Annotated in this window: 23 protein-coding genes, 1 tRNA gene and 1 pseudogene (2 of these 25 running past the window's edge); 8 read left to right on the top strand and 17 right to left on the bottom strand. The window is 68.6% G+C overall.

The annotated features are described in order from the left end of the window. From ATK36_RS18480 to ATK36_RS18490, 3 genes are all read left to right on the top strand, one after another. Window positions 1-35,620, top strand: partial view of a scabin-related ADP-ribosyltransferase gene (locus ATK36_RS18480; RefSeq protein ID WP_141544481.1) — the 3' portion only. It extends 49,226 nt beyond the left edge of the window; the window shows 35,620 of its 84,846 coding nt (coding positions 49,227-84,846); the start codon falls outside the window, past its left edge; it ends in the stop codon at window positions 35,618-35,620. Window positions 35,621-35,646: 26 nt separating this feature from the next. After that, a complete protein-coding gene (locus ATK36_RS18485; protein WP_342752035.1) occupies window positions 35,647-36,486 on the top strand; it encodes a type VII secretion system-associated protein in 840 nt (279 codons plus the stop codon). Between the two features lie 312 nt (window positions 36,487-36,798). After that, entirely contained in the window at window positions 36,799-37,320 is a 522-nt protein-coding gene (locus ATK36_RS18490; RefSeq protein ID WP_098512692.1) for a type VII secretion system-associated protein, read from the top strand. Window positions 37,321-37,606: 286 nt separating this feature from the next. Here ATK36_RS18490 and ATK36_RS18495 read toward each other — a convergent pair whose 3' ends face one another. The 6 genes and pseudogenes from ATK36_RS18495 to ATK36_RS18520 form a co-directional block, all read right to left on the bottom strand. After that, window positions 37,607-37,900 carry a hypothetical protein gene (locus tag ATK36_RS18495; RefSeq protein ID WP_098512693.1) on the bottom strand — a complete coding sequence of 98 codons (294 nt, stop codon included), beginning with the start codon at window positions 37,898-37,900 and terminating at the stop codon, window positions 37,607-37,609. Between the two features lie 2 nt (window positions 37,901-37,902). Beyond that, window positions 37,903-38,367 (bottom strand): prevent-host-death protein, encoded by a 465-nt coding sequence (locus ATK36_RS18500; protein WP_098514988.1) that lies wholly within the window; start codon window positions 38,365-38,367, stop codon window positions 37,903-37,905. A gap of 147 nt (window positions 38,368-38,514) precedes the next feature. Then, the gene (dusB, locus tag ATK36_RS18505) at window positions 38,515-39,663 is read right to left on the bottom strand and encodes a tRNA dihydrouridine synthase DusB (RefSeq protein ID WP_098512694.1); all 1,149 of its coding nucleotides are present in this window, start codon (window positions 39,661-39,663) and stop codon (window positions 38,515-38,517) included. A gap of 46 nt (window positions 39,664-39,709) precedes the next feature. Beyond that, window positions 39,710-41,212, bottom strand: a complete 1,503-nt coding sequence (locus tag ATK36_RS18510; RefSeq protein ID WP_098512695.1) for a Fic family protein — start codon at window positions 41,210-41,212, stop codon at window positions 39,710-39,712. A gap of 101 nt (window positions 41,213-41,313) precedes the next feature. Continuing rightward, window positions 41,314-41,649, bottom strand: a pseudogene (locus ATK36_RS18515) (tRNA-dihydrouridine synthase); the annotation flags it as partial. Window positions 41,650-42,204: 555 nt separating this feature from the next. After that, window positions 42,205-42,693, bottom strand: coding sequence for an Lrp/AsnC family transcriptional regulator (locus tag ATK36_RS18520; protein ID WP_098512696.1), 489 nt, complete (start codon window positions 42,691-42,693; stop codon window positions 42,205-42,207). A 199-nt stretch (window positions 42,694-42,892) separates the two neighbouring features. On the opposite strand from ATK36_RS18520, the gene ATK36_RS18525 reads away from it, so the two are divergent. After that, window positions 42,893-44,419, top strand: a complete 1,527-nt coding sequence (locus ATK36_RS18525; RefSeq protein ID WP_098512697.1) for an APC family permease — start codon at window positions 42,893-42,895, stop codon at window positions 44,417-44,419. Here the strand turns inward: ATK36_RS18525 and lysA are convergent. Beyond that, window positions 44,416-45,753 carry a diaminopimelate decarboxylase gene (gene lysA / locus ATK36_RS18530; RefSeq protein WP_098512698.1) on the bottom strand — a complete coding sequence of 446 codons (1,338 nt, stop codon included), beginning with the start codon at window positions 45,751-45,753 and terminating at the stop codon, window positions 44,416-44,418. The genes ATK36_RS18525 and lysA overlap by 4 nt on opposite strands. Window positions 45,754-46,137: 384 nt before the next feature. Between lysA and ATK36_RS18535 the strand changes: the two genes are divergently transcribed. Continuing rightward, a complete protein-coding gene (locus tag ATK36_RS18535) occupies window positions 46,138-48,201 on the top strand; it encodes a phosphocholine-specific phospholipase C (RefSeq protein WP_098512699.1) in 2,064 nt (687 codons plus the stop codon). Window positions 48,202-48,287: 86 nt separating this feature from the next. On the opposite strand, the gene ATK36_RS18540 is transcribed toward ATK36_RS18535, so the two are convergent. After that, window positions 48,288-49,520: a M20 metallopeptidase family protein gene (locus ATK36_RS18540; protein WP_098512700.1), complete on the bottom strand. Its 1,233-nt coding sequence runs from the start codon at window positions 49,518-49,520 to the stop codon at window positions 48,288-48,290. A gap of 76 nt (window positions 49,521-49,596) precedes the next feature. On the opposite strand from ATK36_RS18540, the gene ATK36_RS18545 reads away from it, so the two are divergent. The 3 genes from ATK36_RS18545 to ATK36_RS18555 all read left to right on the top strand — a co-directional run bounded on the left by ATK36_RS18545 (window position 49,597) and on the right by ATK36_RS18555 (window position 50,674). Continuing rightward, the gene (locus ATK36_RS18545) at window positions 49,597-50,079 is read left to right on the top strand and encodes a tRNA adenosine deaminase-associated protein (RefSeq protein WP_170069798.1); all 483 of its coding nucleotides are present in this window, start codon (window positions 49,597-49,599) and stop codon (window positions 50,077-50,079) included. A 23-nt stretch (window positions 50,080-50,102) separates the two neighbouring features. Continuing rightward, on the top strand, window positions 50,103-50,543 hold the full coding sequence (locus ATK36_RS18550; RefSeq protein WP_098512702.1) for a nucleoside deaminase: 441 nt from the start codon (window positions 50,103-50,105) through the stop codon (window positions 50,541-50,543). 44 nt (window positions 50,544-50,587) lie between these two features. Beyond that, window positions 50,588-50,674 (top strand) — tRNA-Ser (locus ATK36_RS18555). Window positions 50,675-50,773: 99 nt separating this feature from the next. Here the strand turns inward: ATK36_RS18555 and ATK36_RS18560 are convergent. The 9 genes from ATK36_RS18560 to ATK36_RS18605 form a co-directional block, all read right to left on the bottom strand. Beyond that, complete coding sequence (locus ATK36_RS18560) at window positions 50,774-52,135, bottom strand: tyrosine-type recombinase/integrase (protein WP_098512703.1); 1,362 nt, start codon at window positions 52,133-52,135, stop codon at window positions 50,774-50,776. 18 nt (window positions 52,136-52,153) lie between these two features. Next, window positions 52,154-52,354 carry a helix-turn-helix domain-containing protein gene (locus tag ATK36_RS18565; protein WP_098512704.1) on the bottom strand — a complete coding sequence of 67 codons (201 nt, stop codon included), beginning with the start codon at window positions 52,352-52,354 and terminating at the stop codon, window positions 52,154-52,156. 16 nt (window positions 52,355-52,370) lie between these two features. Beyond that, the gene (locus ATK36_RS18570; protein ID WP_098512705.1) at window positions 52,371-52,646 is read right to left on the bottom strand and encodes a MerR family transcriptional regulator; all 276 of its coding nucleotides are present in this window, start codon (window positions 52,644-52,646) and stop codon (window positions 52,371-52,373) included. Between the two features lie 1,539 nt (window positions 52,647-54,185). Continuing rightward, a complete protein-coding gene (locus ATK36_RS18580) occupies window positions 54,186-54,536 on the bottom strand; it encodes a hypothetical protein (protein ID WP_098512707.1) in 351 nt (116 codons plus the stop codon). Window positions 54,537-54,843: 307 nt separating this feature from the next. After that, entirely contained in the window at window positions 54,844-55,995 is a 1,152-nt protein-coding gene (locus ATK36_RS18585; RefSeq protein ID WP_211291899.1) for an AAA family ATPase, read from the bottom strand. 212 nt (window positions 55,996-56,207) lie between these two features. After that, a complete protein-coding gene (locus ATK36_RS18590; protein WP_098512708.1) occupies window positions 56,208-56,537 on the bottom strand; it encodes a hypothetical protein in 330 nt (109 codons plus the stop codon). Between the two features lie 85 nt (window positions 56,538-56,622). Then, entirely contained in the window at window positions 56,623-57,018 is a 396-nt protein-coding gene (locus ATK36_RS18595; protein ID WP_098512709.1) for a hypothetical protein, read from the bottom strand. Further along, window positions 57,015-57,455 (bottom strand): hypothetical protein, encoded by a 441-nt coding sequence (locus ATK36_RS18600; RefSeq protein WP_098512710.1) that lies wholly within the window; start codon window positions 57,453-57,455, stop codon window positions 57,015-57,017. The genes ATK36_RS18595 and ATK36_RS18600 overlap by 4 nt, the downstream gene beginning before the upstream one ends. Next, window positions 57,452-57,671, bottom strand: partial view of a hypothetical protein gene (locus tag ATK36_RS18605; RefSeq protein ID WP_098512711.1) — the 3' portion only. 215 nt of this gene lie beyond the right edge of the window; the window shows 220 of its 435 coding nt (coding positions 216-435); its start codon lies off the right edge, out of view; its stop codon occupies window positions 57,452-57,454. The genes ATK36_RS18600 and ATK36_RS18605 overlap by 4 nt, the downstream gene beginning before the upstream one ends.

Genomic DNA, 57,671 nt, shown 5'->3' on the forward strand with positions numbered 1-57,671 from the left:
CGACCTGCCCCGTGCCGAACTCGGCGAACAGGCGCTGAGGGATGCCGAGGCCAGTCTCGACCCGGCGGACGCGAGCATCGCCGCGCTCGACAGGGCGTTCGCGAAGTTGCTGCCCGATTCCGTGGCACCTCAGCAGGGTTCGAACGACGCTGCGGCGGCTGCGCTCGGTGCGGCGTTCGCGCAGTTGCGGCCCAGTTCGCCTCAGCAGGGCTCGAACAGCCCTGCGACGGTCACGCGGGGCGACCGGACCGGCTCCGGCTTGAAGCCTCCGGCGAAACGACCGCGGATCACCTCGCCCGGGACGGAACTCCCGCCGTCGGCACACACTTCCGGCGGGGTGGCCTTCACCAGGGACTCGCAGGTGCTCTCCGCATGGACCGCCGCCCACCTGGAGCTGGCGGCTCCGGCGGAAACCGGCGACGGCAAGTCGTTCACCGTGTTCACCCATGGCTGGGAGGACGGATTCGACGTCGACGGCGAGATCCTGAGCGGGCTGCAGCTGGCCGAGCGGCTGCGCACGCATCCCGCCTACCAGCAGAAGCTGGCCGATCCGGAGCTGACCGTCGTGCTGGCAGGCAACGGCTTCAGCCGGGCCGGTGCCCGGGAATTCGCCGAGGCGCTGCGTGGTTCCGGGCCCTACGTCGAGGTGCTCAGCACGGACCCGTACGGCTGGGGCAGCCCGCAGGACGCCAGGTTCAGCCGGGTTTCCCAGCTCCGGCCCGAAGATGTGCGCGTCGTCGAGCTGACCGACGCGACCGCCAAGACCTACGGGGTGGGTTATCCCGGCTCGGAAAAGACCGAGATCGGGTGGGAACAACGCTCGGCCGAATCCACTGTGCACTCCCGGCGGCAGGTCATGCGGCAGCTCGACGGCGAATCGTCCGACGACGATTCGGCCGTCAGCTTCGAACCCGACGACGGCGTCGAGACCATTGCCGACTGGGCCGGCTCGATCGAGGACGGCCGCACCGAAAACCTGCTCCTGCTGCTGGAAGCCACCGGTGGCCACCATGTCGTGATGCTGGAGGAGACCGGCCGCCGGCTCGGCGTGGACGACGATGAGCTGGCCAAGCTGGCCTATGCGCATAGTGCGGTCTCCGGGGCACTGCAGGGCCGGGTGCGGCCGCCGCTGGTCGTGGCCACCGACGAACTGTCCACTAGCGACAGTGGAACGGACCCGAACACCGGCCTGCTGACCGCGCTGCGGAAGCTGTCCGGCCCGTGGCACAGCTACTCCTACACCGGTGCGGTCGAAGTGGGCGGCCAGGGCGAACTGATCATCCCGCAGGGCGACGAGTTCACCGAAACCGGCCTGACGCTCGACGAGATCCGGCACGAGTCCTCCGGTTCGGCATTCGGTTTCCTTTCCGGCGCCGAGCATTCCTCCGCGCGGTTCCGGGAGTTCGCCGCCGCGGTCGCGGCCGGCCGGGGGGTCGAGGGCCCCTGGAATCAGCGCTCGGAAGGCGAGCCGATCTTCGTCTCGCTCGACGGCGCGGCCCGGCACGTGAACGTGGACCGGATCGATGGCCAGCTCACCGAAGAAGAAGGCCGGCAGCTCGGGGAACTTCTGCTCTCCAACCCCGAATTCGTGGCACAGCTGGAAGCCGGCCCGAACCGGCCGATCGTGCTGGTGTCCTCGTCGGGGGCCGAGCGGAACAACTTCGGCGGTTTCGGCTTCGATGTCGCGGGTGCGTTGCGAAACGCCGGCTTCTTCAACGACGTTTTCGCGCCTACCAAGGGGGTTTCGGCCGGTCCGGACGGCATCACCCTGGACCCCGGGTCCGCGTTCGAACTGGTGTCCGGCTGGCGATCCGGCGACGTGGTGGTCTCTTCGCTGCTCAGCTCCGATGCTTCGGTCCCGGTGCACGTGCTGCGCGCACCCGGGGACCAGAAGACCTACGAGGAGCTGGAATCCTGGGTCGAGCAGATCGATGCCGATTCGCTCGCGGTGTACTACGACGCGGAAGGGGTTCGCCACGATTCGCCGTGGGGCGCCAACCCTCCGGTCATCGTGGTCGCTCAGTACACGACGGGCGGATACCGGGTGGTGCGCAGCGACGGGAAGCCCGCGCTGGTCCCCACCGTCGAGGATCTGGCCCGGGTCCTGCGGGACGACCTCGGCTTGCGAGAGGTCATGGGCAACCTCGAACGGCCCCTTCTGGTGCTCGGCATCGGCGACCCGGCCACCACGATGGACAAATTCGCCAAGGCCATGGTGCCCGGCGGGTACTCGCGGACGATGTACTTCGCGCAGGACGGCCGGTACTCCTTCACCGAGCCGGACCTGCTGGCCCTCGGCGGGGGCCTGGGCAAGATCGCCCCGATCACCCCTGGCCCCGGCGACCTGGTCAGCTACGGGCACGTGCGGCTCGACGGCAAAGTGCACGGACAGTTCTTCCCGACCCGGTCCCGCGACGTGCGCATCGACTCGTTGAACGGAATGCGCTATGCCGGTGCGGCTCAGGACACGTATCACCGCGAAGTGCCGAAGGCACAAGGCAAACCCGGAACCCGAACCGTGGGCGCGCGGTCACCGTGGGCCGGGATGGACCCCTGGCCGGTGGACGGCCACGGGAACAGGAAGCACCTCGACTTCGCGATGGCCACCGGGCGGCCGCACGTCCGTGGTGATGTGCTGACCCTCGACGGGGAGCAGTCCGCCCGCGCGATCCACGGCAGTGCGGTGTTCACCGAGGCCGGCGGCAGCGATCGGATCCTGCTCGGCCAATGCCGCACCAACCGGTCGGTGCCGGGGGAGTTCTCGGTCGCCTACCACCTGAAGCGGACCTGGGAGCGGGAGTTCGGCCCGGTCACGGTGTGGGGGGCCGACAAGGACACCAAGCTGGGCGTCACCGGCCGGCGGATCGTGACCGACAGCGGCCGGTTCACCGAGGTCGACGATCTCAACCCCGCCGAGCCGGTGGAGGTACCGGACGCCCAGCCGAGCACCTCCGGTACGACGGTCACCAAGAGCGGGCGGTCAGCGACGACCCGGCCGGTGCCGCCCGCGCCCGAGCTGACGGACGACCTGCGCCGTGGCATCGGCATGAACATGGCCCAGCAGCAGGGCGAGCTGAGCAACGCCAGGGCACTGGACGCGGCGCTGGACGCCTTGCTGCCCGCCGGTGCGCGGCACGGGGTGGACGAGTTCGCCGCCGCGCTGCGGTCCAACGTGAACAAGTTCCGCGGCATGGGACATGTCGAGGACGTCAAGATCGACGGCAGGCACTACGAGCTGCACGGCTGGGCGCATTACGACTGGAACGCCGCGGAATTCGGGCCGGAGCCCGAAGCCGGCACGTCTACCGATCTCGCCGGGCCCGCGGGCAGCGCAGCGCTGGCGACGAAGGCCGGGGCGAGCCAGGGCAACTCGGCGATGGCGCTGATCATCGTCCCGGTCAGTCCCGGGTTCATGGCGCTGGGCTTCGTGCAGTTCTCCACCGACGCGAGCAACGCGGTGAACACGAGTGCGAGCAGCGAGGCCGGCCGCGAGCACGCGTTGAGCGTGCTGGTCCCGATGCGGGAGGTCCGGGTCCCGGTCCGGATCGAACTCAGCCTGCGGGACAAGCGGCAGCGTCCGGTGGGCGAGCCGGTGGTCGTGGGCGGGCGTCGCCGTCCGGCCGTGAATCTTCTTGTGCCGAGCGGTCTCGGCGTCCGCCCGGCCGGCGCCGAAGTGGCCACGGGACGGTCCTACATCGAGTCGGTGGAGGTCATCGGGCAGCGCGCGGGCAGCTACAAGGACCGGACACTGCCGCCGACCGCAGACGGTGAGCACCGGCTGTTCGACAAGGTCGCCGGCGCGTTGCCGAACTCTCTGGTGAAGCCGGGCCGGGTGGGCCGCCGGACGCTGCGGGAATTCCTGGACGACGGGACGTTCGCGAAGCACTACCACCGGATGGCGGTCACCCCCGAGGAAGCCGCGAAGGGCCGCGGCTGGGTCCGGTCGGACATCCTGTTCACCGGCAAGCACCCGTTCGTCTCCTGGATCAACATGCCGAGCGCGGTGGAGATGCGGCTGGTCGAACGCAGCGAGCCGGAGGTGCTCGACACCGTCGACACCGCGACGTTCGGAACCGTCGATTCGTTGTCCGCCAGCGCCTCCGACGTAGGTGCCGCGGGCAGGGCGGCCAACACCAAGATCATGGGTGGCCCCAGCTTCGACACCGGCGCGATGGGCGTCACCGTCGGCCCGATGGTGGGCGGCGGCGCCGAGCGTGGGCGGGAGCAGGGTCTTTCGCACAGCGGGAGCGAGGTACACCAGAGCAGCCGGGAGGCACCGGCCCAGCGCCTCCTGCGCCGCTTCGATCTGCAGGTACGGGTTCCGGGCAAGTCGCCGATGACCTTCGCCGACGCCGTGCGGGCCACCGAATGGCGCGAGGTGCGCCCGGCCGCCGAGGACCGGAGTTCCTCCGAGACCCGGGAAACGACCACCTCGGGCACGACCACCGGTACGACGATCACCGACACGACGGTGCCGGACACCACCGCGCCCGAGACCACCGCGCCCGAGACCGGTGCACCCGAGACCACTGCGCCGGAGACCACTGCGCCGGATCCGGCTGAGTCCACGCACGACACCACCAAGCCGGTCACGTCCACGCCGTCGGCCACCACCGAGTCGATCACTGCCGAGCCCGAGACCACCGAGACCACCGAGTCCGCCACGACCGAGCCCACCACCGCCGAGCCGGTCATCGCCGAATCCGAGACCACCGAGTCCGAGACCACCGAGCCCGAGACCACCACGTCGGCCCCGGAGCCCGCGCCCGCCCGGCGGCTCTACGGCCCGGAGGCGCTGGAATCCGGCCGGGCGCTGGCCGGTGCCACGCTCGAAGTGTCCAAAGTGGCCGATCAGGTCCTCGACCTGATCGAGAACTCGGTGCGCACCGTGCCGGGGCACAAGTGGTGGTACCTCAGCAGTGACCGGTTCCTCGACCAGTTCGACGACAAGGCCGCGGGCCGCAAGATCCGCCGCAAGCTGCAGGAGGGGCTGGAGCGCCGGCAGGCGTTGCGGGGCCTGCTCACCGACCGGGAGCTGTCGCTGCTCGCCGACCGCGCGCTGTCCGAGGACGGGCTGCGGATTCCGCTGGTGCCCAAGCACGGCTGGGGACACGACTACCACGCGTCCTTCACCCTGAAGGCCAAGCTCTCCGACTTGCAGGACACCGGTGAGATCACCCGGCTTTCCGCGCCGGCGGTCGTCTCGGCCTCGGATGCCGCCGGCACGGCGCACACCACGAAACGGGCGAAGACCACGGGCATCGGTGTCGCGTCGCGGATCACCACGGCGCTGTCCGAGCGGGCCGTGGTGTTCGTCAACTCGATCTACGCCTCGTTCACCTGGACCAAGTCCGGCCTCGCCGAGTCCACCGTGAAGCGCGCGGACGAGCGCGAGATCGGGACCGCTCTGGACGCCACGGGCAAGCTGGTTCCCGAGCCGCGCCACCGGTTCACCGCGAACGTCGACTGGACGCTCAGCGGCACAACCTACAAGCGGCACAACGCGATGGTGCGCGGGCTCAGTTTCGGCCGGCGCGGATTGCACACGCCCGAAGCGAAGCCGATCCCCATCGTGGACCCGGAAACCGGAGTCGCTTCGCCCGAGGTGGCCATTCGGGTGGCCGCGGACATCCAGGTCCCCTCCGCCTACGTGACCCCCGACCGGCCCGAGCCGCTGACCGTCACGCGCACCGAGGGACGCGAGCTGCCCGGTCTCACGTTGCGCCCGGCCCCGGAGACACCGGTCTCCGGCGACGCGCTGCGCCGCGGCCTGTCCTCGGACTTCGACGGCATCCGGGTGGTCAGCTTCGCCGGGCTCGAACACGTCCGCGCCGCGGTGAAGAACGGCCTCACCCGGGCGTCCGGTGACCCGGTCTTCTCCTTCCCGGAGAGCGATTCCAGCGTCCACATCGACAACGTCCTCTCGCCGGACGCGGTCCGGGCCAATCGCCGGTTGTTCAGCCGTACCACCGGTTTCCGGGGTCTGAGCTGGGCGCGGCGGCGGCTGACGCAGTACGGCGCGGCCGAGGTCTCGTTCGTGCCGCGCAACGTCGAGGTGCTGTCCGGCAAGCAGTGGCAGCAGCCGACCCTCACGTCGGGCACCGAGTCGAAGACCGGCACCGGCGACGCGCTGAACTGGTCGGTCACCATGGCCGCAGACATGACGAGCTTCGGCTACTACCACAACGCGGCGCCTGAAGGCAGCGACAAGTCGGTGCGCCCCGGTGCGCTCACCGTGTTCGAGATCAACCCGATGGTGCTGGAGGGCAGCAAGTCCACCGACGTCTCGACCGGTGTGGCCACCAGCACGACGATCGGCAAGCAGCCCGAGCAGTGGCATCTGGTACGGTTCGACGTGCGGGTCACCGAAGCGGCCGAGGTGCGCTCGCGGCGGTGGCGTAATGCGTGGGGCTTCATCCGGCCGGGCGAGCCCGGGGCCGCGAACGAGCAGTTCGACCTGCCGAAGGCGGTCGTCGCCTGGGCCACCACCAAGCAGATCGACGCCATCCGGGCCACCACCAAGCAGATCGACGCCATCCGGGCCAAGCAAGCCGAAGAAGACGCCCGCGTGCGCGACCTGCCCGAGCTGCTGGTGCGCGAGCCGGACGCCCGGGAGATCCCCGCGCCCGGGGCTATGCGCCCCAGCGAGTCGCTGTCGGTCGGGATCGGCGCTGTGGACGGCAAGGTCGACCTCAAATCCGTGCTGCCGCAGTTGCGTCGCGAACTCGCCCGGTCCCTGGGTAAAGCGCGCGCCCGCCAGCTGATCCCGTCTTCACCGCTGAGCACCGGGCACGACAACTACGCGGCGATCACGTCGTGGCTCGCCGAGGCGCAGACCTCGCTGGAGCATTCGCCGCACGGCGTGCCGCGTCCGCTGCGCCTGGAGGGCCGGCTCAAGGGCGAGACCTACGACGTCGTGATCACCAACGAGCTGCTGGCCGCTCCGGAGTTCACCGGCCTGACCCACAGCCGGCTTAAGCAGACCGTGACGACCACCTCGCTGGGCACCAAGGTGCGGTCCTGGACCCGGACCGCGTTGCGGATGGAGCCGATCGCCCTGCCTTCGGTCGAGGTCGGCGGGGCGCCGCCGAACGAGCACGTGTCCGAGAGCCGGCCCTACGGACTAATTGGCGGCGGGCTCATCGGCGACGTGGTGATCGGGCGCAAGCAGCGGACGGAGAAGGAGTCCCGCAGCACCGTCCACCAGCGCGCGGCCGAGGTCTCCGGTGCGCTGGCCGGCTACCGGGCGAACGTCGGGTTCACCGTCGCGATCGAACGGAACGGCAGGCGGATCGCGGAAGCCGAAGCCCAGCGCACCGTCGATTTCCTGCACCTGCCCGAGGATTCGGCCCCCGAGGGGCTGGCAGACCTGCCCGCCTCGGTGACGGAGCCGCAGCTGCGGACCGAGGACCAGGCGAGCCCCGAAGCGCTCCGGACCTGGCATGGCGCTCCGCAGAGCGACAACACGTGGGTCAGCCACGTGAAGTTCGATGTGGACAGTGCGGTGGACGCGGCGGCGCTGGCCTACCGGGAGAGCACCCGCTCCGATGAGGTGCCCTCGGAGGTCTGGCGCGCCCTGCGGACCGCGATCACCAGCCCGCGGTTCAAGGCGAGGTTCCCGATCTACGCCGCCGCCGGCGTGCCGCTGGACATCCCGGTCGGCTCCGGGATCACCCTCGAACTGCACGTCCGCACGCCCGGCCTGCCCACCCTCACCGGGGTTTCCGCCCGCACCAGGATTTCCGGCAAGTACACCGAGGGGCCGGTGGAGAAGACCCTGGCCGAGGCCTCGGTGGCCGAGCTCGGCTTGGTGGCCGCCCCGCTGCTCGGCCTCGGTGGCAAGCAGCCGCACGGCCACGAGGCGCTGGGCCACCGCGAGCAGTTCGGCGGGGGCGGGGGCCACATCCTGCCGATGAACCCGTTGGGTGGCGTCGGCTCCGAATCCGAACGCGAGGCCGAACACCACGAGGGCACCGGGACCGAGCGGTCCACCGCCTCCGCGGACCTCATCGGGTTCTGGCTCAACGACGCCGACCTGAGGTTCGTCGCCCGGCCGACCGGCCTGATCACCCGCAAGCGAACCGCCGTGGTCGATCTGCCGATCCGCAACGCACTGGTCCTGGCGAACGACTCCCGCCAGGACGCGATCCCCGTGCCGCTGGCCGAGGCCGCGCGGACCTTCGCCGACGCGGACGTCGCGTGGTCGGCCGTGGTGCCGCGGCTGGCGGGCGCGCGGGACGCGGCCGTACGCGGCGACGAGGGTGCCGCGGAAGCGCTGACGGCCGTCGAGACAGAGTACGAGGCCGCGACCGACGCGTGGTGGAACGCCTTCCACGGTTACCAGGCCCGCTTGGCGGAGACCACCGGCCACTTCGACCTGCGTGCGCCCGCCGAGGCGCACACCCTGCCGCCGCTGCGGCTGGAGTCCGAAGTGGACTGGACCGCGCCGGTGCTGGCGGAATACGGTGCGCCACCACCAGATCCCGATCCCGATCCCGATCCACCCGTCGTTTTCCCGCCACCGGTCCGGGTCGCCCCGGGACGGCCGCTCTTCCTGACCGATCCGCGCCCGCCGCGGACCGTGCTCGCCGAAGGCTTCCCGGCCGAAGGCATGCCCGCCGAAAGCATCGAACTGGACCTGTACGCCTACGTCGAATCGACCGACCCGGAAGCGACCTCCGGGTTCGTCAGCGCGTCGCTGGACCCCGAAACGGCCCTCGCGAAGCGGGATGGCCGGTATGTGTACGTGGTCGACGCACCGGGCGGGGTGGACGTCTCGGCGACCCTCGCCCACTACGAAGGCACGGACCACGGCCTCGTGGACCCGGCCGATGTGGTGCTCCCCGGCGAGGTGGCCCCGCGCCACGTCACCGGGTGGTTCCAGATCGGCACGGGTCCCGATGGCGAGCCGGTGCTGGGCGCTGACGGCTCCGGCCGGCCGGGTGTCGGCAAAGTCGGTGTGGAGGGCCCTGCGCAGCTGCGGAGGGCTGTGAAGGGACCCTTCACGGACTCTGAGTCCGTGAAGGGGCCCTTCACGGACCCCCGACCAACTTTGCCGGGGCCCTGGACCGGCAGCCGTCCGGCCGAATCCTCGGACCTCGAACTCACCGGTCCTGCAGATCTCGATCTGACGGTGCCGGAAGAGGCGAGCGTTCTGCCGCTTGCCGATCGGGTCCTGGTCGAGCGCTTCATGCGGAGCTTGACGGAGTCCGATGAGGACACTTCGTCCGAGGTGACCGTGCGGGCGCGGGGCGACGTGACCCGCGACGGGCCGCGGAACGCCGTTTCCTTGGTACAGGCGCAGATCGGCCGGGCCGCCAGCCGTTCCGGCTCAGTGCCACCGCGGATCCGTCCGGAGATCGAGCACGTCGAGGGGCGCCGCGACGTCCAGGTCGAGATCTGGGGCTCGCCCGCGCCGGCGGCGCCCGCGGTCTCGCCCACGCTGGCCAGGCGGCTGGAGCGGGGCGACGCGGTGGTCGGCAAGCTCCCGGAGCAGGTATACGAGGAGCAGCTCGAACCGGCCCGCCGGATCGTGGCCGAGGTGGCGGATCGGCACGGCTGGAGCGGGGCGGCCCGGAGCCGGCAAGAGGACGTCGCGAAGGTCGTCCTGGCCGAGCTGCGGCGCACCGACGAGGAGTCGGCCACGCAGGTCGCCACCGAAATCGGTGCGGAACTCGAGGGCCGTGGCCCGCTCGTGATGGCCGATCCGCCCGCCTTCCAGGTGTCGCGGCAGCACGGCCTGCTGCACTTCCCCGCGGAACCCGGGGCCTCCGCCATCGCCGCCGACCTCGATCCGGACCGGCCGCTCACCAGCTATGTGGTTCGCGGTCGATCGGACGAGCAGGCCGAACCCGTGCCGCACTATTCGGCGGACGCGACCGTCCTGGTGATCGACGCTGTGCGGCCCGACGTGGTGGAGGCCGTAATCGACTCCGCGCTGATGCGCCGGCTGGCAGGCCGCGATCCGCAGGCGCCGGTGGTGCTGGTCGGGTTGGAATCGAACGAGAACAGCGCGAAAGCGGTCGCCCGTTTCCTGCACAACGCCGGCTACCTCCGCACGGTCGTCTACGCCGATGGCCCATCCGGAGTGCTTCCCGCCGAGGGTAAGTACTGGCTCGGGGAAGACACCTCGTTCAAGGCCCTGCCGCCTCCCGCTGCCGAGCGGCAGCCGTGGTCGATGCACGCCACGGAGTTCACCACCGCGCAGCAGCGGACCATGCGCTTTGTGTCGCTGCCTTCCAGCGTGGGTGACCTTGCCGGGCTTGGTCCCGCGTCCGCGCTGCAGCAGGCCGACCTGGGCTCCTACGGCGTCTTCGACGAGGTAGAGCACGTCACCACCCCGGGCACCGAGCGAGCGCGATACGGCGAGTCGATCACCGATGTGCTGCCGCTGCCCGCGACCGGCCAGGATCGGCTGTACCTGGTCGTGCACGGCGGCGAGAACGGGCTGAAGGTCTCGCTCGAAGACCCGAGCCCCGGCACGTTCACCCGGGACTCGTTCGACACGTCGGCGTGGATCGCGACCGCCAAGGCGTACGCACGTGGCGCGTTCGAGGGGCTGAGCCCCGACCTCGACGTGGTGCTGCTCGCGTGCAACGGAGCGGCTCCCGATGGCAGCCGCAACGTCGGAACCGCGCTCGCCGGCGAGGACCACGCGGCGCGCGTGCGGCTGGCGGCGATGGTCCTCGGCGTGCGGCCCAACGTGCTCGGCTGGCGGAGCCCGGTGCGGCTGGTCCCACCGGGGCAGGCGGACGGCGTTCCGCTCGTCAACAGCTACTATCGGGAATTCAGTGGTGTGGAACGGGATCCCGCCGTCGTCGTGCACCGCTATCCGGGCCGGCCGGGTACGGAGCCCAGCTACGCCGTGCCGGTCGATGCCGACCGGGAGCAGTTCGCGGAGCGGGTCGCCGACGCGACCCAACTGCGGGTGCTGGCCGCGCTCGACAGCGGCCTTTCGTGGGCCGAGGCGCTTGACCGTGGCGTTCTGCCGCGGGTTTCCGTGCCGGCCTTGGAGGTCACCGCGGTCACCGAGGCGTTGCTGGCTCCGGTGAGCCGCGCACTCGGTGAGTTCCCCGGCGCACCGTCTGCGTGGACTGTCGTCCTTCGTATGGTCTCGCCGTTGCCGGTGGCCGCGACGGAGCTGGTGGTCAGGTTCCCGCGCACGCCGATTAATGGGAGCGGCCCCGCGCCGCGTCCGCTCGATGACGTACCGCCGCCAGGACCCAGCGACGACCGGTCCGATTCTGGCCGCAGTAGTGTCAGCTCGAACTCGACCATGGTGGATGACAGCGCCGCCGGCTCCACCGTGGTGGACGATTTCGCGCAGCTCGACGAGGCTGAGGGCGCGTTCTACGATACGAGCAGCGATTCATCCTCCATCGTGGATCTCTGGTCCGAGCAGATTTTCCTTGATAGCGCGCAGGTCTATACGGAGCTGGGCCGGTCGCGGACGGTCGATCCGGCTGATCCTTCGGCCGTGGAGGAGATCCGGTCGCTGGCGGCCGCGTTGAGGGCGTCGGTCCAGTTGCAGCTGGATGCCGCGCTCGACGTGCCCGAGGTAAGGATCACCGGCCCGCGGCCGGATGCGGACCTGGTGGCCGCCGCGCTGCGGACCGAGTTCGGTAATGACCCGGTGCTGCCGGTCATCGCGGTGACCCCGGGCGGGCCGGGTTCGGTTGTGCTCGACGTGTCTGTGCCGGTGATTCCGCGCAGTATGTCGGAGTTCGGTCCCACCACGAGTGCGTCGGGGGCGGTCGGTTTCGACTCCGGTACGGTTTCGGAACGGGACAGCTGGGCGCGGATTGTTGCCGCGGTGCCCCCGTCCAAGAAGACGAAACAGCCGTTCTACGTTTTCGCGCACGGTGATCGGGACGGGTTCTTGGTTGGTGGGGTGCGAGTCGATGCGGCGACGTTGGTCAGGCATGTGCGTAATTCACCGGCGTACCTTCGGTATGCGGCTGATGATCCCGAGGTGCCGGTCACCCTGGTCGCCTCGGATCCCGGGTATCCGGATGAGTCGGCCCGGGCTGACAAGGAGTTCGCTGCCGAGTTGCGGGCTGATGGGCCGTTCCGTTCGGTGTATGCGGCGACGGATCTGCCGGAGTTCGATGCCGCGGGGCGGGCGATCCTGGCCAACGGCGGGGTCTTCTCGCTGGTGGCCGAGGTCCGGCCGGATGATGTGCGGTGGGAGCGGCTGGTCGAGGCGGACGGGCGCCCGTTCGGCATGGGCTACCTCGCGCCGCACTTCATCTCCGGCCTCCGGATCAGCGCGATGCTGGGTGGCACGACGAGGCATAGCGCGCGGTTCGTGCACTGGATTTACCGGGACAGTCAGGGCAAGACACAGACGCGCGAGGTGCTGACACCGTACGCGGGGGAGTTGGACGGCGTCCGGACGCCGCCGGTCCAGATCGATCTGTCCAGTGATTTCGGCCGGTTTTGGCTCCCGCTGACGAACAATGACCAGTCGTCCTTCTCCCCGGCGGTGACGGGCGAGTTACTGCTGAAGTCCTCGATCTTCCGGATGCTCACCGCCGGTCCCGTTCGTCCGTCGCTGGTGCTGTTCACTGCGCTCAAACCCCCGCAGCCCGGCGCGACCGGCGACGTCAATGCCGAGCTGTTGCGCCGGATTGCCGAGTTGGCTGGTCCCTGGTCGACTTGGGACTATGCGGGTGAGTTCGGTTTCGCCCGGCAAGTTCCCGTTCGGCGAATGCCCGAGGGTGCGTCGTTCCGGGCGAGCGCACCGTTGTCGATGGACGAGGTGGTGCACGTTTCGGCCGGCCCGGTGTTCGGCTTCCCGCTCTCCGGTGGCACGCAGAGCGTCGAGCAGCAGCGACTGGTGCTGGAGGCGCTGGGTGCCCGGCTCACGGCCCAGGCCGCGGCCGGCCGGAAGGTGCCGCTGATCGTCGTGGCGGATTCCCCGAATGGGACCTTCATCCGCGTCGAGGCCGACCGTAACGGTGTCGTGCTGGAGCGGGGTGGCCGTCAGCTCGGGCAGATGTTGTGGGACTTCTTGCCATTCCGCCGGCAATTGGAGGCCGACCCGACCCGCGAGGTGAAGCTGGTCGCTCGCGACGGTGCGGCTCGGGTGAATTTCGGTGGTCTTGGTTTCAATTTCGCCGGTGCGTTGCGCGCCAAGCGTTTCTACGGGGACGTTCTCTCTGTTTCCGGTGACGCTGCTGTCCGGCCGGACGGGATCGAGTTGTCCGCCGGTGCGAAGTATGTATCGGTATCGGTTCTGCGGGCGGGTGACCTGAGCTTCAGTGCGCTGTCGAATCACGCGGGTGTCTTTGTCGGGTTGCATTTGCGGACGCCTGGGGACGACGTGCGGCACGAGCGGGTCAAGGCGTGGGCCAGGCACGCGACCGTCGATCGGCTGCGTACACACCAGGTGATCGTCGACGGAGCCGAGAGCACGGTGGATTCGACCTGGGCCGTACTTCCCTTTTTCATTCTGGGGGATCTGGGCGATGACGGCTTCTTGGGTGAGCGGCTCGACGGTCAGGTAGTCGATGTCAACCAGGTGTTGCTCGGCCGGGCTCTGCGTGCTGAGGCAGCCGTTCGGGGAGGCCTCGGCCAGACTGGCGGCTTCCAGCAGCGGGCACTCGTGTGGGGTTCTCTGAACGGACGGCTACTCGTTGATCAGGGTATTGTCGACAGTTTCGCTGCGGGTGGCTACCAGCGGATGAATTACCTGGGCACGGTCACGCTCGCCGACGACGGCGGAATCGCCGTTCAGGGCGCGGGTTTCGCCGCCTTCCAGCCGAATACCCCCAGGCCGGAGGACTACGTCTCGCACGCCATGGCCAACCGGCGGCTGGGTCGTCACGGGGTATACTTTCCGCTGGACAACCTTGACTCGCATGAAATGGAACGTACCTCGCACTATCTGAACGAGGTGCGAATCCGATATTTCTACGACACCGCTGTTGTCAATAATGCGAACGGTATCTTTTTATCGCGATCGAATACTCGCGTCATGCCGCTGGCGCTGAGCGGTGTTCCCATTTGGATGACTGCCGGACACGGTAGTAAGACCGGCTTCCTCCGTGCCTTGAAGAGTGATGACCCGCTGCGGCACGGGGATGTCCTGCACCTGGACGGGCGCCAAGCGGCCGTAGTCACCTTTTTCGGCGATGCCTACCGCCAGGCGAATTACCCGCCCGATGCCCAACTCCTGATCACCGAGTGCTGGGTGAACGTGGCGGTGCCGGGGCGGCAGCACACGCCGGCCAATGAGTACCTGCTGCAGTGGCGAACGCTCGCTGGCCGGCAGGTCGAGGGCGTCGGCGCGACCGTGAAGGTGGAGCTTCCCCGCAACGTCGGAAGCCTCGGGGTGACCAACGGTGGGTCCTTCACCAGTGCTTCGCCGGACACTGATACATCCGCACCGGGTATTCCCCTAGATGGTTTCGTGCCGAGCCGGATCGATCCGCTGACGATCGGTTTCACCTCGCGCGGCGTGACGGTTCGCGGCGGCCAGGTGGAGCCGGTGCTGGAGTTCGGCCGGCGTATTGCCCAGGCGGCAGCGGGGCGGGGATTGTTCCGCGCCGACCAGCTCAACATCACCGTCACCGGCTATGGTCGTGGCCTTCGGGGACAGCGGCGCGCGGATGCGGTGACGGCGTTGCTGGAGGAAGCGGTATCCGAAGGTCTGGTTCGGCTGGGCCGCCTGGGATCGGCTGTCCGGTTCGACGACCTCGCTCTGTATGTCGAAACACGTGACAGTGCCGATTCCAAGGTGACGATCGAGGTCGTGCTTCCCCCGTCCGCCCAAGTGGACCAGGCGCGCGAGGCGCTGGAAGGATTCCACAGCCTTGACAAACTCGGCGAGGCAGGTCCGGAAGTCACGCGCGCGCTCGAAACGGCGTTCTCCTGGCTCGCTCCGGACGTCACCTCCGGCGGGTTCACCGCCCTGCCCGCGGCCGAGGGGACCGTGCCGGAATCCAGCAGCCATTCCGGCAGTGATCCGCGCGACGCCGTCGGCGGATTCGTGCAGTCCGGACCCGCCGGCAGCACCGATGCGGGCAGCAGCCTGCTTTCGCCGGAGCCGGACTCCTCCGTGGATCCGGCATTGGCGTACGAGCCGTCTTCTGGCGAATCGTCCGTGGACCTCTCGCTGGCGTACGAGCCGTCGAGCGAAGCCGGCTCGACGGCGGAGGTCACTGCCGTGGCCTACGAACCCAGCGCCAACACGCTGGGCGCGGTGGCCCTGGTGTCGGATCGGTTCCACGCCGAGGGATGGCCCCGGCGGATGTACGAGGCGCACTCCGCTCAGACGCCGGAGCGTGGTGAGGAACCGGTGTACGCCTACCTCGAAGCCGATGAGGACGGGTTCCTCGCCGGGGACGATTACCAGCTGGACCCGGGCGAGGCGGTTGAAGCGTTCCAGGCGAAAGCGCCCGCGATCCTGGCCGAACAGTCGACTCCGCTCCGGATCGTGGTGCTGGACTACGACGGCATGGCCGACGGCTGGCAGCGGGCGGAGGAGTTCGCAAACACGTTCCGTGGAGACGGTCCGTACCGGGAGGTGCACGCGGCGGTCGTGACCACCCGGCACGACGATCCGCCAGGCAAGGACGATTTCCGGTTGGTGTCCACGCCGCGGCCCGGGGACGCGAACGTGACGGTACTGACCAATGCCGAGGACCGGGAGTACGGATTCGATCTCTCGGCGAGCTTGTGGGTTCGCGTCGGTGCCGGGAATTCCACCGCGAGCGCCGAGCGGGTGGCGATTTCCGTTTACGTGGACGAAACCCAAGCCATTTCCCGGGAAGGTTTCGTACCGTCCTACTGGCGGATGGAGGAAGGCCAGACCCCGCTGCTGTGGGTCTACCTGGAAGTGGCCCCGTCCGGGGACTACCACGTCCAGTTCTCCGGTGGCTCGCGCCGTGAGCTGACGCCGGAGCAGACCGCGGGCGAGCTGTTCGCGAATCCGGACTTCCGGGCCGCGATCGAGGGTCCGGTGCGGCCCGCGTTGAGCGTGGTCAGCCGGGACAATTCGCCGGAGGCGCCGCAGCGGACGCACAGTGCGCGGTTCCTGGCGGAGTTGTTCCGGCTCAGCGGTGGCCGGTGGGAGTCCAGCAGCTACGTGGGCAAGGCCGGTTTCACCAATTGGGGACCGCTGGTCATCGATCTGCAGAGCGGGTTCGTGACCCAGCCGACGCCGTATGAGCGGGCGGAGGTGTTCCATTCGGGTTCGGTGTTCGGTTTTCCGTCGGCGGGGGGTTGGTCGCGGGCGGAGATGAGGGCGTTCGCGGAGCAGGTCCGGCTGGGGCAGGTTCGCAGCGATGTGTGGGGTGCGGCGGATCCGGTCTTCGTGCTGGCTTCCGGTTCCGGCCCAGGCACTCAGGTTTCGCACGCAGGGGGTTTTGTCACCGAGGAGAACGGTTACTGGGTGGCGAATGCGCTGGCGGCGCGGCGCGAGTTCGGTGATCTGATGATGGGCGGGCATGAGCTGGCGGGCGAGGCTCGGCCGATTGTGCTGGTGGTGCCGCATAGTGGTGATCGCTGGGAATTCGGGAGCTTCGGCTTCGACTTCACCTCTGCGTTGCACGGGTTCGCTGATTTCCGGCCGGTCTATGCGGTGGTCGGCGATGCGGGTCCACAGTGGAATGTGGCTGCTCCGCCGTCGTTGGCTTTGGTGTCGATGCCGCGTGGTGACAACGATCTGGATCTGATGGCGTTCTACGCGCCGGATGGTTCGTCGCGGGTGCTGCTGGTGCGTACACCGGGTGACGAGCAACTGGTCGAGCAATTGAAGGAGTGGACGCTCGCCAGCTCCACGGACGGGCTGATGTCGATCGGCCTGCCGGACGGAACTGCCCCAGCACCATGGCACGGCACGGAGAAGCCGCCGGTGTTCGTGGTGTTCCGAAGCTCGGACGGTGGGTATCACGGGCGGTACCGAGGTGGGCTGGTCAAGCTGAGCCCGGATGAGCTGGCCGGTGTGCTCCGTCATTCGGCGACGCTGCGGGCTTTGCTCGGCCGGGGCGACGCGGATACGGACCTTTCGCGTGGGCAGGAGCCGTCGATCGTGCTGGCGCCTTACGGGGGGCCGTTGCTGGATCGTCCGGCGATGGTGGCGGGTATTGCCGCGGGTGGATTTTCGCGGACGGTTCATTCCTCCGGCGGGGAGTTCGGATTCCACGCGGACGGCACGGTGTCCTCCACCGAGGCGGGGTTCGTTTCCACGCCGCCGGCCGATCCCGAGCCGGACCAGGTGGTCAGGTACCCCGCGGTCGCGAAGGACGGAAAGGTCGTCGGGGAGTACTTCCCGTCCGACGAAGGCGACGAGGCCAAGGACGCCAAGCTGACCGCGACCGACCGGCCGGACCAGAAGTGGCACTACCTCCGCGAGATCGTCGACAGCCACCACAACCACCACATCGACGTCGACATGCTGGCGCCGATCGATACCGGGGTGTGGCGGCTGGAGGGCCACGGCGTGCGTCGCGGGATGGTCTTCGCGTTGCGAGGCCCGGGGTTGCGCATCAAGGGCGACTTCGTGACGCTGGCCGGGAGTCCCGGGGCGCGGGTGCTCTACGGCGGCACCACCTTCCGCGCGGCGCACCCGGATCGGTCGCCGCGGCTGGCCTTCGACGTGTGCCATGTGAATCGGCCCTTCGTCCCGGCCGATCGTGGCGGGAAGCCGGCCGCCGCGTCGATTGTCGAAGCGTGGAACCTCGACCTGCCGGATCGCCCGGTGTCGGGCGGAACCGCGGCGAGCGAGGTGCTGGAGCTGCGACCAGGCGGGATACGCAAGATCCTGCGTGGCGGCACCCTCGGCGAGGTCGGGGTCCCGCCGGACGAGCAGATCCAGGTCGCGGTCTCGGAACTCACCACTGAGTCCATCGAGGACCTGCGACTGGAGCTCCCGCCCGGCCAGGACACCATTTCCGGCCACGGCAAGGATCTGCAGGCAATCGCGCGCCGGACCGCGCGGGCGTCGGCGGGCCGGGCTCGTCCGGAGGTCCATGCGCCGCTGCCGTCGGTGACGATCGTGGCCGGGCCGGAGGTGCTCGCCGAGGCCGAGGCCATCCGCGAGGAATTCGGGCGGCAGGTCGAGGCGGACGCGACGGCCCTGAAACGGGTCTTCGGCCTGCGGTTCGATCCGGCGGAGGTGCCGGTCCGGGTGATCGAGACCGACGACGCGGACGCGGCCCGGGCGCTCACGATCCAGGTGCACCTGCCGGAGATCGCGAAGCCGGCCAAGCACAGTGGTACCCAGCCGACGGGACCCAGCGACCCCCGGGCACGGTCGGGTGGCTCGCCGGACAGCCCGGCGCTGGTGGCCGAGGCGTTCTCGGACCTGTCGCTGCGGGTGACACCGGAGTTCTCTCCGCCAGGCGGCGAAGTGCCGGGCGCCGTGGTCCTGACCTCGGACCGGGCCGGCACCGCCGGATGGCCCCAGCGGATGCATGACGCACACGCCCATCCGGCGAGCACCGGCGAAGCGGCCGAACGTGGCCTGGAACCGGTGTACGCGTACCTCGAAGCCGGGCGGACCGGGTTTGTCGTCGGCGCGGATCGCGAGCTGAACGCCCGCGAGGCAGCCGCGGCCGTCTGGCGGGCGATGCCCTCGATCGCCGACCAGTCCACCAGGATCAGGCTCGTGGTGCTGGCCGAGTCCGGCGTGGCGGACGGTCTTGCTCGCGCCGCCGCGTTCGTCGAGGCGTCCCGGCATCAGGGGCTTCCGTACCAGGATGTGCGCGTGGCGGTGGTCTCCGACCTGACGGCGGATCCGCCAGCGGAGCACGATTTCCGGCTGGTGTCCGTGCCTGAGCCAGGGGACGCCCGGATTTCCGCGCTGGTCAACGCCGAAGGCCGCCGGTACGCCTTCAGCCTCGCGGCCGGCGACTGGGCCCGCGACAGCGCCCCGAACTCGACCACGAGTGCCGAACGCTGGGCCTTCCACGTCTATGTGGACGAGTTCCGCGGGTCGGTCGATCATCGTCTCGTACCGTCCTATTGGCGGTTCGAGGACGGCCAGACCAAGCCGCTGTGGATCTATCTGGACGCCGCGGGTGCCGACAACTACGACGTCGACATCACGACCGGGCTCAGCCATGAGCTGACGCCGGAGCAGACCGCGGGCGAGTTGTATGCGAATCCGGACTTCCGGGCGGCGATCGAGGGTCCGGTGCGGCCCGCGGTGAATGTGGTGACCCGGGACAATTCGCCGGAGGCGCCGCAGCACACGCACAATGAGCGGTTCCTGGCGGAGCTGTTCCGGCTCAGCGGCGGCCGATGGGAGTCCGTCAGCTACACGGGCAAGGTCGGCTTCGATGCCTGGGGCCCGCTCACGGTCGACCAGCTGAGCGGGTTCGTGACCCAGCCGACGCCGTATGAGCGGGCGGAGGTGTTCCATTCGGGTTCGGTGTTCGGTTTTCCGTCGGCGGGGGGTTGGTCGCGGGCGGAGATGAGGGCGTTCGCGGAGCAGGTCCGGCAGGGACGGGTTCGCAGCGATGCGTGGGGTGCGGCGGATCCGGTCTTCGTGCTGGCGTCCGGACCTGCCGGGGTGGGTACCCAGGTTTCGCATGCGGGTGGTTTTGTCACCGAGGAGAACGGTTACTGGGTGGCGAATGCGCTGGCGGCGCGGCGTGAATTCGGTGATCTGATGATGGGCCGGCATGAGCTGGCGGGCGAGGCTCGGCCGATCGTGCTCGTCGCGCCGCACAGTGGTGATCGCTGGGAATTCGGGGGTTTCGGTTTCGATTTCACTTCTGCGTTGCACGATTTCGCCGATTTCCGGCCGGTGTATGCGGTGGTCGGCGGTACGGGTCCACAGTGGAATGTGGCGGCTCCGCCGTCGTTGGCTTTGGTGTCGATGCCGCGTGGTGACAACGATCTGGATCTGATGGCGTTCTATGCGCCGAATGGTTCGTCGCGGGTGCTGCTGGTGCGTTCGCCGGGTGACGACCAGCTGGTCGAGCAGCTGAAGGAATGGGCGACCGAAAGCTCCGACAGCGAGCTGATGTCGATCGGCTTGCCCGAGGGGATGGCCAAGGCACCGTGGAATGGCACGCGCAAGCCGCCGGTATTCGTGGTGTTCCGGAGCGTCGCAGGCGGATATCAGGGTCAGTGGCGTGGTGTGCCGGTCAACCTGAGCCCGGATGAGCTGACCGGTGTGCTGCGACACTCGGGATCGCTGCGGGCTTTGCTCGGCCGCGGTGACGCGGAACTGGACTTCACGCGTGGGCAGGAGCCGTCGATCGTGCTGGCACCCTATGGGGGGCCGTTGCTGGACCGTCCGGTGATGGTGGCGGGTATCGCCGCCGGCGGGTATTCGCGGACGGTTCATTCCTCCGACGGGGAGTTCGGATTCCACGCGGACGGCACGGTGTCCTCCACCGAGGCGCGGTTCGTCTCCACGCCGCCGGACGATCCGGAGCCGGACGACGTGGTCAGGCAGCCGGTGTACGGGAAGGGCGGAAAGATCGTCGGGGAGTCCTTCCCGTCCGACGACGGCGACGAGGCCAAGGACGCCAAGCTGACGGCGACCGAAAAGCCGGAAAGCCAGCGGACCTACTGGCGCAGGAGCGTCAGCGAGAAGGCCGGCGGCGAGCAGGACGTCGAGATGCTGGCCCCGCTCGCCGAGAACTACTGGCGGTGGCAGGGGCATGGCCTGCGCCACGGGATGGTCTTCGCGCTGAAGGCTTCGGCGTTGCGGGCCAAGGGCGACTTCGTGACGCTGGCCGGGTTGCCCGCGAAGCGGGTTCTCGCCGGTGGCTCGTTCTTCCGTGCGGCGAATCCGGATCGCACGCCGTCAGTGGCCTTCGACGTATGCCATGTGAACCAGCCGTACGTGCTAGTCGATCGTGGCGGACAGCCGGTCGCCGCGTCCATTGTGGACGCTTGGCGGCTCGACTCGGCGCACCCGGTGCCCTCGGCGATCGCCCCGAGCGACCTGCTGGAGCTGCGCCCCGGCGGCGTGCGCACGGTGCGGAACGGGGGCGCCCTCGGCGAGGTCGGCGTGCCGCGGGAGGAGCAGCTCCAGATCGAGATCTCCGATCTCTCGGCCGAGTCCATCGAGGACCACCGGCTGGAGTTCGAGCCCGGTCAGGACACCACGTCCGAACAGCAGCGCGCGGCCCTGATACCGATCATGCGGAGGACCGCGATCGCCGCGGCAGGCCGCGCTCTGCCGGGGGCCGAGGGCGGGCCGCCGTCGGTGACGATCGTGGCCGGTCCTGGCACGGCCGGGCACGCCGAGTCCGTCCGCGAAGTGTTCAGCCGGTTCATCGGGTCCGATGCCCTGGGCATGGAGCGGGTCTTCGGCCTGCGATTCGACCCGGCGACGGTGGCGATCCGGGTGATCGAGACCGACGACGCGGCCGCGGCCGGCTCGGTGACGGTCCAGGTGCACCTGCCGAAGATGACGAAACGGCCGAAGATCGGCGGCGGCAGCCGACCATCGGGCCCCAGCATCACCAGGGCGCCTTCGGGCCGCACCAGACTGACGCCTGCCGAAGAAATCGCGGTCCTGCTGGCGCCCGGTGCAGGGCTTGCCGCCGATTCCGGCCATAGCGTCGACAGTTCCAGTGACGAGGATTCGGCTTCGGATGCCGGGTCCGCGATGGTCAGTGATTCCGCGCAGTACTCTGCGGCCGGTGCGGTCCGGCCGGCTGCCGGTGTCGCTGCCTATGGCACAAGCAGCGGACCGTCCTCGACGGTGGACTCCGATTCCGACGCGGGTCGGCTGGACCGTGTGCAGGTCGGCGCGGAGTTGAGCCGGTCGCGTACGGCCGATCCGGCTGATCCTTCGGTGGAGGAGGAGATTCGCGAGCTGGCGGAGATGTTGCGGGCGTCGGCCCGGTTCCAGCTTGAGGATGCGCTGGATGTGCCCGAAGTGGGGATCACCGGCCCGCAGCCCGATGCGGAGCGGGTGGCCGCCATGTTGCGGACCGAACTCGGCAATGACCCGGTGCTGCCGGCCATCACAGTGACCCCGGGCGGGCCGGGTCCGGTCGTGCTCGACGTGTCGGTGCCAGTGGTTCCGCGCAGCATGTCGGAGTTCGGTCCTGGTGCGAGTGTGTCGGGGGCGGTCAGTTTCGACTCCGGCACTGTTTCGGAACGGGACAGCTGGGCGCGGGTTATTGCCGCGCTGCCCCCGTCCAAGAAGGCGAAACAGCCGTTCTACGTTTTCGCGCACGGTGATCGGGACGGGTTCTTGGTTGGTGGGGTGCGTGTTGGTGTGGCGACGCTGGCTCGGCATGTCCGTAATTCACCGGCGTACCTTCGGTATGCGGCTGATGATCCCGAGGTGCCGGTTTACCTGGCTGCTGCGGATCCCGCGTATCCGGCTGAGTCGATCCGGGCGGGCGAGGAGTTCTCTGCCGAGCTGCGGGCTGATGGGCCGTTCCGTGCGGTGTTTGCGGCGACGGTTCTGCCGGAGTTCGACGCGTCGGGCCGGACCGCCCTGGCTGACGGTGGCGCTTTCTCGCTGGTCGCCGAGGTCCGGCCGGACGATGTGAAGTGGGAGCGGCTGGTTCAGGCGGACGGACGCCGGTTCGGCATGGGCTATGTTTCGCCGTTTTTCATGCCAGATATGACGATCGGGCAATTCCGGAGCGGCGCGACGAAATATAGTTCGCGGTTTGTCTACCAGACCTATCGGGACAGTCAGGGCAAGGAACAGACCCGGGAGGTGCTGACACCCTACGCGGCGGAGCTGGACGGCACCCGAACCCCTCCGGTCGAGATCGTCCTGTCCGTGATCGCCAGCCGGGCCATCCTTCTGCTGACGGATAATACGGAGTTGGGCTTCCTTCCGGGGAAGACGGGCAAGTTGTTGCTGGGGTCCTCGCTCTTCGGGATGCTCACCGCAGGCCCTGTTCGTCCGTCGCTGGTGCTGTTCACCCGGGACAACCGCACGCAGCCCGGTGCCTACAGCGACTTTAATGCCGATCTGCTGCGCCGGATAAACGAGCTGGACGGCCCGTGGTCCACTTGGGACTATGCGGGCGATTCCGGCTACCGGCGGAATCTGCCCGTTCGGCGAATGCCCGAGGGTGCGTCGTTCCGGGCGAGCGCACCGTTGTCGATGGACGAGGTGGTGCACGTTTCGGCCGGCCCGGTGTTCGGTTTCCCGCTCTCTGGTGGTGCGGAGAGTGTCGCGCAGCAGCGGGCGGTGCTGGAGGCGCTGGGTGCCTGGCTCACGGCCCGGGCCGCGGCCGGTGAGCGGGTGCCGGTGGTCGTTGTGGTGGATTCGCCGGATGGTTCGTTCGCCAGGGTTGAGGCGGACCGTAACGGTGTGGTGCTGGAGCGGGGCGGCCGGCAGCTTGTGCAGATGTTGTGGGACTTCCCGCCGTTCCGCCGGCAGTTGGAGGCAGACCCGGAACGGTGGGTGGTGCTGGTCGCCCGGGATGGTGCGGTCCGGGTGAATTTCGGTGGTCTTGGTTTCGATTTCGCTGGTGCGTTGCGCGCCAAGCGTTTCTATGGGGATGTTTTCTCGGTTTCCGGTGATGCTGCTGTCCGGCCGGACGGGATCGAGTTGGCCGATGGTGCGAAGTATGTGTCGGTATCGGTGTTGCGGGCGGGTGATCTGTGCTTCAGTGCACTGGTGAACCGCGATGGTCTTTCTGTCGGGTTGCATTTGCGGACTCCGGGGGACGACGTGCAGCACGCGCGGGTCAAGGCGTGGGCCTGGAACGCGACCGGCGATCAGCTGCGTACACACCAGGTGATCGTCGACGGAGCCGAGAGCACGGTGAACTCGACCTGGACTGTGCTTCCCTTTTTCATTCTGGTGAATGTGGGCAATCGTGGCTTCCTGGGCGAGCGGCTCGACGGCCGGCCCGTCAAGCCCCTCCAGCCGGCCCTCGGCCGGGCTTTGCGTGCTGAGGCAGTCGTTCGGGACAGCCTCGGCCAGAATGGCGGCTTCCGTCAGCGGGCACTCGTCTGGGGTTCGCTGAACGGCCGGCCACTCGTTGATCGGGGTATTGTCGGCAGTTTCGCTGCGGGTGGCTACCAGCGGGTGAATTACCTGGGCACGGTCACGCTCGCCGACGATGGTGGAATCGCCGTTCAGGGCGCGGATTTCGCCGCCTCCATGCCGAGGCCCCCCAAGCCGGAGGACCACATTTCGCACGCCATCGCCAACCGGCGGATGGGTACTTTCGGGGCGTACTGTCCGCTGGACAACACCGACGCGCATGACATGGAACGTGCTGCGTGGACCCGAGACGAGATCGGGCTGTACTACTTCTCTCAAGGACGTTCCGGAACTATCGGGGGTCGCTGGCGCAGGGTGCGGTACGGTCCTTACCTCATGCCGTCGGCGTTGAGTGGAAATCCGATCTGGATGACCGACGGCCACGGTAATAACAACGGTTTCCTTCGTGCGTTGAAGAGCGATCATCCGTTGCAATACGGGGATTCTCTCCTGCTGGACGGCAGGTCCGCGGCCCGGGTCGATTTCGCCGGCGATGTCTATGGACGCGCGAATTACCGTCGCGACGCGCAGATCCTGCACGGTGAGTGCTCGGTGAGACGCCCCCTCCCGGAGACGGGGAACTCGCCCGCCGGTGACTACCTGCTGGAGTGGCGAACGCTCGTCGTGCGGCAGGTCGAGGGTATGGGCGCGACGGAAGAGATATCACCTACCCGCACCATCGGTGACCTCAGCGTGCTCGACGGCGGGTCCTTCGTCAGTGCTTCGCCGGACGCCGACACATCCGCCCCGAACATCCTGCTTGCCGATTTCGTGCCGAGCCGGATCGAACCGCTGACGATCGGGTTCGCCTCGCGCAGCGTGACGATCCCCGGTGACCAGGTGGAGCCGGTGCAGGAACTCGGCCGGCGCATCGTGATGGCGGCTGCGGGGCGTGGCTGGTTCGAGGCCGGCCAGCTGGAGATCACCGCCACCGGTAGCGGCCGCGGCGGGCAGGCGCAGCAGCGGGTCGACGCGGTGGTGAAGCTGCTGGAGGAGGCGGTCAGCGAGGGCTTGACACGGCTGGGCCGGTTGCGGGCCGACGTTCTGGTCGATGACCTTATTCTGGATGTCAAAACCCGTGACGGTGCCGATTCCGAGGTGACCATTGAGGTCGTGCTGCCCCCGGACGCGCGGGTGGCCCGGGCGCGGGAGGCGGTGGAGCGATTCGACGGCTCCGTACTCGGCGAGGACGCCGTGGAAATCACGCGCGCGCTCGAAGCAGCGTTCGCCTGGCTCGCTCCGGGCACCACCGGCACGCTTGCCGGCCTGCCTGCGGACGTCGGGACGGAATCCGGTAGTGACTCCAGCAGCGACTCGGACGAAGACAGCGACGCCCGGCTTTCGCCGGAGGCGGAGGAGATCGTTGGTTCGCCGGTCCGCAGCGCACCGCCGGCGGCGCGGTTCGCGGCGGACCCGAGGGACCGGGTCCGCGGCACCGAGACTTCCGGCAGGCTTGGCTCGACGGTGGAGGACAACGACACCGACACTGACGCCGACGACGACAGTGACGGCACCGGGATCGACAGCGGCCCCGATGACGACAGCGACCCGGACGACACGGGGCCGAAGCGCCCCAGCAGCTCCGAGAACGCCGCACCCGAGGACAGCGCGGACGACACGAGCGATACGGCTTCGCCGGTCGGCTCCACACAGTCGCGCGTCCCGGAGGCCCGCAGCGTGCCGGTTTCCACACGTGCTGACGGTTCGGCGAGCAGCGTCACCGTGAGCCCGGCACCCCCGTCGCCGGCCATCACCGGGCGGGTACCCGCGGACCAGGTCGCGGCGGACGACATCGCGTGGCTACCGCTGAAGAACGCGCACGGGCGGGAAAGCGTGCTGAGCCTGCCGATCGGAGATGACAGCGCGCAGTATCTCACCGGCGAAGTCGGCAAGTACACCGATCTCGGCGAGCGGCTGTATGCGGTGGAGTACACCGACGAAAACGGTGTGACCACGCATCGCGAGGTGGACGCCGCCTGGGCCGACGATCGCAATGTCGTGCGCTTGATGTTGTCGGCAGTCGACGGGCAGTTCGAGGTTCCTCTCAACGACGGCCGCTACGCACTGCTCACGCCCCGGGAATTGGCCGACCGGTTCGTGGCCAGCCGGCAAGTGCAGCGGATGGTCGCCGGACCGGTCCGTCCGACGCTGGTCGTGGTCACCGACGATTTCCCGGCCGAGCCGGGCGACCCGTCGCCGAACGAGGCGTTCCGGGAGCGGTTGTTCGAGCTGACCGGGTACTGGCGGTTCTTCCACTACGCCGGCGACATCAGCCACCTCTCCTCCGGCGTGCTCTCGGTCAAAACCGAGTTCACCGAGGGCCCGGCGCCCACGCTCGCGAATGTTCGGAGCGTGTCGTGGGGGGCTGGCATCAGCTTCGGTCGCCGGATCCCGGCGGTCATCGAGGGATCGAACCCGATCGTCGTGGGAATGCAGGGCACCGATCGTTTCGCCACGATCGAACTGGCCGATCGCCCGGTCGAGCTGGGCGGCGGACGCGTCGAATTGTCCGGCACGCCGGTAGGCGAGCTGGCGCTGAACGATCCCGGCATTCTTGAGCTGCTCGCTCAGCAGCCGGACCGGCCGGTCGTGCTGGACACGGACGTGGCCGAGGTGCTGGTCAATTACGGCGGGTTCGGTTTCGATTTCGCCGGCGCGTTGCGGGCGAAGGGATTCTTCAACGACGTTTACCTTCGCACGGCGGATGGCAGGCTGACCCTGGTTTCGGTGTTGCGCGCGGGCGACCTGCGGACAGAGGTGATCAGGGACTCCTTCGGCACGCCGGTCGGGCTGTTCGTCCGCTACCCGGGTGACGAGGGCATGCTCAACCTGGTGCGGCAGTGGGCGCGCTCCGGCGGAGCCGTTGCCCAGTGGTTCACGGTTGGCGGGCGGTGGGCTTCGGTCGCCTGGTTCGGCCGTCCGGTATGGCTTTTCGCACGCCGCAGTGCCACCGGGTATCTGGGCATCCGCGCCGATGGCGAGCGGCTCGACCTGGTCTCGGCCGCCCTGGCTCAGGGGCTGGGCGATGAGCCGGTCGTCCGTGAGATCGCGGGCACTTCCGGCGTCGGCACCGGTGACGAGTCCACGTCGCGGCCGTTCCTTCTGGCGACCTTCGGTGGCCCGGTGATCGGGCTGGCCGAGTTCGCCGCAGGGTTCGTGCCGCCGGGCTACTCGCGGGCCGTCTACGGTCCGCGGGGTGAGTTGGTTTTCGCCCCCACGGGGCGGTTCGAGATGCGCGGTGCCGTGGACTTCGAGCGGATCGCCCCGGCCGTACCCGGGCCGGAGAACCTGGCCGATTACGACCGGGCGAACGGCAAGCTGGGCCTGCAGGGCCGGTTCTACCCCTCGAATGCCTTCGACCGCGCGCGTTTTAGCCTGGTCGCCGCACAAGACGAGCCGATCAACAACCGGATCTACTTCTCCGGTGAAATGTACATCGACGGCGAAGGCCGTCGTATGATCCGGTCTTTGACTGCCTACCTGGCTCCCGTCAGTGGAGACAACACGTGGGTTGTCGAGTCGCACGGGGGCCGTGACGGGTTCAGGGCAGCGATGACCACGAATCGGCGGAACCGCCTCGGTGACCAAATCTGGCTGGCCGGTGCGCCGGGTGCGGCCGCGATTTCCGGCAGTCAGGCATTCCGCCAGGCCCTGCCACACGGGGATGCCGAGCTGACGTTGATCGCCTGCTCCATGGATATGACGTTCGATGGCGGACAGGCGAGCGCGGCGTATCGGCTCATGGACAGCTGGGACCGGGACCGGCCACTGCGGAAGGCGGTCGCCTCGCCCGAGGTGTTCTCGCTGGACATGGCCGGACGACCGAGCCGTTTGATCGAGAACTTGGGCCACCTCCGCGAAGTACGTGCGCCGGGTGTACCGCAACTAGAACCGATTCCGCTGAGCGACCTCGCCGCGAACCAGCTCCAGGCGACCTTGTTCGACGGCGTCGATGAGTCGAGCCTGCGGTCAACGGCCCGCAAGTTCGCCCGAGCGACCGCGTGGCGGCAGCGGCGCAACGTCGAGCTGCCGCTGGCCCGGAGCACCGGCTACGGCGCCGACCAGGCGGCTGCCGAGAATGCGGCAGACCGGACCGCGGCGATCTTCCGCGCGGAGTACGACCTTGAGGCGGCTCGTCTGGCGGGTCTGGGCTTGCCGGTGCCGCAGGAGCCTGCGTTGAGCACCGCCGCCGTGGTGGACCCGCGGGGTCGGGCCGGGGGCCTGTTGCAGACCTACTTCGCCCAGTACGAACTGGGGCAGGCCGCGCTGGACGCGGTCGACATCGAAGCGATCACCCGCGCGTTCGCCGCACTCGAACCTGGGCCTGCGCCGACCGCGAACCCGGCGAATACCGCTGTGTCCCAACGCGGGCCGGTCGGTTTGTCGCCGCGCGGGGAATGGTCCTCCCCGCATCAGTTCGGTCCGGATGTGCGGGTGATCTCCAGGGCGAGCTTCCAGACCGAGGAGGGCGCGCGCGATTTTATGCGGGTCAACCTGCCGCTAGTGCTGGAAGTGAACCCGAATCTGGGCGACGAGGCTTTCCGGGACAACTGCGGAAACTCTGTGGTGGCGGTATACAACACCATTGTGCATGGCCGCGTTTTTGAAGCGAATCCGGATGATTACGGCCGGTATGGGGAAGACCTGGAACGCGCGTTCGGATCACGGTTCGTCCAGCGTGGTGGCTTCGACGAGATAACCCGGATCTTGTTGACGGTACCGCCGGACACGCATGGCGTGCTGCACTACTTGACCCTGGCTGATCCCCAGGATAATTATTCCCATGCGACGATTTCGCATTATGTGAACGTGTACCGGGATCCGGATGGTGTGGTCATCTTCATCGATGGCCAGGCCGGGTTGCCCGCGTCCTTGCCGACGGAGACGAACAACTTCTGGTTGATGATGATCCCGCCGGCGAGGCCGGGTGACGAGCCGATCGTCTTCCTCGACGATGACGCGCTCGACGAGGTCAATGCGGTCCGCGATCCGTACCGGCTTGAGCAGGACGACGATGCGGAGCCGGCGCACGTCACCGGCGAAAGCGAGAACGCCCGGGGTTCCGTCGCGCTCAACCCGAGGGCACGGCCGTTCCGGGCCGGGGCGCCCGAAGCCGGGGGACCGGCCGGCCGAGCGCGGCCGAGCGCGGCCCAAGAGCGGGAGGCGCCCGCTCGAGGGGGCGCTCGGCCCGGCCGGGACCTCGGCGACATCGGTGCCCCACCGACCGTCCTGCCCAGGCCGGACGGGCTGCCGAACCAGTTGTCCGACCTGCGGACGCAAGCAGTCGTCGGTGTCGGCGGCCGTGGCTGGTACTACCCGGCCCCGGGGCAAAGCAGGCGCGATGCGCTGGTTCACCTCGGGAAGTTGCCCGGGTACGGCGGTGCAGAAGTCCTCGCTGCCACCGTGATACCCGGCACGCGCACGGTCGCCATGTGGCAAGGCTCCCCCGTCCCGTTCGCCGACTTCGCCTACCAGGTGGAGGCGAATGCGCCTGCCATGCTGGCGAGGGCCACAGCCGAGTCGCCCCATGGCACCCCGCACCTGGTGCTGGCCGTTTCCGGTGGCGTCGAGCTGGGCCGGGCGATCCTTACGCCGGCGGAGAGGATGTCGGTGCTGGCGACCGAAGGCCGGGTCCGGATTGTCGACGACCGCATCGAGTCGGACTCCGAGTGGATCGAACTGCGCCTGCAGCAGCAGGCCTTCCGGACCGGGGAGACCGACGTCGGGGAAGCACTGAACCGCGCCTGGGACAACGCGGCGCGGCACCCCGGGGTAGCGCTGCCACTCCAGACCTACGCCGACCCCGCCGAGCCGGGGGACACCCCGTTGCACCCAGCGCCGCTCCTGAGGCCGGGTGATGCCGTACCCGCGGACCAGGTTGCCCCGCAGGACATCAGCTGGCTTCCGTTGACGAACGCGGACGGCCTGGAGACCGTGCTGACCGTGACCCCTGGCGGAACGCATGCCGATTACCTTTCCGCTCAGGTCGAGCGGTACACCGAACTCAGCGAGCGGTTGTACGCGCTGGCGACCACAGGCGGCAACGGCGAAGTCCAGCTCCGCGAGGTGACCGCCGAGTGGGCCGACGACGCCCGGCTGGTACGCCTGATGTTCGATCTGTACAACGGAGCCATCCCGGTGCCGTTGGCCGATGGCCGGCACAGCTGGCCGACTCCGGCACAGCTGGCCGAAAAGGTCGCCCTCAGTCCGATTTTCGGGCGGCTGACCGCCGGGCCGGTACGTCCGACATTGCTGGTGATGTTCAACGACCTGGCCACCGGGCAGCCCGGCCACCGGGTCGCAGAGGAGTTCCTGACGCGGCTGTTCGAGCTGACCGGACACTGGAACTCGTTCCACTACGTCGGAAAAATCAGTCATCGGATCAATGGCGTGGTGCAGGTGGACCACGAGTTCGCCCGCGGCCCGGTAGTCGACCTGGCCGACGTCCGGCACACCGTGTTCAGTCGGGCGATCGCATTCACCGAATGGCAGCCGGACTCCTTCGAGGTGAACGACCCGTTGGCCGTCGCGGTGCGTGCCCGGTCTCGTGGTGCGCTGATCACCCTGACGAATGGCGCGGGTCTCGCGCTGAACGGCACCAAGCTGGGTGAGCTGGCGCTGCGCGATCCCGGGTCCCAGCGATCGCTGATCGAGGACCAGAACCTGCAGGTGGTGCTGGACACCGACCTGACGACGGTGCGGGTCGACTACGGCGGGCTGGGTTTCGACTTCGCGGGTGCGTTGCGGGCCAAGGGCTTCTTCAACGACGTTTACGTCAAGACCACGGACGGCACCCTGACCCTGGTGTCGGTCCCGCGTGCCGGAGACTTGCGTACGGTGATGGTCGCCGGCCCCGACGGCGAGCATGTCGGCGAGTTCGTGCGGTACCCGGGCGACAAACCGATCCTCGCCGCGGTTCGGCGATGGGCTGCTGCCGGCGGGGCGACCGCCAACCGCTACCTCGTCCTGCGCGATGGAGGGCAGCACCCGGCCGCGTTGCCGTGGCGCCGCCGCCCGGGGTTCCTGTTCGCCCGCCGCACTGCCACTGGCTACCTCGCGTTCCGCACCGACGGCCGGGAACTCGACCTGGCTCCGGCCGAACTCCCCATGTACCTGCGCGATGGGCAGGCACTTCGGGTGATGATGGGGAACACGGGCACTGAAAACGGGTTGGAGGATTCCGAGCTGGCGTTTGTGCTGGCGAGCATCGGTGGTCCGGCGATCGGATTGCCGGAGTTCGCGGCCGGGTTCGCGCCCGCGGGTTACCTCCGGGGGGTCTACGGTGCGCTGGGTGAGCTGACCTTCGGTGCGGATGGCCTGCTCCGCATGCACGGGGACCGGCCGGTCTTCGAGCGGATCGCACCGAGCGCGCCCGACCCGGCGCAGGTGGCGAACTACGGGCATGCGAACGCGCTGCTCGGCACGCGTGGTGAATTCGTCCCCGCGAACCAGTTTGATCGCGCCCTTTTCGCACTGGCCGTTGCGCGGGAGGAACCACTGGACAAACGGATCTACTTCTCCGCCAGAGAAGTACCGGACGGTCACGGTGGCGTCCGGACGGAATACACCGCCTTCCTCACGCCTGCTTCCGCGGACGAGGCCCGCACCTGGTCCTTCCGTGCACACGGCACGGCCGGGAAGGGGTTCTCGTTCTCCATGGCGGCCGCCCGGCCGCACCACCTCGGTGACGTGGTCACGATCGGCGGTCCGCTCAGCGCCATGATCATCGGCAGCCAGGCGTTCCGCCGGGCGTTCCCGTCCGGAGGCGCCGAGCTGCATCTGATCAGCTGTATGGCGAACACAGACACCGGGACAGCGGCGGGCACCTCGGCGTTTCAGGTGCGGCGGCACTGGGACTCGGGAATTCCGCTGCGGAGGGCCGTCGCCCCGGGCGCGATCGTGTTCTTGGACGGGGAGGCCAGACATCGCATAGTCGCTGCCGCCGACCATTTCCGCGAGGTTCGCGCGCCGGGTGACGTGTCCGCGGAACCGATTCAGCTGAGCGACCTCGCGGCGAACGACATCCCGCCGGTCTGGTTCGACGGCTTCGACGAGACGGTCCTGCAGCCCTGCGCCCACTCTGTCGCAAGGTCGGCGATGTGGCGGCTCCACCACAACGTCGAGCAGCCCGTAGTCGAGATCGTCGGGTACGGCGATGACCTGAACACGGCCGAAGTGATGGCGAACTTCGCGACCTCGGAGTTCAAGGACCGTGTCGCGCGGCATCTGGCCGAGCTGGCGGCGCTCGGCCTGCCGGTGCCGGCGGGTGTTCAGGTACGGACCTCGGCGCGGGTCGATGGCCGGCAGGCCGGAGCCGACGTGCGGGTCGGACTCGTTCCGCGCGAGCTGGGGTTGGCGGCGCTGGCGACGAACGATCCGGCCAGGGTCAAGATGGCCTTCGCCGGGCTTTCTTCCCGGTCCGCCCGGCGCCCGGCGCCCGCCGGCCGGCCGCGAGCCCCGAGGGAAATGCAGACCTTCGCCGGGAGCCTCGCCCCCGCCGTTGCGGACTTTGCGGTACACAGCCCGCACGGCGATCACGTGCACGCGGACGACATCCGGTGGCTGACGCCGCGGCCCGAAACCGCCACCGAAGCCGAGGTCCACCTCAAGCCGACCCCGCACGAACTGGGGGAGACGGCGCTGGCTTCGGGCAACCCGGATCAGATCAGGACGGCGTTCGCCGCGCTCGATCGTGGCGGGGTGCCCGACAGCCGGCCGTGGTCGGAGTCCCGGCTGCACGTCGAGGCCCAGGAAGTGAAGGGAAGCTTCGGCGAATACGAAACGCGAATCGCGGAGGAAATGCTCGATCGTGCCGCGCACCCGTATCTCGCGGGCGGGCAGCAGCGCAACGGCGCACAGGAGAAGTTCTGGCAGTATTTCCCTAGTTCGGCCGCCCGGCACGAGGCAGCGGCCGTGCTCGCCGACGTCGTGCGGCGTGGTCCGGAGCCGGCCGAGGCACTGGCCGCGCGGATCGTGGCCGATCTCGATGCCGAGGCGGCGGGTCGCTACCGGAGCGGGCTTCCCGGGGGGACCGGCGGGCCTGATCGACCTGACGAGAAAATGCGTGACCTGGTCGAGTGGGCAGTCACGGAAGAGGCGGACAGTGCGACTGCCGGACTGATCATGGTGCGCCTGAGCGGCCACCGGGTCGGTACCAAAGAATGGTACACGGCATGGTCTGACTACGCGAAAAAAATAACGGAAGTAGAGCGTTCGACGCACTCGGCCGAGCAGTTGCACGAGCTGGCCGTCTGGGCACGCTCCACCGTGGTCGAAGGCGAGCAGGACGCACCGCGGCGGGTCCCCGCCGAGCGTGCTGGGGAAAATGCCCATGTCACCACGTCTGCCTGGGTTCAGGCGAAGGACGCACTGCGGCGGGTCCTCGCCGAGCGTGCTGGGGAAAATGCCCATATCACCAAGTCGGTCTGGGCCCTGGCATGGGCGAAATCCGCGCCGAAGAAGCCTCGTCGCGAAGTGATTTCACCGGAGGAAATGCTCGTCTGGGTCTCGCGGGCTAGGGTCGAGGGTGAGAGCCATAATTTCGGGGTGAGGAAGTTCTTGCGGGGCAAAGGTTACGTGGCGCCCGAGGAGGCGGTGGGCCAGGCACTGCGCAACATCATCGAATGGGATTCCCGCAACCTCGGGGTGACTCTCAGTCAATGGGAGGCGCTGTCCTCGCATGGGTTGGACCCGGCCTACGTCGCACCTGGTGGCGATAGTCTTTTCGCGGCGGCGTTGATGGCGGTTCCGGCCTTGCGGGACCGTTTCGGCACAACGGCGGGCTTGCGGGAGGCGGTGGCCGACGACCTGGCTGGCCGGGTGGTGGAGTTCCCCGGCCATTCGGACTACGCCAAGGCGGTCGACCAGATCCGCCGGACCGGCGGCCGGCCGAAGTGGCTGGAGATCGGGGTGTTGCGGGCGATCGGGCGGATTGCCGAAGCCCGGCTGATCGTGATGGACGAGGCCGGGGTGGGGCATGCGGTCGTGCGGGAGGTCCCCGCGGGCACCTCGGACGCGACGCTGCTTTACCGCGAGACAGACGGCGGGCACTACTTGGGCACGGTGCCGAAGGTGACGGCGCAGCAGCCGTCTGCGCCTGCGGAAAGCAGCGCCGGGACGAGGCGGGCGCACGACGGCGACGGCGACGATCGCAGTGCGAAGCGGCACCAGAGCACAGCGCCGCCCTCGGCGGCTCCGGCCGCGGAGCCGCGTGCCGAGCAGGTTCCGTTGCTGCGCGAGGGTGAACCCGGGGTCCACCGGCGGCTGGTGGAGCAGGGGATTTCCGAGTTCTCCCGGGCAGGCGAGGAGCCCTCCGGTGATCTGCTGGTGCAGCGGGTGCTGCAGCACCACCGGATGGCGCCCATCCCGGCGCTGGACGACGCGGTGCCGTGGCGTGCCGCGGATGATCCGCTGCATCGGGTCTACCGGCTGCTGGCGGACGAGAACGGGAATGTCCATCCCGAGGTGGCGAGCCGGGCCGGCGAGGTCAGAGTGAAAATGGTGGGGACCAGGAGCCTGCTGAAGAAGCTCGCGCGAGATCCGCGTGATGCCCGACTGCCGGAAAGCTCCGCGCGAGAGCTGCCCGCGGTGTGGCCGGCGCTGGAGGAACACGTGGCGGCCGAGGTGCGGCGGGTGCTTCGGGGCGAGCGACTGTCCACTCCAGACGTTCGCACCGGTGAAGTGCGTGCCCACCACGTTCGCTGGTTCGAACATGCCGTGGTGGGGCAGCAGGGATTGTTCCTGGCGAAGTCGCCTGCCGAGCAGCCCCGCCACGAGCGGCCGTCGTTGCTGAACGGGCGGATTCTGCGGCCGTTGTACATGGGTGCGGTGCTGGAGGGCGAAGCGGCCGAGAAGGAATGGGCGGAGCGGCATCCGGAATTCCCGGGTTACGCAATGGATCTTTACCCGGCCGAGGACGACGACGGAAAGAAAAAGGGAACGGCCAGGAACAAGCCGAGGCCATTCTTCACCATGGCTGCCGAAGGAGCGGCCAGCTCCACCGCGTTCGCCAACACCGCGTTGACCGACCCCACCGAGATCCCGGTGCGGTTGCGGCGGTCGGACCTCAGCGAGCTGGAGATCGACCAATCCGCCGTCAACGCGCGGTTCGTCAATTTCGAGGTCCGGGTCCCGGTGCCCGGCGGCAGCGTGCGGTGGCTGCGGATCGCCGCCTTGGTGGCGTTCGAGAACGCATTCGACCCGGAGATCAACCCGCACGGGCTGGTCATCGCGGACTACAGCGACAAGTACGTCAGCAGGCTCGACAACGACGAGGCTCAGATCAAGACAGAGCCGGCCGAGAACGTGCCGGCCGAGGACAACCTGCCGGTGCACCGGATGCTCACGTTGCTGCCGGTGGACTGGCGGAAGTTCCTGGGAGCAGAGAGCATCACCGACGGCACCATGGAGCGTTTACGGGGCGAGGCCGGTGCGGTGGTGAGCGAGTTCCTGGCCGTGCCCACCGCCGGGGACGGCCGATCGCGGCAGCAGGACGCCTTCGATCTGGTAGTGGACCAGGTCGCGGTGCGGCTGTGGCAGCTGTCGCTTTCGGGTACACCGGCGGCCACGGCACGAGAGCGGGCCGGCGGATTGGCCAGAACACTGGCCGGACGGGTCCGGGCTGCCGGCCTGGCCGTGACACTGGGCGCGTTTCCTGCCCCGATGACTCCGCGGCAAAGCGACTGAAAGAGTGAGGCACCATCATGGACACCATGACTGAAACGACTGAGAACGCCGGACCCATGGAGAACTGGTTCCTGCTGATGGATCCGGAGTGGAGCCCCTCGTCCGAGAACGAGGCGCCGCCGATCGAGGCCATCGTCGGCCTGTGGCCGGTGGAGGAAGGGAAACTCGGCAAGTTCCGGGCGAACCCGGAGTACCTCCCGGCCGACGAGAACTCGCCGTCGGACCCGGTGGACGCGGTGCTGCGGCTGGTTCTGCAGGGCCGTGCCGAAGCCGAGCACATTCAGCTGATGCTGCGCGATTCCCTGTTCGACATCGCGATGAACGGGGATGGCCGCCCGCTGGTCACCAAGTCCCCCGACGACATCCCGTGTGTCGTGGTGGCCACCGGCGAACAGCACCGCAGGCGCATCAACTCGCCCGACTGGCGCCGCATCGACCTGGACGAGCTGGTCGTGCTCCTGGCCGACGGCGTGGACGTGCTGTTCAACCCGGGCGGACCGGCCTCGGTCCGCCTCACCGGCGACTTCATGCGCGAAACCCTGATGATGGACGAGGAGCAGGTGGCCGAGCTTTACCAGAACCACCAGGATGCGACCGGCCTGAAGATCGTCCCGTGGGATGGCACCGGACCCGATGATGGTGCTGCAGCCGGTGATGCCGCCGCCGAGCCCGACTCGGCCGCCCCCGATTCCGGCGCGCCCGCGGCTCCCGCTCCGAGCGGAGTATCCGCCGCCGGCGGGATCTCGGTATCGAGCGAAGCCCCCGTCCCCGGCGGGAAACCAGCCCCCGGTGGAACCCCCGCGCCCGCCTCCGGCGAGACGCCCACCGCCGACGGATCAGCCACCCCCGACGAGCCGAATCAGTGACTCTTTCGTCTGTCCGCTCCCGACGGGCCGAATCGGTGACCCTTTCGTCTGTCCGCTCCCGACGGGCCGAATCGGTGACCCTTTCGTCTGTCCGCTCCCGGCGGGCCGAATCGGTGACCCCTTCGCCTGTCCATCCCCGGCGATCCAGCGCTCGGTTTCCTGAGGCTCGGCTCTCCGCTGCCCCGTTGCCCGGTGCCTGGCTGACGCGTACCCGGGCGCTTGACACCCGGCTCACGGGTACCCGGGCGCTTGACGCCTGTCGGCACCCGGCGAGCAGCACCCCGCCGGTACCGGCCCGAAACGGAGTTCACCATGGCCGATGACCAGTGGCTGCTGCTCGTCGACCCCGCCTGGCAGCCGTCTTCGACGGCTGAGGGTGCCGAGGTGGCGGCCCCGCCCCCCGAGGCGGTGGTCGGCGGCTGGTTCGCCCGCGAGGACGGGTCGGTCGGCCACTTCAAGGCGAACCCGTCCTACGAGCCGGCCGGCCCGGACTCCCCGACCGACCCACTCGACGCGGTACTCCGCTTGATCGCCCGCGGCGAGGCCGACTTCGCCCAGCTCGCGTCGGTGTTCCGCGAAACGACGTTCGCCCTCGCGCTGGACAATGCCGGGGAACCGCTCGTCGCCCCGTCGCCGGACAACATTCCGTGCCTGCTCGTGACCACCGCCTTCGCCCATCGCCGCAGGGTGCGCGCCGCGGACTGGCGGACCACCTCGTCTGCCGATCTCGTCGCCCTCCTCGGTCAGTACAACGGCACAGACCTGCTGCTCAACCCGGGTGCTCTGGGTTGTCTCCGCCTGCTGTCCGACACCGCCCGGGAGTTCATCGCCTGATTCCCCCGCCCTCTTCCGCGAGCCGTGATCCTTCCTGCACAGGCGGACACCCGGCAGGGCCAGTTCCCCTCGGCTACCTGCCCGGCCAGGTTTCCCACGAGACCTGTGGATAACTTCCATCAACCTGGGGATAGCTCAGCCTCTGCCCAGGTCAGACGCTTGGGGACAACCACTCGCGAGCGCCTCCTTCACCCCCGAGTGCGCAGGGCCCGGCTGCCCGGCTGCCCGACCGGTTTCGGGTCCGTGAAGGGCCCCTTCACGGACTCAGAGTCCGTGAAGGGGCCCTTCACAGCCCTCCGCAGCTGCGCGCGGTGCCTTTCACCGTCGGCTTGTGCTGCCAGCGATCATGTGTCAGCCCGCCGCGCTGGATCGCCCCGAGCTCGCCCTTCAGCCGATAGTTCGTCGGCGTCGTGGACAGGGGAGTGTGGGTCAGGAAGTCCCACGTCTCGGTCATGGCGTTGCGGATGGTCGCGACGAGGTCCCGCCACCCTTTCTGCGCGTCGGCGGTGGCAAAGCGAATCTCGTACTCGATCTTCTTCGGGGGGCGAGGAACCAGCTCGCCCTTCTTCGCGGCCGCCACGATCAGGGGCGCTCCACGGTCTCGGCAGCATCGTCGTCCAGCCACTCGACGTCAGCGCTGCCGAGCCCCGCAGCGACAGCCGCAGCCGTCTCCTTCCAAGAGGTCAGCTCGGCGATCGCGAGGTGCGGCTGGTCGGTGGAGAACGAGGCGCGCGCCGCGTCGACGAGATCCTGCGCGCAGGACTCCCGGTCCGCGGGCGACAGCGCGAGCATCCAGGGGAAGGCCTTGGACATACGCTCGGCGAGCGAGCCACGGTCGTCGAGGGTGACGGTGATGAGCTGTGCGGCAAAATCCAGCAGCCGGGCGCGACCGTCGGCCTCGCGCTGCGACATGAGCACGAGCGCCTCGCCGTCGCGGCGCGTCACTGTGACGGGGTGGTCCTCGGCCTCGGCGAAGACCTCGGCCGAGTGCTTGCTGAGGTCCGAGGATCGCCGCGTCCACGAAGGGAGGCTAGCTGTGACGGTCATCACACCCATACTATTCGGAACGTATTCGGAAGTCCAGCGAGGAGTGAAGGAACGCCCGGCGCACTTCACCGCTGTTCATCGTGTCCCGCACGAACCGTTCGGCCGTGCTGCGCACTGTCGGCTGGCTCGGTCGGTTTGCGAGTGGGTTCAGCCGCCGGAGTGCATGTCTTCGGCTTCGGGGACGCAGTCGTCGTCGGGGTCGTCGAGCCAGCCGTGCGGGAGGGTCACCTTGCCCGGCGAACCCTGTCGCCCGCGCGGCCCGGTCGCCGCCTCGGGGAAGGGGGCGTCCTGGTCGAGCTGGGCGATCAGTTCGTCCAGCCGATCGAGGCTCGACACCATGGCGAATCCGCGCCGCAGCTCGGAGCCGACGGGGAAGCCCATCAGGTACCAGGCCATGTGCTTACGGATGTCGCGCATGGCTTTGTCGTGTCCGTCGTGCTCGATGAGCAGTTCGGTGTGGCGGCGGAGTACGCGGGCGACCTCGCCGAGCTTGGGTGGGGCCGGCATCGCGCGACCGGCGAAGGCCGCTTCCAGCTCGCCGAACAGCCACGGCCTCCCGAGGCAGCCACGCCCGACGACCACTCCGTCGCAGCCGGTTTCGGCGACCATCCGCAGCGCGTCGTCCGCGGTGAAGATGTCGCCGTTGCCGAGCACCGGAATGCTGGTCACGGCCTCCTTGAGCGCGGCGATCTTGGTCCAGTCGGCCTGGCCCGAGTAGCGCTGCGCGGCGGTGCGGGCGTGGAGGCTGACGGCGGCGGCGCCTTCGGCTTCGGCGATGCGGCCGGCGTCGAGGAAGGTGTGGTGGTCGTCATCGATCCCGACCCGGAACTTCACCGTGAACGGGACGTTCGCCTCGCCCGCCGCCTTCGCCGATTCACGCACGATATCCGCGAACAGCCGCCGCTTGAACGGCAACGCCGCGCCGCCGCCTTTGCGCGTCACCTTCGCGACAGGGCACCCGAAGTTCGAGTCGATGTGGTCGGCGAGGCCTTCGCCGGTGATGATGCGGACGGCTTCGGCCATGGTTTTGGGGTCGACGCCGTAGAGCTGCATGGACCTGGGCTTTTCGTTCTCGCCGAAGGTCATCATGTGCATGGTCCCGGGGTGTCGTTCGACGACGGCTCGGGCGGTGATCATTTCGCAGACGTAGATGCCGGCGCCGTACTCCTGGCAGAGCTGCCGGAAGGCGACGTTGGTGATCCCGGCCATGGGTGCGAGCACGACCGGGGGATCGACCTGGTAGGGGCCGATCTTCAGGGCGGGCTTGGCGTCGATCACGGCGGTCACGCCCTCCATTGTCGCTGGTGACCTCCATCATGGGCGACCGGGTCTCGTACGCCGCTCAGCTCAAGCCGGATGTGAACTTTGCCAAAGCGCTCGCCAGGGTCGTGTCAAGCACTTCGGTGACACTAGTCCACTGCGCATCAGGGGAATCGGTCCAAGTCCATGTGACGGTCTCCGTAGGCGATGATTTAACGACTGGTTCGGCGACTGACGATGGCTCTTCATTCTGGTCTGTTCCCAGAATTTCAGCATAGACGGTTAGGGTTAGTACGCCGGTTTCGCCGCTTCCGACCTTTTGTATGAATACGAGATATCGCAGCTTCTGCTCGAAGGCCGCGACTTGAAGGCGAGACCACCATAGTCCATCATGAAGATTTGTGAAGAAGTCGACGCTGCGTGCTGCCTGAATGGCCTGGCGACGCCAGTAGCGCGCCTCGCTACTGGGAGGCCGTGCGCTCTTACGGGTCACCCGGGCATCAGGGTCGATTCCTTCTTGGAGAAGAGAGCCGATCTTTTCTTTCATGTCGTCGAGCCATGAATCAACTCGATCTTGCGCAGAATTGGCAAGTTCGCAGATTTTTTCTGCGCGGTCGGAAGTGCCAGTGGCGCTTCGTAGCTCTCGCAGTCGACCGATGCTTGCTTCGAGGACGGCGAGCGCCCCACCGCCTGCCGCAAGGGCATGTTCGCCTGCGACTGGTCGCTCAAGTTCGCTCCGTAGTGCCCCGATCTCTAACTCTGCGAAGAAGCGAACCAGGGGACGCAGGTCGCCTTCATTGGCCCTGTCCAAGGACTCCAGATAGCGATTGCGTTCGCGTCGGTCAACCACCAGTGGTGCAAGGTTGTGCTTCAGAAGGATCAGAAGCGTTAGACAACGAGCGACTCGTCCGTTGCCATCCTCGAAGGGGTGAATGCGCACGAATCGGTGATGTAGCCACGATGCCTGAACTACCGGATCCTTGTTGTCGTACTGTTGATAAAGTTCGACAAGCCGGTCCATTTGCGATGCCACTTGCTCAGGTGGGGCATATTCGAGCAAGGACCCATCCGGGCGCCTTACGTGATTAGGTTGCTGTTTCCATTCTCCATGGTGAAGTGTCGCCTGGAAGACCTGCCCGGTCGGCGCGGTCGCGGTGTATGTGGGCTGGAGCTTGGTGAGGGCTATGTGAAGCTGTTTTATCAATGAAATCGAGATGTCGCGTCCATCTCTGGCGGATTCGGCCAGGAAGGTCAAGGTGTCATATTGGGCTCGTACGACATCAAGCACATCTTCGGTTACAGCTCCGTCGCTGATCCGTGCTACTGCGTCAGCGGTTAAGCCTTCGGCTACCAGTGCTTCTGTGACGCCCCAATCGATGTCGTACAGGCGCTCGATAATTCCGGTCTCAATGGCGTGTCGTCGAAGGGAGCGTCGACGTGCTTCCTGAAAAGCTGTGTCGTTGGCCGTCACGACGGATTCCCACGCGCGCTGAAGCGACTTGACAGAGTCGAGGACGGGCTGAAGGTCCCCATTGAGAGGAGGAAGGCTCTCCACATCAGCCCATGGAAGATCGGCCATCGTCATGTTGGAAGAGTAGCCTGCCTGCTGGTATCCATGCCGACGCCCGACTTCATGTACGCCGTTGGGCTGTCAGGTTGGGCTGGGTGTTGTCATTGTGTTGACTTTGGGCACCCGAAGTTGCTGTCGATGTGGTCGGCGAGGCCTTCGCTGGCGATGATGCGGACGGCTTCGGCCATGGTTTTGGGGTCGACGCCGTAGAGCTGCATGGATCTGGGCTTTTCGTGGGCCGCGAAGGGTCCATCATGTGCATGGCCCCGGGGCGCCGTTCAACGACGGCACGCGCGGTGATCATTTCGCAAGGCGTAGATGCCCGCGCCGTATTCGGCGCAGAGCTGCCGGGAGGCGACGTTGGTGATCCCGGCCATCGGCGCGAGCACGACGGGAGGATCGACCTGGTAGGGGCCGATCTTGAGGGCGGGCTTGCGCAGGGTGGCGGTCACGGCCTGTGGGTCGATCACGGGCGACGGGGTCGGTTCCACGTGGTCAACTGGCTTCCCGTCGGAGCGGCGGCTATCGCCAAGATACGACCGAGGGAGAAGCCTGCGCCGACCAGCGCTGCAATGTCGGCTTCAGGGTGCCACCAGGGTCCCGGCAAAGTCGGTCGGGGACCCGTGATCAGCAGAGAGAGCCGTGGCGGCCGCGTCATCATCGACGGCGCCTGCCCTCTCGATCGATCACGCCCGGCAGCGGGCGATGCTGAGGTGTTCGAGGTGCGCGACCACCTGGTGGTGTGTGCCGGACCTGTCCCGGGTCTGTGAAGGGGCCCTTCACAGACTCAGAGTCCGTGAAGGGCCCCTTCACGGACCTCCGCGGTCGGCGCAGGGCACCTCACACCGACTTTGCCGACACCCTGAGGGTGCCACTGTCCCGGCAGATCCACGACGCACATGTCGGCAGATCCGCGAAGGGTACGTCGGCAAATCAGCGAAGCAACCTTCGGCAGATCCAGGAAGAACTGGTACGGGGTCGCTGCAGAATCCCCACCCACCTCCGGTTCACACCATCAGCTTCCCCCGCACGAAATCCTGCTTGGCCAGCCCCAAGTACACGAACAACTCCGTCGAAGCGACCCCCGGCACCGCGCGGATCTCGTCGGCCAGCACGGCCAGCAGGTGGTCGTCGTCGCGGCAGAGGAGTTCGGCGAGCACGTCGAAGCGGCCCGAGCAGAGGGCCACCTGGTGCACCTGCGGGATCTTCGCGAGTTGCCGGGCGGCCTCGCGCGGGTCGCCGTCGATGGTGATGCCCACCATGGCCTGGCGGGTCTGGTCGAGGCGCTCCGGGGCGGTCACCGCGACGACGCGCACCATGTCGTCGCGCATCAGGCGTTGCACGCGCTGGCGGACGGCGCCCTCGGACAGGCCCACGGACTTCGCCAGCGTGGTGAACGAGGCGCGGCCGTCGTCCTGGAGCAGGGCGATCAGCATCCGGTCGGTGTTGTCCAGCGCTCTCGGTACGCGAGGCTCCTCGGCAGTTACGTTACCCATGCCGTCCCTCCCTGTGTTTCGGCATGTGATGATCACAGCGCGCAGCGTATCCGCCATGGCCTTCGAACAGGAGGCATTTTCCGAATTCGCCCGGCGAGGAGGCGGATGTGCGGCGGGGCACAACGGGTGCCGTAGCGGCAGGTGAACGGGTACCGTCTGGCGGCCCTGGAAAGCCCCCACGTCCGAGGAGAACCGGGTCATGACCGAAGCCGCCGTACTCCCGGTGCCGGCCAAGGGACTGCGGTCCCACGCGCTGGGCATGGTCTCGTCCACCGTCATCGGGATGTCCTCGACCGCCCCGGCCTACTCGATCGCCGCGACGCTGGGATTTGTCGTGCTCGCCGGGACCGGGTTCAAGGCGGCCGCGTTCATCCTGTTCGCGTTCATCCCGGTGCTGTTCGTCGCGCTCGCGTTCCGGGAGCTCAATGCCGCCGAACCCGACTGTGGCACGAATTTCACCTGGGCCACGCGCGCGTTCGGCAGCCGGGCGGGCTGGCTGACCGGCTGGGTGGTGACGGTGGCCCAGCTACTGGTGATGAGCAGCCAGTCGGCGCTGACCGGCAAGTACACCCTGTTGCTGTTCGGGTTGTCCGATCTTGCCGACAATCGTGCGGTGACTACGGCGATCGGGTGCGGTTGGTTGCTCCTCCTGTGCTGGCTGTGTTATCGCGGCATCGAGGTGTCCGCGCGTACGCAGTGGATCCTGCTCGGCATCGAGCTGACCGTGCTGGTGATCTTCTCCATTGTCGCCCTGACGCGCGTGTACGAGGGCAGCGCCGGACCGCAGGCCAGCGTTCCGCAGTGGAGCTGGCTGTGGCCGAGTGACGTCGGCTTCGGCACCGCTGTGTCGGCTGTCCTGCTGGCAGTCTTCATCTACTGGGGCTGGGAGAGTTCGCTTTCAGTGAACGAGGAATCGGCCGACCCGCGGCACGCGCCGGGCCGCGCCGCGGTCCTCTCGACGGTGCTGCTGGTGCTCAACTACCTCTTGGTGACGGTGGCGGCACTGGCTTTCGCGGGGGTTGGCGAGGAGGGCATCGGCCTCGGCAACGAAGCGAACGCCGAAGACGTGCTCGCGGGTCTCGGCGGCGCCGTCTTCGGTACGTCCGGTTTCGGCAAGATGATGGGCGTGCTGCTCATCATTTCGGTGCTTACGAGCGGCGCCGCCACGAGCCAGGCGACGATCATGCCCGCCGCGCGCACCACGCTGTCGATGGCGAGCCACGGTGCGCTGCCGAAGGTGTTCGCTCGCGTACACCCGAAGTACCAGACGCCGTCGGTGTCGACCTGGGCGTTCGGGCTTGTCTCGCTCGGGCTGTACGTGCTGCTGGCGGCGTTGAGCAAGAACATCCTGTCGGACTCTGTCGACGCCGTCGGTCTCACTATTGCCATCGAGTACACGATGACGGCCCTCGCGTGCGCGTGGGTGTTCCGGCGGACGCTGCTCACCAGTGTGCGCAACTTCTTCCTGCGCGGGTTGCTGCCGTTTCTCGGCGGGGTGTTCTTCCTGGCGGTACTGGTGTTCGCCGTCATCGAGTACGCGAAGCCGGACGCAGGGGAGACCACGCTCTTCGGCATCGGTGGGGTGGCGGTGATCGGCGTGGTGTCGATCCTCGTCGGGATACCGCTGATGTTCGCCGTACAGCGTGCATGCCGGGACTTCTTCGCGGGCCGTCGGCTGCGGCGAGGCTCGGTTGCGCGCCATGGCGAGGTGATCGAGTCCGCTTAGCAGCGGCGTAGCAGGTCTTCCTCGGTTTCGCGGGGCACGACGAGCGTCGCATTGCCCTGGCGGACGCTGACGAGGGGTGGGCGGCCGACGAGGTTGTAGTTGGACGCGAGTGCGTGGTGGTACGCACCAGTGCACGGTACGGCGATCAGGTCACCGGCGTGAACGTCGTCGGGGAGACGGATGTCAGCTGCTAGTACATCGCCGGCCTCGCAGTGTCGGCCGACGATGGTCATTGGCGTACGCGCGGCCTTTGTACGCCGTCCGACGAGCCGTGCGGTGTACCGGGCGCCGTACAGCGAGGGCCGCGCGTTGTCGCTCATACCGCCGTCGACAGCGACGAAGGTGCGCGCGCCGCGTTTTACCGCGCACACGCGATAGACGGTGATTCCAGCAGCACCGACGATCGCACGACCAGGCTCGATCGTTAAGCGTGGCAAGGGGAATTCATGCGACGAGCATTCGTACGCGAGTGCGACGCGAAGCCGTCGGGCGTACCCGTCGAGGTCGAAAGACGCGTCGTCGTTGACGTACGGCACCGCGTGACCACCGCCGAGGTCAAGTTCGTGCAGCGTGACCCCGTGGGTCTCACGGACGTGTACGAGCACTTCGATCATCCGTCGAGCAGCTTCCTCGTATCGGTCCACACGGGACACTTGCGAGCCGATGTGGCAGTGCATCCCCGCGAGCCGCAGGCTTGGTTGTGCCAACACCGCGGCCACAGCGCGGTCGACGTTGTCGCGTACGTCGCTTCGCAGAGAAAAACCGAACTTCTGTCCTTCGGTGCCCGTGGTGATCGCTTCGTGGGTTTCGCCGCTGACGCCGGGCGTCACGCGGATGAGCACGCGTTGTGCGTTGTGCGCGACGGAACCGAGCTGTTCGATTTCGTCGAGTGAGTCGAGCACAATCCGGCCGACGCCGTACTCCAGGGCCGCTTTGAGGTCTTCGGGTGTCTTCGCGTTGCCGTGCAGCAGAATGCGCTCCGCAGGAAAACCGGCTGCGCGCGCCACGGCGATCTCACCCGCGGAGCAGGTGTCGAGTGAGAGACCTTCTTCGGCAATCCAGCGCAGCACAGCGCGCGTACAGAGCGACTTGCTCGCGAAGGCGACTTCGGCCTCCGGAAGTGCACGACGGTAAGCGTGTGCCGCGTCGCGGACCTGTGCTTCGTCGATGAGGTACGCGGGGGTGCCGAACCGTGCGGCCAGATGGCTGACTGGAGCGCCGGCGAAAAGCAGCTCGCCACCTTCGCCGAGCTGGGTGCGCTGTGGCCAGAGCCCCGGTTCGAGCTGGTCGGCGGCCTCGCAGCCGAGGCTGGGGAGCAGTTCGCTGAGCGTCACGGTTACCTCCGTGCGATGCGGTCGGGCGGACTTCCCCAGCTGACTGCGTCGCCACCCCGCGCGCCTCGCCCGCCAACAGCGCTTTGATGTCCCGGCCGTGGGCGCTGACGTGCTTTTGACGCGCAAGTAACTGCGGTCACACGCGCTGGGTCGTGATAGGTCGATTGTCCTGAAGATCAGGTCGTGTGACCTGACCAGGGGAACCAGGCTGACTCGGCCGAGTCGGCCAGGTCGGCGGGGAGTTCGGTTTCGGGCTGGATGTCCACTGATCGAGCAACACCGTTGCCTAATTGTTCCGGTGTTCGGTCACGGTTCACGTCCGTCGCCTTGTGATCGTTTCCGGCCTCCGGCAAGGCTGCGGGCACAGCGATGGGAGGTAGGCGGATGGGGCAGGCAGAAGGACGGCTGAGCCGGCGCGCGATGCTCGGCAGCGCGGCGGCGGCCGGCGCGGTGGGCGCAGGGCTCGGCGGTGCGCTGGCCGAGGCGGCGACCGGCTCGCGACGGCGGGGCAGCCTCGACGACGTCGAGCACGTCGTCGTGCTGATGCAGGAGAATCGGTCGTTCGACCACTACTACGGCACCATGGCCGGCGTACGCGGGTACGGCGATCGTGCCCGGCTGCGCCTGCCCGGTGGTGCCGACGTGTACCACCAGCCCGACGCCAAGCGCACCGATGGTGGGCAGATGCTGCCGTTCCATGTGGACACTGCGCTGGTCGACGGCCAGGACCTCGGCGAACTCCCGCACGACTGGGCCACCACTCACCAGGCTTGGGCGAACGGCACGTACAACGCGTGGATCGCGGCCAAGGGTGAGATGACGATGAGTTATTTCAACCACGAGGATCTGCCGTTCCACCGAGCGCTGGCCAGTGCGTTCACGTTGTGTGACAACTACTTCTGCTCGATCCAGGGGCCGACCACACCCAACCGGCTCTACCACCTGACCGGCACCATCGATCCGGACGGCCGCCTCGGCGGGCCGGCCACCTGGAACTCGGCCGACTACAAGCCGGTCTACCGGTGGACGACCTATCCGGAGCGGCTGCAGGCCGCCGGGATCTCCTGGCAGGTCTACGCGAACGACGAGATCGGCGACGGCACGAACGGGTACCTCGGCGACTACGGCGACAATCCGCTGTGGCTTTTCCAGGCGTACCACGACGCGCTGGGGTCGTCCGACCCGAGGAAGCGGCAGCTCGCCGAGCGTGCCAGCCTGCGGGCACAGTGGAAGCCGGATTCGGGTAAGGGCAAGGACGTCGACCACGTGCTGCAGCAGTTCATCGCGGACTGCAAGGCGGACAAGCTGCCGGCGGTGTCCTGGGTGGTGGCGCCGTACGCCTACTGCGAGCATCCGGCGGCCCGTCCGGTGGACGGGGCGGCGTACACCCAGCGGGTGCTGAAAGCTTTGTGGGATAACCCGAAGCTGTGGGAATCCACCGTCGTGCTGATCAACTACGACGAGAACGATGGGTTCTTCGATCACCTCGTCCCGCCTGCCGCGGCGCCTGGCACCCCCGGCGAGCTGGTGCCGGTGAATCAGCCGAACGGGCCCGGCGCAGGCACCGGCCCGCTCACTCCGATCGGTCTCGGCCCGCGCGTGCCGATGACGGTGATTTCGCCGTGGAGCCGTGGTGGCTGGGTGAATTCGCAGGTCTTCGACCACACGTCGGTGCTGCGGTTCCTGGAGGTCTGGACCGGGGTGAAGGAGCCGAACATCTCCGCGTGGCGGCGCGCCATCTGCGGCGACCTGACGAGCTGCTTCGACTTCTCACGCCGTGACCGCTCGATCCCGAAGCTGCCCGACGCGAACGCGCTGCGTGCCGAAGCCGACCGTACGCAGTCGAAGCTGCCGAAGCCGACGACGCCACCTGTTGGACAGCAGGCTATGCCGGAGCAGGAACCGGGGACGGCGCAGGCGCGCGCACTGCCGTATCAGCCGGCCGCGTACGTGACTGTCGGTGCGAAGGCGCTCGATCTGCATGCTGCGAACCAGGGCACGGCTGCGTTGCAGGTTTCCGCGTACGCGTACCACGCCGATGGTGCTTCGCAGCGCTTCGACGTCGGGCCGGGCGCCGCGGTCGCCGAGAAGATCCCGTACTCGTCGGGGTACGACGTTGCCGTACACGGTCCGAACGGCTTCCTCGTCGAGGCTTCCGGAGACACGTCGACAGCTGGCGTCGACGTGGCCGCCGCGGTGTGCGGGTCCCCCTCGCACCCGGTTTTCGCGCTGACAGTGACCAACACGTCACCGCGCCCAGCAACTATCACGGTGCGGGGACGCCCAGGTTTCGTAGTAGCCCCACGGGGAACGCACCGAGTGACCTTCGACGCGCTCGCCGGTTCGCACGGCTGGTACGACGTGACGCTGGCACTGGTCGGCTACCCTGCCTGGCACCGACGTTTCGCCGGTCACCTGGAGAACGGACGCCCCAGCCGAACCTCCTGACCGGCCCAGGACAAATGCTGTGAAGGGGCCCTTCACGGACTCAGAGTCCGTGAAGGGCCCCTTCACAGCCTTGCCACCGAAGCGCGTCAGTCCTGGAGGAAGTCCAGGGCGAACGCGGCGTACAGGGCGACTCCGGACGACAAGGCCGCCTCGTCGAAGATCACCCGGTTCGAGTGGTTGCCCGGCGCATCCTCCGGCGAGCACTCCGGCGGGCACCCGCCCAGGAACGCGAAGGCGCCGGGAACCCGTTGCAGCACATACGAAAAGTCTTCCGCCCCCATGATCGGGGTGGGCAGCTCCTCGGCATTGGGCGAGCCGAGGATGTCGGCGGCCAGGGAGAGCACGTCGGCAGCGACCGCGGCGTCGTTGACGGTCGGGGGATAGCCGGGGTTGACCTCGGCGTAGGCCCGGCAGCTGTGCGCCGTGGCGACAGCTTCGCAGACCTTCGGGATCTCCTCGCGGAGCTGGGCGCGGGTTCGTTCCGACAGGGTCCGGATCGTGCCTTCCAGCACCGCCGTCTCCGGGATGATGTTCGTCGTCGTGCCCGCTTCGATGCGGGTCACCGAGAGCACTGCCGGGTCGAAGACGTTGATCCGGCGCGTCACCATGGTCTGCAGCGCCCCTACCATCGCCGCGGCGGCGGGGACCGGGTCGATGGCGTCGTGCGGGGCGGAGCCATGGCCGCCGCGGCCGATCACCTCGACCCGGAAGGTGTCCGCGGACGCCATGATCGGGCCGCCGCGTACGTGCAGGACGCCGCTCTGCACGTTCGCGATCGTGTGCAACCCGAACGCCCTCGACACCCGCGTACCGGCCGCGTCCAGCACGCCTTCGTGAATCATGTGCCGAGCGCCGTGGTCGCCCTCTTCACCGGGCTGGAACATGAACACCACAGAACCGGCGAGGTCGGCTACTCGTTCGGCGAGCAGCCGCGCCGCAGACGCGAGCATGGCGACGTGCGTGTCATGGCCGCAGGCGTGCATCACGCCGTCGACTTCGGACGCGAAGTCGAGCCCCGTGTCCTCGTTGAGCGGCAGCGCGTCCATGTCCGCGCGAAGCAGTACTGCCGGCCCAGGACGTGCGCCGCGCAGTACGCCGGTCAAGGACGTCGTGGAACGGCCATCGGTGAGTTCGATCGGCAGGTCCGCCAGCGCCGCGCGGATCGCGTCGCGGGTGTGTGGCAGCTGCAGTCCCAGCTCCGGCCGACGGTGGATCGTGCGGCGAAGTTCGACAGTCCGGTCTTGGAGCGCGCGCGCCGCGTCGAGCAACCCGGCGTGCCGGTTGCCGGGAAGCGTGGGGAGGTCGGTGGGTCCCGTCATGGCTCGATAGTGGCACCTGCGGGGTTTCCGGCGCACCGTGCGTGCGTTCCCTCGCCCGGCGGAATACGGTGTGCGCATGGCGGTGCAAGAGCCGGTCACGGGCTTCGCGGTGGCGGTGGTCCGGGAAGACGGACAGTGGCGGTGCAGTGCGCTCGACTCCGCGGCTCTGACGGAGCTGGACGCGGCGATAACCGAGCTGGGGAAACTCCGCTCGACCGGTGCCGCGTTCGGCCTGCTCGCGGTGGACGACGAGTTCTTCGTGATCGTCCGGCCCAGCCCGCGCGGGCCGTCGTTGCTGCTGTCGGACGCGGCGGCCGCGCTCGACTACGACATCGCCGCGGACGTGCTGGACGTGCTGCGCGTGGACCCGCCGGACGAGGACGACGACGCGGTCTGGCCCGAGGGTGATCTGGAAATACTGGCCGATCTGGGCTTGCCCGGAGCCGAGCTGGAGGTCATCGTCTCAGAGGTGGATCTTTACCCGGACGAGCAGCTCCAGATGATCGCGCAGAGATGCGGGTTCGAGGCGGGCTTCTCGAAGCTGCTGGACCAGCTCTGAGCCGGCCGTCCGACACCGAAGCCGTGCGCGCGGCACTGGAGGCCGCGCGCGGGCCCGGCGCCGACGTGCCCATCGGTGCCGTGGTGTTCGACCCGGACGGGCGCCCGCTCGCCGCGGCCCGCAACGCCCGCGTCGAACTGGGCGACCCGACCGCGCACGCGGAGATCCTGGCGTTGCGCGCAGCTGCCCGCGTACACGGCGACAGCTGGCGGCTGGAGGGCTGCACGCTCGCCGTCACCCTCGAACCGTGCACGATGTGCGCGGGCGCACTGGTCCTCGCCAGGGTCGCGCGGCTGGTGTTCGGCGCGTGGGAGCCGAAAACAGGTGCCGTCACGTCGTTGTGGGACGTCGTACGCGACCGGCGGCTGAACCACCGGCCGGAGGTGCACGGCGGGGTCCTTGCCGGCGAGTGCGCGGCCCTGCTCGAGACCTATTTCGCCACCCGTCGGCCCTCGGCGGGCTGACCCCCGCGGCAGATGGGGGATCCAGCTCCGGTATTGTTCTCGGCGGTGGCGTGTCCGAGCGGCCGAAGGAGCACGACTCGAAATCGTGTGACGGGTAAAACCGTCCGTGGGTTCAAATCCCACCGCCACCGCTCTACGCAGGCAAAACGCCCGGCGACCCTCATGGGGTTGCCGGGCGTTTCGCGTAGGGTCTCAGTTCGGGTCTCAGTTCGGGTCTCAGTTGACCCCGATCAGGCGGGTACGAGCGCGCCTTCCGGGCCGTCGTCCTCCTGGTCTTCGTCGTCCGGATCCGCCCACATGTGCGCGCCCACCTGCTCCGCCACCGACGTCACCAACTCGGTGTTGACGTGCATGTACCGCTTGGCCACGGCCGCGTTGGACCAGCCCATCAGCTCCATCACCGCGGGCAACGGCACCTTCAGCTCAAGCAGCACCGTGGCGGCCGTGTGCCGCGCGTCGTGAAGTCGCGCGTTGCGCACGCCTGCCAAGCGCAGCAACGCTTTCCACGCCCGGTTGTCCGGCGTCGGGTGCGTCGGCCGGCCGATCGGCGTGGCGAACACCCACTCCCCTCCCTCCCAGAGATCCGCCGCCACCTCGCGCTCGTCTGTCTGCTGGACGCGGTGCGCCTCCAGGGCCTCGATCACGGGCCGGGGAAGGCCGATGACGCGGCGCCCGGCCCGCGACTTCACCTCACCGACGACCAAGCCGCCGCCGAACCGCTCCGGGCAGTAGGCGCCGTGCTCGTGCCCACACGGCTTGTCGGGCGTGCACCCGTGCTGCCAGTTGAGTTGCTGGATCGAGCGGCGGACGGTGATCGTGCCGGAGCCGCGCCGCGCCGGGCACTCGCCGGCGGTGAGCTTGCGGCGGCAGGCTTCACCTCGCGCGCACCCGTGCTTCCACGTGATCGTGACGTCGGACCACTTCAGTCCCAGCGCTTCGCCGCGCCGGAGCCCGAGCGAAAGCGCGATGATGAACCGGGCGCCGTTCCGGATCTCCCCGGCGGCGGTGATCAGGCGTCGCGCTTCTTCGCGCGAGAATGGCACGATCTCTTCCTCTTCCACGCGCGGCGCTTTCGCGATGCGCGCGGGATTCTCGGTGATGTGCCGCCGCCGGACGGCCTCGTTGAGTGCCGCTCGGACGGTGCGGTGCGCGAGGTGCGCTGTGGACGGCTTGAGTCCTTTTCGGAGGATCGTCTGGTAAGCCACCTCCAGGTGCTCGGGTTGCAGCTTGTCGAGCCGGTGCGCGCCGATGCTCGGAATGAGGTGCTTGTACACCGACGCGCGGTATCCGACCATCGTCGTGAGGCGAACCGTTGGCGCCGCGATGTTCTCGACCCAGTGCGTAAGCCACTGCTCGACGGTCAGGCCCCGGCCCGCTTTCCGGACGCGGCCGGAGTCGCGCTGGCGTTCAAGCTCGCGCACCGCGTCGATGACTTCGGCTTCCGTCTTCCGCTTCACGTGGCGCCGATCGGGATTGCCGTCGTCACGGATTCCCATCGTGACGCGGCCGTGCCATTTGTCGTCCTTCCCAAGGTAAATCGAACTCGCGCCGTTCGGCGCGCGCGTGCCTTCGGCTCGCTTTTTGCGTGGCATTGAATTTGCTCCCTTCGGTCAGACCGTCTGAGCAGCGGTCAGCCGCTCGACGTATTCGGTGATCGCAAACAGGGGCACTCGACGCAGGTGCCCGACTCGGATGGTGGTGATCTGCTTCGCCTTGATCAGGCCGTACATCGTGGTGCGGCCGATGGACAGCTGCTTCGCGGCAGCCTCGACCGTCAGCAAGGAGTGCGGCTTCGGGGTTGCGGTGTCCACAGTGGTCTCCAGGTGGTCAGGCTTCGGGCAGGTTGTTGATCCATTCGGTGAAGCGGTTGCGGGGGATCTCCCAGCCGTTCGCGGTGCGGATCGCGGGGATGGTGCCGTCTTCGACGTAGCCGCGGGTGAGGTCGGCGGACAGGCTGATGAGGTAGGCGGCCTGGTCGACGGTGTAGGCGGTCGCGTCCGGGTCGAACGTCGGGATGGGGCCGGTGTAGGGCTTGTCTTCGGGGCCGCTGGCCACCATGTCGTCGGTGGCGGGGCTGGGGAAGTGGTACAGGCGTGCGGTCATCGGTGGTGCCCTTCGGTGTGGTTGGCGCCCGGTTTGGGGCGTGCGGGGTCGCCGTGCGGCCAGCTGGTGGTCGCACGCTGCGTGGTGTGCTGGGTTAGGTCAGATCTCGTCTTCGGGGGACCCCCCTCCTGCCAGCGTTGGTGTGTGGGCTGGGTCTGGAGCGCTGGCAGGTGGGGGGAGAGACTCCTGGGATTCCGGTTGCTGTGGGTGTTGATGGGTGGGTGTGACACTTCGGCGGTCATCCCCTGGGGGTGGCCGCTGGGTGGGTTGGGGCTGTCGCCTGCGGGAAGGTCCGCAAGTGTCACAAGTGGTGTTGTGGCTGGTCAGGTTGCTGCGCGAAGTGTCACGTGGGTTGTGACGCTTCGGGTGTCCGGCGCGGGGGTCGTCACAGCCCCGGTGGTTACGGTGTGTCGTTTCCGGTGGGCGAGGAGGGCTCCCCGGGTCGGCCGCCTCCCTGCTCGTCTCCCCGGGTCAAAGCGGCTGGAACACGGAAAAGTGAGGCGGCCCTTCTTTTCCGTGTTTCAGCCGTCTTTGGTCGGTGCGTTTCTCCGGTCGGGGTCGGGTGAGTGGGTGACCCCCCTCTTGTCGGGTGCGTGAGATGGGGCTGTTTCGGGGGGTCGGTGCCGGGGGGTTCCACTGGATTCACTTCCTCACTTGTCGGGTGTTGGTGCTGGTCAGGTCAGTGGGTCGGGGGAAGTGGGTGGGAAGTGGGGATCCACTGGTTTCGGTGGGATCCACTGGGTGTCCACTGGCCGGTCCACTGGTGGTGGTGAGGCGCGCGGTGGCGTGGTCGAGTCGCGTGATGAGGGTGGTGAGGTGGGTGCTGGCGTGGGTGGCGAGCTGGTGGAGCCGGGCGGCGCCTCGGCGGGTGAGGCGGGTGGTGGTGGACGCGGGGGTCATGGGCGGAGCCTCCTTCTGGGTTCGGGCTGTGCGGGTTGCCTGCGGGCCGGGCGGGTAGGTCGTTCTGGGCTGGCTTGGGGCCGGGAAGGGAGTGAGGGACACACCCCTGCTGGCCTGTTTTTTTGGGGTCTGGGCGGGGTCTGGGCGGGGTCTGGAGGGGTTGGTTCCCTTGCTCCCTTCGTTCCCTTCTGGGGGTGTTCGGGCTGGTCAGGGGTAGGGAGCGGGGTAAGGGAGTGGGTAAGAGCATTTGCTCTTGCCGGGTCGGTGTTCCCTTCCTGGTTCCCTTGCCGTTCCCTTCCCGGCCGGGCCGGGTGGCGGGGCCGAGGGGAGCGGGAGACACGTGTCCGGGTGGGCCGTTCCGGGGGTCGGGGCGGGGCTGGTGGGGGTTGTTCCCCTGCTCCCCTTTTTCCCCTCTGGCGGGTTCGGGCTGGTCAGTGTGGGGGAGGTGGGGAGGGGAGCGTGGGGAAGGAAATCCTTCTCGGCACTCGGGTCTCCCCCTTGTGTTCCCCTCCGGTTCCCCTCGCTGTGTGGCGGATTACGGGCCGGATTACGGCCGGTGGGGTGGATTACGTTCGTAATTCGGTGGATTACGGCCCGAATGTGGCCGTTGACCTGCGGGGAATTACGGAAATTACGGGGTTACGGGGTCGCGGTGCCGGGCCAGCGGACCCCCGAATCTGGGGGTTCGGGGTGGTGGGCTGGTCCGTAATCCGGGTAGCCGGCGCGCGCCCGCCCCCGGGTCTGGCTGTGGTGGTGGCGGGTGGTGGGGATGGGCTCGCCCCACCGGTCGCCTCGGCGTTGGCGGGTGGTGCGCGCCCGGGGTGGGGTGGAGAGTGCGGTGTCGATGGTGGTCATGGCGGCGCCGAGCCCGCGGGCGAGGGCGAGGAAGGGGAGCCGGGCGAGGTGCAGGCCGGTGAAGATGAGGATGAGGCTGGTGAAGCGGAGCAGGGCGCGGGTCCCGTGGCGGGCCAGTACGTCGGTGGCGGTCATGCTCGGGTGCCTTTCCAGGAATCGGGGTGAGACCCGTGCCAACCCGTGCCAGCCTGGCACGGGTCGTGCATGGGCCTTGACCTGCGGAAACAGGCGATTTTCGGCGGACCTGTGCCAGTCTCCGGGGGTGGCACGGGTTGGCACGGGTTTGGCACGCGTGCCAACCTGTGCCACTCCCGCCAGCTGGCACGGGTCGGGGGTTTCGGGTGATGTTTCCCCTGGTCGGGCAAGGTTTCTGACCCGTGCCACCCCTGGCACGCATTGGCACGGGTTGGCATGAATTGGCACGGGTTGGCACGGGTTCTGGTCATGGCAGGCCCCACACGGTGTTGCGGCCCTCGGTGCGGGTCGTGAGCTGGAGCTTCGCGCGGGCGCGTTGGGCGGTGCGTTCGGTGAACCCGGCCGCTTTCGCGGCCTTCTTGACCTCCCCGGACGGGGCTTGCCCGCCCTGGCTGGTCAGGTACTCGCGCAGCCAGTCGGCGACGGCTTCGGCATCGGTGCGTTCCTCCCGGGTCGGGGGTGCGTCGTCGAGCAGGTCGTTGACGTGGGTGTCGGTTTCGCCGGTGATCTGCATGCGGCCCCATTGGGCGGGGCCTTCTGGGGTGTCCAGTCCGACTGAGTCGACGATGTAGCGGAGTGAGGGGAGGTCGAGTGCGCCGAGGTTGTTCTTGACCTGGGAGATGACGCAGGAGCCGTCGTCGGCGGTGGTGTCGCGGGCGAACGCGATCACTGCGCGGGCTACGGCGGAGAACGCCCGGCCGCCCATGATCCGGGAGAGGACGTCGGTGCCGCTGGCCTTGTTGAAGTGCGCGAGTCCGAAGATCGCGCATCCGGTGTCGTCGGCCAGCTGGACCAGTGGTTCCAGTCCGGTGCGCAGGTCCCGGTCCTGGTGTGGGTTGATTGAGCCGTCCAACACGGAGATCAGGGGGTCCACGATCAGCAGCGCTACGTCGTGGGTGGTGATGACCGAGGCCATGCCGTCGACGTCGCGGGGCAGTGACAAGGGCACGGCGGTGCCGCCGAGCTGGTCGACCTCGACCCGGTACACGCGATCGAGGTCGGCACCGGCTACGTGCAGGCGTCCGGCCAGGGTGCGTTCCCAGCTGTCTTCGGTGGCGGCGTAGATGACGCTGCGGGGTTGTCCGTAGTGCTTGCCGGGTAGTTCGCCGAGGGTGATCCGGGCGGCCAGCCACGCGCAGAACAGCGACTTGCCGATCCCCTCGCGGCCGGGGCCGACCGTGAGCGCGCCGTGCGGGATCCGGGCGTCCCACAACCAGTGCGTCGGGCGCAGCGGGATCGTGGACACCCGGGTCAGCCGGACTTGGCGCAGGGCGGCCGGTGCGGTGTCGTAGGGGTCTGCCGGTGGTTCCGGGAACGGTCCGGGGTCGAGTTCGTGAGCCCCGGCGCCGGAGCCGGTGACGGGCCGCAGATGGCGCCCGTTGGTCTCGGGGTAGGTCACAGGGGTACTCCCTTGCGAAGCGGGTATGCGGGTCCGGGCCGGGGTGGACTCACGCGGGTCAGTGCGGGTGAGTCCACCGCCCCGGGTGCGGGGTGGACCGGTGTGGGTGGGTCCACCCCGCGCGGGGGTGGTCAGGGCATGGACTCGTGCTGGACTCGTGCTGGTCGCGGGCTTGTGGGTGGTGGACCCGGACTGGTCCGGGTCCACCGGGTTCAGGCCCCGGGCCGGGGTCCGGGGACCGGGCCGGGCGGGTGGACCGGAACCGGGATCGGGACTGTGCCGGTGCCGTCGCGGCGGGCCGTGGCCACGGTCTCGGCCAGCAGCGCCCGGCCCTCGGGGTCGGTGGGTTCGTAGAGGGCGACGCCGAGGAACTCGGCGCGGCCGGTGGCGGGGTCGACGTCGAACACGGGGACGTAGAAGCGGGTGCCGTCGGTGACGATCAGCGACAGGTCCTCGCGGAGCTCGCCCCGTGCCGGGGGCAGCGGCGCGGGCGGCGGGACGGGACCGGTGCGGTGATAGGGGTCGCGGGGCGTGGATGCCATCGGATTACCTCCAGCTGGGCAGGGGTCAGGGCATAGGAATGCCCGGGGCAGAAACGGGGAAGGTGGTTCGCGGGCCGCAGGGGTGTTAGTGGGGTGGGCGGTCGCGGTTGGCTTTGCGGCACAGGTCGCTGGCGGCGAGCAGGCACCGGTGGGGGTGGGCGTCGGCGGGGAACACGTCGAGTTCGTTGCCCTCGCGTAGCCGCGCTGCTGCGCAGGCCAGTGGTCCGCGACCGGCGGCGCGTACGCCTTGCACGGTCAGGTCGGTGGCTTTCGCGACGATCGGGGTGGCGCCGTATCGGCCGAGGTGTCCGCCGCTGTGGGCGAGGGCGATCGCGATCTCGTCCACGGTGAGGACCCAGGGCGCGGGCGCGCCGGCGGGCCACAGGCCCATCCGTTCCACGGTGGTGCCGTCGGTGGTGGTGACCGGGGTGGCGGGGGCCAGGCGGTGGCCCGCGCCGTGGGTGACGAACCCGGTGGTCACTGCGCCGCCCCTGCCGCCGTGCGGGTCAGGGAGTGCACGGCGTCCACGGCGCGGTTGTACTGGTGTTGTCCGCCTTCGCTGGCGGGCCACAGACGTGCCTGGTCGGTGTCGTACTGCCGACCGGTGATGGTGCGGTCCAGTAGTGCGAGTCCGGACTTGTGGTGAGCGGCGCTCAGGGCGCGGACCTGGTTGAGTCCGAGGCGGGCTACGCCGTGCAGTACCAGTGCGGGGATGTCGGTGCGGTTGAGGTTGGCCGGGAGGCGGGTGCCGCAGTAGTACAGGGCGGTGGCGGCTTCGTGGTAGGTGAGCACCACCACGGCTCCGGTGGCCGGGGTGAACCGCAGCCGCGAGGCCGGGCGCCCGGAGGCGCTGGGGGTGCCCGGCGCCGTGGACACCCGCACTGTGGTGCCGCCCCGGCGGTTCAGGATGGCGGTCACCGGGTCACCTCCGGCGTGGTGCGCGGGTGCGGGACCCGCAGCGTCGAACGCGCCCGGCGAGCGGCAGAGTGCGCGGCGGCCAGCTCGGTGACGGCGGGGCGGATCATGTCGGCGCGCTGGGCGTCCCAGCTGCCCGGCTCGACCGCGGCGAGGGCGATACGGGCGGCTTCAACACCGTTGCCGCCCAGCGCGAACAGGTTCTCCACCACGAGCTGC

Source organism: Amycolatopsis sulphurea, assembly GCF_002564045.1.
GTDB classification, from domain to species: Bacteria; Actinomycetota; Actinomycetes; order Mycobacteriales; family Pseudonocardiaceae; genus Amycolatopsis; species Amycolatopsis sulphurea.

Bases quoted from the DNA above. Each gene is read 5' to 3' on its own strand.
- ATK36_RS18485 (WP_342752035.1), top strand. From the start codon at position 35,647: ATGACTGAAACGACTGAGAACGCCGGACCCATGGAGAACTGGTTCCTG.
- ATK36_RS18490 (WP_098512692.1), top strand. From the start codon at position 36,799: ATGGCCGATGACCAGTGGCTGCTGCTCGTCGACCCCGCCTGGCAGCCG.
- ATK36_RS18500 (WP_098514988.1), bottom strand. From the start codon at position 38,367: ATGACCGTCACAGCTAGCCTCCCTTCGTGGACGCGGCGATCCTCGGAC.
- dusB (WP_098512694.1), bottom strand. From the start codon at position 39,663: ATGGAGGGCGTGACCGCCGTGATCGACGCCAAGCCCGCCCTGAAGATC.
- ATK36_RS18510 (WP_098512695.1), bottom strand. From the start codon at position 41,212: ATGACGATGGCCGATCTTCCATGGGCTGATGTGGAGAGCCTTCCTCCT.
- ATK36_RS18520 (WP_098512696.1), bottom strand. From the start codon at position 42,693: ATGGGTAACGTAACTGCCGAGGAGCCTCGCGTACCGAGAGCGCTGGAC.
- ATK36_RS18525 (WP_098512697.1), top strand. From the start codon at position 42,893: ATGACCGAAGCCGCCGTACTCCCGGTGCCGGCCAAGGGACTGCGGTCC.
- ATK36_RS18535 (WP_098512699.1), top strand. From the start codon at position 46,138: ATGGGGCAGGCAGAAGGACGGCTGAGCCGGCGCGCGATGCTCGGCAGC.
- ATK36_RS18540 (WP_098512700.1), bottom strand. From the start codon at position 49,520: ATGACGGGACCCACCGACCTCCCCACGCTTCCCGGCAACCGGCACGCC.
- ATK36_RS18545 (WP_170069798.1), top strand. From the start codon at position 49,597: ATGGCGGTGCAAGAGCCGGTCACGGGCTTCGCGGTGGCGGTGGTCCGG.
- ATK36_RS18560 (WP_098512703.1), bottom strand. From the start codon at position 52,135: ATGCCACGCAAAAAGCGAGCCGAAGGCACGCGCGCGCCGAACGGCGCG.
- ATK36_RS18570 (WP_098512705.1), bottom strand. From the start codon at position 52,646: ATGACCGCACGCCTGTACCACTTCCCCAGCCCCGCCACCGACGACATG.
- ATK36_RS18580 (WP_098512707.1), bottom strand. From the start codon at position 54,536: ATGACCGCCACCGACGTACTGGCCCGCCACGGGACCCGCGCCCTGCTC.
- ATK36_RS18590 (WP_098512708.1), bottom strand. From the start codon at position 56,537: ATGGCATCCACGCCCCGCGACCCCTATCACCGCACCGGTCCCGTCCCG.